At 61.5% G+C, this 55,384-nt stretch carries 60 protein-coding genes, 4 tRNA genes and 1 riboswitch (1 of these 65 cut by a window edge); of the genes, 28 read left to right on the forward strand and 36 right to left on the reverse strand.

The features are described from left to right. Positions 1–150: 150 nt before the first annotated feature. The 3 genes from H9Q75_RS10930 to spoIID form a co-directional block, all read right to left on the reverse strand. Positions 151–1,545, reverse strand: a complete 1,395-nt coding sequence (locus H9Q75_RS10930; RefSeq protein WP_186567030.1) for an NAD(P)/FAD-dependent oxidoreductase — start codon at positions 1,543–1,545, stop codon at positions 151–153. A gap of 146 nt (positions 1,546–1,691) precedes the next feature. Next, positions 1,692–2,384, reverse strand: a complete 693-nt coding sequence (locus tag H9Q75_RS10935; protein WP_186567032.1) for a phosphatase PAP2 family protein — start codon at positions 2,382–2,384, stop codon at positions 1,692–1,694. 151 nt (positions 2,385–2,535) lie between these two features. Beyond that, on the reverse strand, positions 2,536–3,591 hold the full coding sequence (spoIID, locus tag H9Q75_RS10940) for a stage II sporulation protein D (RefSeq protein ID WP_341480941.1): 1,056 nt from the start codon (positions 3,589–3,591) through the stop codon (positions 2,536–2,538). Between the two features lie 139 nt (positions 3,592–3,730). Between spoIID and H9Q75_RS10945 the strand changes: the two genes are divergently transcribed. Beyond that, on the forward strand, positions 3,731–5,101 hold the full coding sequence (locus H9Q75_RS10945; protein ID WP_186567218.1) for a citrate/2-methylcitrate synthase: 1,371 nt from the start codon (positions 3,731–3,733) through the stop codon (positions 5,099–5,101). An 84-nt stretch (positions 5,102–5,185) separates the two neighbouring features. On the opposite strand, the gene H9Q75_RS10950 is transcribed toward H9Q75_RS10945, so the two are convergent. From H9Q75_RS10950 to H9Q75_RS10960, 3 genes are read right to left on the reverse strand one after another with little or no spacing between them, the layout of a single operon-like run. Then, positions 5,186–6,316, reverse strand: a complete 1,131-nt coding sequence (locus H9Q75_RS10950; protein WP_186567034.1) for a sensor histidine kinase — start codon at positions 6,314–6,316, stop codon at positions 5,186–5,188. Continuing rightward, on the reverse strand, positions 6,313–7,365 hold the full coding sequence (locus tag H9Q75_RS10955; protein WP_341480942.1) for a lysylphosphatidylglycerol synthase transmembrane domain-containing protein: 1,053 nt from the start codon (positions 7,363–7,365) through the stop codon (positions 6,313–6,315). The genes H9Q75_RS10950 and H9Q75_RS10955 overlap by 4 nt, the downstream gene beginning before the upstream one ends. Next, the gene (locus H9Q75_RS10960; RefSeq protein WP_186567038.1) at positions 7,328–7,867 is read right to left on the reverse strand and encodes a SprT-like domain-containing protein; all 540 of its coding nucleotides are present in this window, start codon (positions 7,865–7,867) and stop codon (positions 7,328–7,330) included. The genes H9Q75_RS10955 and H9Q75_RS10960 overlap by 38 nt, the downstream gene beginning before the upstream one ends. 193 nt (positions 7,868–8,060) lie before the next feature. Here H9Q75_RS10960 and vanR point away from each other — a divergent pair, with 193 nt between their 5' ends. The 9 genes from vanR to H9Q75_RS11005 all read left to right on the forward strand — a co-directional run bounded on the left by vanR (position 8,061) and on the right by H9Q75_RS11005 (position 13,069). Beyond that, complete coding sequence (gene vanR, locus H9Q75_RS10965) at positions 8,061–8,756, forward strand: VanR-ABDEGLN family response regulator transcription factor (RefSeq protein WP_186567040.1); 696 nt, start codon at positions 8,061–8,063, stop codon at positions 8,754–8,756. Positions 8,757–8,845: 89 nt separating this feature from the next. Next, a tRNA-Met gene (locus H9Q75_RS10970) sits at positions 8,846–8,922 on the forward strand. Positions 8,923–8,989: 67 nt separating this feature from the next. Beyond that, positions 8,990–9,064, forward strand: a tRNA-Glu gene (locus tag H9Q75_RS10975). A gap of 25 nt (positions 9,065–9,089) precedes the next feature. Beyond that, positions 9,090–9,165, forward strand: a tRNA-Val gene (locus H9Q75_RS10980). 101 nt (positions 9,166–9,266) lie between these two features. Further along, entirely contained in the window at positions 9,267–9,440 is a 174-nt protein-coding gene (locus H9Q75_RS10985; protein ID WP_186567042.1) for a hypothetical protein, read from the forward strand. 254 nt (positions 9,441–9,694) lie between these two features. Further along, positions 9,695–9,907 carry a cold-shock protein gene (locus H9Q75_RS10990; protein WP_186567044.1) on the forward strand — a complete coding sequence of 71 codons (213 nt, stop codon included), beginning with the start codon at positions 9,695–9,697 and terminating at the stop codon, positions 9,905–9,907. Positions 9,908–10,226: 319 nt separating this feature from the next. Then, positions 10,227–10,589, forward strand: coding sequence for a hypothetical protein (locus H9Q75_RS10995; RefSeq protein ID WP_186567046.1), 363 nt, complete (start codon positions 10,227–10,229; stop codon positions 10,587–10,589). 124 nt (positions 10,590–10,713) lie between these two features. After that, a complete protein-coding gene (gene safA / locus H9Q75_RS11000; protein WP_186567048.1) occupies positions 10,714–11,316 on the forward strand; it encodes a SafA/ExsA family spore coat assembly protein in 603 nt (200 codons plus the stop codon). Between the two features lie 151 nt (positions 11,317–11,467). Further along, on the forward strand, positions 11,468–13,069 hold the full coding sequence (locus tag H9Q75_RS11005; RefSeq protein WP_186567050.1) for a peptide chain release factor 3: 1,602 nt from the start codon (positions 11,468–11,470) through the stop codon (positions 13,067–13,069). A gap of 229 nt (positions 13,070–13,298) precedes the next feature. On the opposite strand, the gene H9Q75_RS12895 is transcribed toward H9Q75_RS11005, so the two are convergent. Continuing rightward, entirely contained in the window at positions 13,299–13,673 is a 375-nt protein-coding gene (locus H9Q75_RS12895) for a helix-turn-helix domain-containing protein (protein WP_186567052.1), read from the reverse strand. Between the two features lie 211 nt (positions 13,674–13,884). After that, complete coding sequence (locus H9Q75_RS11015; RefSeq protein ID WP_186567054.1) at positions 13,885–14,160, reverse strand: cupin domain-containing protein; 276 nt, start codon at positions 14,158–14,160, stop codon at positions 13,885–13,887. A 375-nt stretch (positions 14,161–14,535) separates the two neighbouring features. Between H9Q75_RS11015 and H9Q75_RS11020 the strand changes: the two genes are divergently transcribed. Genes H9Q75_RS11020 through H9Q75_RS11030 form a run of 3 tightly spaced genes read left to right on the forward strand, consistent with a single transcriptional unit; the run spans position 14,536 to position 15,865 of the window. Continuing rightward, entirely contained in the window at positions 14,536–14,703 is a 168-nt protein-coding gene (locus H9Q75_RS11020; RefSeq protein WP_186567056.1) for a hypothetical protein, read from the forward strand. Positions 14,704–14,722: 19 nt separating this feature from the next. After that, complete coding sequence (locus tag H9Q75_RS11025; RefSeq protein ID WP_341480943.1) at positions 14,723–15,424, forward strand: MATE family efflux transporter; 702 nt, start codon at positions 14,723–14,725, stop codon at positions 15,422–15,424. A gap of 21 nt (positions 15,425–15,445) precedes the next feature. Further along, complete coding sequence (locus H9Q75_RS11030) at positions 15,446–15,865, forward strand: hypothetical protein (protein WP_186567060.1); 420 nt, start codon at positions 15,446–15,448, stop codon at positions 15,863–15,865. Positions 15,866–15,908: 43 nt separating this feature from the next. On the opposite strand, the gene H9Q75_RS11035 is transcribed toward H9Q75_RS11030, so the two are convergent. The 3 genes from H9Q75_RS11035 to H9Q75_RS11045 are packed head-to-tail and all read right to left on the reverse strand — an operon-like array spanning position 15,909 to position 17,962. Further along, on the reverse strand, positions 15,909–16,316 hold the full coding sequence (locus H9Q75_RS11035; protein ID WP_186567062.1) for a PaaI family thioesterase: 408 nt from the start codon (positions 16,314–16,316) through the stop codon (positions 15,909–15,911). Next, a complete protein-coding gene (locus H9Q75_RS11040; protein WP_186567064.1) occupies positions 16,300–17,223 on the reverse strand; it encodes a SufB/SufD family protein in 924 nt (307 codons plus the stop codon). Before H9Q75_RS11040 ends, H9Q75_RS11035 begins: the two co-directional genes overlap by 17 nt. A gap of 1 nt (position 17,224) precedes the next feature. Next, the gene (locus H9Q75_RS11045; RefSeq protein WP_186567066.1) at positions 17,225–17,962 is read right to left on the reverse strand and encodes an ABC transporter ATP-binding protein; all 738 of its coding nucleotides are present in this window, start codon (positions 17,960–17,962) and stop codon (positions 17,225–17,227) included. 209 nt (positions 17,963–18,171) lie between these two features. On the opposite strand from H9Q75_RS11045, the gene H9Q75_RS11050 reads away from it, so the two are divergent. The 3 genes from H9Q75_RS11050 (at position 18,172) to H9Q75_RS11060 (ending at position 20,052) form a co-directional block, all read left to right on the forward strand. Continuing rightward, entirely contained in the window at positions 18,172–18,531 is a 360-nt protein-coding gene (locus H9Q75_RS11050) for a hypothetical protein (protein ID WP_186567068.1), read from the forward strand. Between the two features lie 191 nt (positions 18,532–18,722). Further along, positions 18,723–19,406 carry a ferritin-like domain-containing protein gene (locus H9Q75_RS11055; protein ID WP_243200803.1) on the forward strand — a complete coding sequence of 228 codons (684 nt, stop codon included), beginning with the start codon at positions 18,723–18,725 and terminating at the stop codon, positions 19,404–19,406. A gap of 127 nt (positions 19,407–19,533) precedes the next feature. Beyond that, positions 19,534–20,052 carry a hypothetical protein gene (locus tag H9Q75_RS11060; protein ID WP_186567070.1) on the forward strand — a complete coding sequence of 173 codons (519 nt, stop codon included), beginning with the start codon at positions 19,534–19,536 and terminating at the stop codon, positions 20,050–20,052. 75 nt (positions 20,053–20,127) lie between these two features. On the opposite strand, the gene H9Q75_RS11065 is transcribed toward H9Q75_RS11060, so the two are convergent. The 15 genes from H9Q75_RS11065 to H9Q75_RS11135 all read right to left on the reverse strand — a co-directional run bounded on the left by H9Q75_RS11065 (position 20,128) and on the right by H9Q75_RS11135 (position 32,886). Then, the gene (locus tag H9Q75_RS11065; protein ID WP_186567072.1) at positions 20,128–20,844 is read right to left on the reverse strand and encodes a V-type ATP synthase subunit D; all 717 of its coding nucleotides are present in this window, start codon (positions 20,842–20,844) and stop codon (positions 20,128–20,130) included. 3 nt (positions 20,845–20,847) lie between these two features. Then, on the reverse strand, positions 20,848–22,230 hold the full coding sequence (locus H9Q75_RS11070; RefSeq protein ID WP_186567074.1) for a V-type ATP synthase subunit B: 1,383 nt from the start codon (positions 22,228–22,230) through the stop codon (positions 20,848–20,850). After that, complete coding sequence (locus H9Q75_RS11075) at positions 22,227–24,002, reverse strand: V-type ATP synthase subunit A (protein ID WP_186567076.1); 1,776 nt, start codon at positions 24,000–24,002, stop codon at positions 22,227–22,229. The genes H9Q75_RS11070 and H9Q75_RS11075 overlap by 4 nt, the downstream gene beginning before the upstream one ends. 252 nt (positions 24,003–24,254) lie before the next feature. Further along, positions 24,255–24,569 (reverse strand): V-type ATP synthase subunit F, encoded by a 315-nt coding sequence (locus H9Q75_RS11080; protein WP_186567078.1) that lies wholly within the window; start codon positions 24,567–24,569, stop codon positions 24,255–24,257. Beyond that, entirely contained in the window at positions 24,562–25,560 is a 999-nt protein-coding gene (locus H9Q75_RS11085) for a V-type ATPase subunit (RefSeq protein ID WP_186567080.1), read from the reverse strand. Before H9Q75_RS11085 ends, H9Q75_RS11080 begins: the two co-directional genes overlap by 8 nt. A 25-nt stretch (positions 25,561–25,585) precedes the next feature. After that, on the reverse strand, positions 25,586–26,176 hold the full coding sequence (locus tag H9Q75_RS11090) for a V-type ATP synthase subunit E (RefSeq protein ID WP_186567082.1): 591 nt from the start codon (positions 26,174–26,176) through the stop codon (positions 25,586–25,588). Between the two features lie 12 nt (positions 26,177–26,188). After that, a complete protein-coding gene (locus H9Q75_RS11095; protein ID WP_186567084.1) occupies positions 26,189–26,683 on the reverse strand; it encodes a V-type ATP synthase subunit K in 495 nt (164 codons plus the stop codon). 1 nt (position 26,684) lies between these two features. Further along, positions 26,685–28,709: a V-type ATP synthase subunit I gene (locus H9Q75_RS11100; protein WP_186567086.1), complete on the reverse strand. Its 2,025-nt coding sequence runs from the start codon at positions 28,707–28,709 to the stop codon at positions 26,685–26,687. Beyond that, entirely contained in the window at positions 28,709–29,023 is a 315-nt protein-coding gene (locus H9Q75_RS11105) for a hypothetical protein (RefSeq protein ID WP_186567088.1), read from the reverse strand. Before H9Q75_RS11105 ends, H9Q75_RS11100 begins: the two co-directional genes overlap by 1 nt. 359 nt (positions 29,024–29,382) lie before the next feature. Beyond that, the gene (locus H9Q75_RS12715; RefSeq protein ID WP_186567090.1) at positions 29,383–30,441 is read right to left on the reverse strand and encodes a putative glycoside hydrolase; all 1,059 of its coding nucleotides are present in this window, start codon (positions 30,439–30,441) and stop codon (positions 29,383–29,385) included. 22 nt (positions 30,442–30,463) lie between these two features. Then, the gene (locus H9Q75_RS11115) at positions 30,464–30,901 is read right to left on the reverse strand and encodes a MarR family winged helix-turn-helix transcriptional regulator (RefSeq protein ID WP_186567092.1); all 438 of its coding nucleotides are present in this window, start codon (positions 30,899–30,901) and stop codon (positions 30,464–30,466) included. 116 nt (positions 30,902–31,017) lie between these two features. Next, positions 31,018–31,635 (reverse strand): S-layer homology domain-containing protein, encoded by a 618-nt coding sequence (locus H9Q75_RS11120; RefSeq protein WP_186567094.1) that lies wholly within the window; start codon positions 31,633–31,635, stop codon positions 31,018–31,020. A 148-nt stretch (positions 31,636–31,783) separates the two neighbouring features. Then, positions 31,784–32,062 carry a pro-sigmaK processing inhibitor BofA family protein gene (locus tag H9Q75_RS11125; protein WP_186567096.1) on the reverse strand — a complete coding sequence of 93 codons (279 nt, stop codon included), beginning with the start codon at positions 32,060–32,062 and terminating at the stop codon, positions 31,784–31,786. A 43-nt stretch (positions 32,063–32,105) separates the two neighbouring features. Next, positions 32,106–32,378, reverse strand: coding sequence for a DUF2508 family protein (locus H9Q75_RS11130; RefSeq protein WP_186567098.1), 273 nt, complete (start codon positions 32,376–32,378; stop codon positions 32,106–32,108). A gap of 184 nt (positions 32,379–32,562) precedes the next feature. Beyond that, positions 32,563–32,886 (reverse strand): cupin domain-containing protein, encoded by a 324-nt coding sequence (locus H9Q75_RS11135; RefSeq protein ID WP_186567100.1) that lies wholly within the window; start codon positions 32,884–32,886, stop codon positions 32,563–32,565. A gap of 180 nt (positions 32,887–33,066) precedes the next feature. On the opposite strand from H9Q75_RS11135, the gene H9Q75_RS11140 reads away from it, so the two are divergent. From H9Q75_RS11140 to H9Q75_RS11180, 9 genes are all read left to right on the forward strand, one after another. Continuing rightward, entirely contained in the window at positions 33,067–35,058 is a 1,992-nt protein-coding gene (locus tag H9Q75_RS11140; protein ID WP_186567102.1) for a DNA gyrase/topoisomerase IV subunit B, read from the forward strand. 76 nt (positions 35,059–35,134) lie between these two features. Beyond that, a riboswitch (cobalamin riboswitch) is annotated at positions 35,135–35,319 on the forward strand. Between the two features lie 94 nt (positions 35,320–35,413). Continuing rightward, positions 35,414–35,809, forward strand: a complete 396-nt coding sequence (locus H9Q75_RS11145; protein WP_186567104.1) for a DUF4430 domain-containing protein — start codon at positions 35,414–35,416, stop codon at positions 35,807–35,809. Continuing rightward, positions 35,781–36,302, forward strand: coding sequence for a hypothetical protein (locus H9Q75_RS11150; RefSeq protein ID WP_186567106.1), 522 nt, complete (start codon positions 35,781–35,783; stop codon positions 36,300–36,302). Before H9Q75_RS11145 ends, H9Q75_RS11150 begins: the two co-directional genes overlap by 29 nt. Before the next feature lie 125 nt (positions 36,303–36,427). Further along, positions 36,428–38,677, forward strand: a complete 2,250-nt coding sequence (locus H9Q75_RS11155) for a DNA gyrase/topoisomerase IV subunit A (RefSeq protein ID WP_186567108.1) — start codon at positions 36,428–36,430, stop codon at positions 38,675–38,677. A gap of 16 nt (positions 38,678–38,693) precedes the next feature. Next, on the forward strand, positions 38,694–39,566 hold the full coding sequence (locus H9Q75_RS11160; RefSeq protein ID WP_186567110.1) for a YitT family protein: 873 nt from the start codon (positions 38,694–38,696) through the stop codon (positions 39,564–39,566). A gap of 70 nt (positions 39,567–39,636) precedes the next feature. Continuing rightward, a complete protein-coding gene (locus H9Q75_RS11165; protein WP_186567112.1) occupies positions 39,637–40,761 on the forward strand; it encodes a hypothetical protein in 1,125 nt (374 codons plus the stop codon). Between the two features lie 38 nt (positions 40,762–40,799). Then, positions 40,800–40,875, forward strand: a tRNA-Gly gene (locus H9Q75_RS11170). A 308-nt stretch (positions 40,876–41,183) separates the two neighbouring features. After that, positions 41,184–42,449, forward strand: a complete 1,266-nt coding sequence (locus H9Q75_RS11175) for a 2-hydroxyacyl-CoA dehydratase subunit D (protein WP_207720833.1) — start codon at positions 41,184–41,186, stop codon at positions 42,447–42,449. A gap of 2 nt (positions 42,450–42,451) precedes the next feature. Beyond that, positions 42,452–44,101, forward strand: coding sequence for an acyl-CoA dehydratase activase (locus H9Q75_RS11180; RefSeq protein WP_186567114.1), 1,650 nt, complete (start codon positions 42,452–42,454; stop codon positions 44,099–44,101). Positions 44,102–44,173: 72 nt separating this feature from the next. On the opposite strand, the gene H9Q75_RS11185 is transcribed toward H9Q75_RS11180, so the two are convergent. Further along, positions 44,174–44,365 carry a hypothetical protein gene (locus H9Q75_RS11185; protein WP_186567116.1) on the reverse strand — a complete coding sequence of 64 codons (192 nt, stop codon included), beginning with the start codon at positions 44,363–44,365 and terminating at the stop codon, positions 44,174–44,176. Positions 44,366–44,573: 208 nt separating this feature from the next. Here H9Q75_RS11185 and H9Q75_RS11190 point away from each other — a divergent pair, with 208 nt between their 5' ends. From H9Q75_RS11190 to H9Q75_RS11200, 3 genes are all read left to right on the forward strand, one after another. After that, positions 44,574–44,924: an Asp23/Gls24 family envelope stress response protein gene (locus H9Q75_RS11190; RefSeq protein WP_186567118.1), complete on the forward strand. Its 351-nt coding sequence runs from the start codon at positions 44,574–44,576 to the stop codon at positions 44,922–44,924. Between the two features lie 44 nt (positions 44,925–44,968). After that, the gene (locus H9Q75_RS11195) at positions 44,969–46,645 is read left to right on the forward strand and encodes a DAK2 domain-containing protein (protein ID WP_186567120.1); all 1,677 of its coding nucleotides are present in this window, start codon (positions 44,969–44,971) and stop codon (positions 46,643–46,645) included. 62 nt (positions 46,646–46,707) lie between these two features. After that, positions 46,708–47,883 (forward strand): MalY/PatB family protein, encoded by a 1,176-nt coding sequence (locus tag H9Q75_RS11200; protein ID WP_186567122.1) that lies wholly within the window; start codon positions 46,708–46,710, stop codon positions 47,881–47,883. Positions 47,884–47,937: 54 nt separating this feature from the next. Here H9Q75_RS11200 and H9Q75_RS11205 read toward each other — a convergent pair whose 3' ends face one another. The 9 genes from H9Q75_RS11205 to H9Q75_RS11245 form a co-directional block, all read right to left on the reverse strand. Continuing rightward, positions 47,938–48,660 (reverse strand): ATP-binding cassette domain-containing protein, encoded by a 723-nt coding sequence (locus tag H9Q75_RS11205; protein WP_186567124.1) that lies wholly within the window; start codon positions 48,658–48,660, stop codon positions 47,938–47,940. Continuing rightward, the gene (locus H9Q75_RS11210; protein ID WP_186567126.1) at positions 48,647–49,366 is read right to left on the reverse strand and encodes an amino acid ABC transporter permease; all 720 of its coding nucleotides are present in this window, start codon (positions 49,364–49,366) and stop codon (positions 48,647–48,649) included. The genes H9Q75_RS11205 and H9Q75_RS11210 overlap by 14 nt, the downstream gene beginning before the upstream one ends. A 74-nt stretch (positions 49,367–49,440) precedes the next feature. Then, positions 49,441–50,307, reverse strand: a complete 867-nt coding sequence (locus H9Q75_RS11215) for a transporter substrate-binding domain-containing protein (protein WP_341480945.1) — start codon at positions 50,305–50,307, stop codon at positions 49,441–49,443. 175 nt (positions 50,308–50,482) lie between these two features. After that, entirely contained in the window at positions 50,483–51,358 is an 876-nt protein-coding gene (locus H9Q75_RS11220; RefSeq protein WP_186567128.1) for a GNAT family N-acetyltransferase, read from the reverse strand. A gap of 41 nt (positions 51,359–51,399) precedes the next feature. Next, positions 51,400–52,314 carry a DUF2156 domain-containing protein gene (locus H9Q75_RS11225; RefSeq protein WP_186567130.1) on the reverse strand — a complete coding sequence of 305 codons (915 nt, stop codon included), beginning with the start codon at positions 52,312–52,314 and terminating at the stop codon, positions 51,400–51,402. A gap of 151 nt (positions 52,315–52,465) precedes the next feature. Continuing rightward, a complete protein-coding gene (locus tag H9Q75_RS11230; protein ID WP_186567132.1) occupies positions 52,466–52,678 on the reverse strand; it encodes a PspC domain-containing protein in 213 nt (70 codons plus the stop codon). 103 nt (positions 52,679–52,781) lie between these two features. Then, positions 52,782–53,969: a DEAD/DEAH box helicase gene (locus tag H9Q75_RS11235; protein WP_186567134.1), complete on the reverse strand. Its 1,188-nt coding sequence runs from the start codon at positions 53,967–53,969 to the stop codon at positions 52,782–52,784. A 171-nt stretch (positions 53,970–54,140) separates the two neighbouring features. Continuing rightward, positions 54,141–54,983: a putative RNA methyltransferase gene (locus H9Q75_RS11240; RefSeq protein WP_186567136.1), complete on the reverse strand. Its 843-nt coding sequence runs from the start codon at positions 54,981–54,983 to the stop codon at positions 54,141–54,143. A 157-nt stretch (positions 54,984–55,140) separates the two neighbouring features. Next, positions 55,141–55,384, reverse strand: the end of a protein-coding gene (locus tag H9Q75_RS11245) for an aspartate ammonia-lyase (protein WP_186567138.1). Its footprint extends 1,184 nt past the window's final position; only the last 244 of its 1,428 coding nucleotides appear in the window; the start codon falls outside the window, past its right edge; it ends in the stop codon at positions 55,141–55,143.

Here is a 55,384-nt window from a genome sequence, read left to right on the forward strand (position 1 = left end):
CCCTCGTCATACGGCACTTTACCATTTCTTTACCTATCTTTTGCTCTGCATATTATTTTGCATACTGCCTGTCAAAGAAAAAATTATGCGCCCGGACATGGTCCGGGCGCACTGGAATCTGTACTCTTCCGGCGGGGCACCCTCCGGCCATCAGGACAGGCGGCCGCTGATCACCCTTGCCACCTTGACGCCTGACGCCCCTGCCTGAGCCAGACCTCTTGTAACGCCCGCGCCGTCTCCAATGGCGAAGAAGTTGGGCAGGGCGGTCTCCAGCTCGCCGGACAAGGCCAGACGGGAGGAGTAGAACTTGACCTCCGCGCCGTAGAGCAGGGTGTCGTAGTTGGCGGTGCCGGGGGCCAGCTTGTCCAGGGCGTAGATCATCTCAATAATATCGTCCAGCTGCCGCTTGGGCAGGGCCAGGCTCAGATCCCCCGGCACGGCGGCTGTGAGGGTGGGCCGGGTAAAGGACTTGCCCAGCCGGTGGTCGTTGGTGCGGATGCCGTTGACCAAGTCGCCGAAGCGCTGTACCAGCACGCCTCCGGCCAGCATGTTGCTCAGAGAGGCGATGTGCTTGCCGTAGCGGTAGGGCTCGTTAAAGGGCGAGGTAAAGCGGTTGGACACCAGCAGGGCGAAGTTGGTATTCTCACTCTGGAGGGCCGGGTCGGCGTAGGAGTGGCCGTTGACCGTGTTGATCCCCTCCACATTCTCCGCCACCACATGGCCGTAGGGGTTCATGCAGAAGGTGCGCACCGGGTCGCCGTACTGCTTGGTGCGGTAGACCAGCTTGGACTCGTACACCACATCGGTGATGTGCTCAAACACCTTGGCGGGCAGCTCCACCCGCACGCCGATGTCCACCTGATTGTTAATCAGCTCAATGCCCAGACCCTTGCACTGGTTGGCAAACCACTCCGCGCCGGAGCGGCCTGGGCCGGCGATGAGGTATGTGCACTCCACCGTGTCCCCCTTGTCCGTGGTCAGGCGGTACCCCTCCCCGCCCAGGTTCTCAATGGCGGCCACGGCCGTATGGAAGCGGAACTCCACAAACTCCTTCAGGGTCTCATAGATACTCTTGAGGATATTTAGGTTGTTTTCCGTGCCCAAATGCTTGCACCGGGCCTGCAGCAGATGCAGATCGTGCTCCAGCGCCTTTTTCTCCAGGGCCCGGGCCGCAGGGGTGTCGGTGGAAAACACCTGATCCGTGGCGCCGTGCTTCATGTTGATGGAGTCCACATAGTCGATCAGGTCCATGACCTCTTTGGCGTCCATAAAATCCGTCAGCCAGCCGCCGAAGGCGGTGGTGAAGTTATATTTTCCATCAGAGAAGGCCCCGGCGCCGCCGAAGCCGCACATGGTGTCACACACCTTGCAGTGGATGCACTCCTTTACCTTGCCCGCCACGATGGGGCAGCTGCGGCCGTAAATATCGGCGCCCTGGTCCAGCGTCACGACCCTGAGCCCCGGCTGCAGGCGCATCAGCTCATATCCGGCAAAAATCCCGGCCTCACCGCAGCCGATGATGGCGACGTCATAGCGCGTGTTCATGTGCAATCTCTCACTTCTCATCATAATATTTAGGTCCAGATAGACCCAATAAATTATACCATATCTGTCAAGGGGTCCCGCCCTGCTCAAAAGGGCCCCGCGCGCCAAACGGCGCGCGGGGCCCTCCAGAACAGCTGCGAGACGCCTTAAAACTCCTGCGGCTGCTTTTCCCGCTTTTTCCCCACCTGACAGATCCAGCCCAGCAGGCGCATCCCCAGGGGACTTTTCCGTACCGCCATGTCCAGGACCAGGCACAGGGCTGCGCCGCATACCACGTCCACCAGGGAGTGCTGCTTCAGGAATACTGTGGCCATACAGATCAGAACACATAGGACAATCAGTCCCACGCGGGCGAGGGGCTGCCGCGCCATGGCGCGGGAACGCCCCACCGCCAGCGCCGCGGTCATACTCACAAACACGTGAATGGAGGGGCACACATTAGTAGGCGTGTCCCCGGCCCGCAGCTGGATCACCATCCGACTGAGCAGATTGTCCCGGGTAATGGGCCGGCGCAGCGGCTGCCCGTTGGGAAAAATTGTATAAAGGAGCAGACAGATGGTCAGCCCCAGCAGAATGCTTCGGCACAAATAGACGTACTGCTCCGGGTCCCGCCGGTGGAAGTAGAGGAACAGCGCCGGCACCAGCACAAACCACGCCAAATAGGGGAGAATAAAGACCTCACAGAAGGGTATGTATGCGTCTAGCCCGCAGGAGATCCAAAATCGGGGCCGGATATGCTCCTCCAGCAGATTGAAATAGACCATATAAAAGAGGAAATAAACCGCAGGTACCGCCAGCATCCGGCGGCGGGTGCCCACATCGTCCCAGCACAGTTCCATATAATTCTCCATTCACTGTCCGTTTCGCTTTTGTATACCAGATTCTACGCCAGCTTTCTTTGGAAATCCAGAGTAAAATTCTGAAGATTTTTTTAATTTTCTCCTCGAAAAATGGTCCAAGGATACAAAAGCACCTGCCGGAACGTGGCCGCTATGGCATGGGTCCGATTTCCACCCCGGTGTAGTACCATTTCAGAATCTCCTGATAGCCCTTTCCCTCCTTGGCCAGTGTGTTGGCCCCGTACTGACTCATCCCCACTCCATGGCCATAGCCGGTGACCGAGAAGGTAATCCCCTCGCTGCCGGCCGCCACGGTGAAATTCGCAGAGCGCAGAGAGAAGAGGGTACGCAGCTCGCTCCCCTTCACGACAACACCGCCCACAATCACGGACGCCACACCGCCCGCAGAATTGGTCTCCGGCACGCCAAACCAGCTCTCCGGCGCGCCGGACAGGTCGGCCTGGGGGTAAGCGGCCAGAAACGCGCTTTTGAATTCCTCCAGGGATACCGTCACCTGTGAGTGGTAGTTGGGCACGTCGTCCTCCCCCTCCGGGCTGTCCACACCGGCGAGATAGGGCACGTCATTGCCCCACACCTCCACCGCGTCCACCGTCCGGCCCGCGGCGGAGGAAAAGAATACCGCCTGAATGGGCTCCCCCTGATACAGGATGACCATGTGATCGGTGGCCGCCACAGCGGCGGCAATTTTGGCAGTATATTCCTCCGCCTTGTCTCCCCAGTTGGCCGCGGCCTCCTCCGGGGTAATGTACGCCTGACAACAATTGATGTCCGTACATACGTCGGCGTCCGGGTGGTTTTCCACCGTGCGGCCCATCTTAGACGCCGTGTAGGTGCGGGCGGCTACCGTCTGCGCCTCCAGCGCCGCTGGCTCAAAGGAGGCCGGCATCTCCGCCGCCACCACCCGCCACAGATACTTGTCCAGGGGGAGGCTGAGGACCTCCCCATCCCCCATCTGCACCCGCACTGTGCGGCCACTGTCCGCCGTCGGGTCAGGGCTGACCACGGTGTGGTCCAGCGGCAGCGTGCCGGTAGGTTGGGCCGCCTCGTCCGGTCCGCCGCTCCCCCGGAAGATCAGCAGGGGCAGCAGAAACAGAGACAGCAGCAGAATGAGGGCCGTGGCCGCCACCTGCTTCATGGACGTGCCGGAGGTTGTCTTTTCTGCAATTTTCCAATCATTCCGTTTCACTTTTTGCTTTTCCCCCACTTTGGGCCTCCCAATGCACACACGCGGAAAACGCCTGACCTTGTGTGGTATTTTCTGTTGACGCGCCGCCGGTTTGGGTATAGAATATTTTCCAAATCTATGGGCAAAGGAGTGCTCCATGATGCAAAATGCAGATAAGGACGCCTCCATGGACTTCATCACCAGTCTATGCGGCGAATACCAGAAGCATAACCGGATCGACCCGGTCTACTATGAAAAATACGACGTCAAGCGCGGCCTGCGCAACGCCGACGGCACCGGCGTAATGGCCGGGGTAACGCAGATCTGCAATGTGCTGGGCTACTATGTGCAGGATGGCGAGCGTGTCCCCATGCCCGGCAAGCTGGTCTACCGGGGCATTGATGTGGAGGAGCTCATCGGCGGCTTCATGCGGGAGGGCCGCTTCGGCTTTGAGGAGACGGCCTACCTGCTCCTCTTCGGCGCCCTGCCCACCCGGGAACAGCTGTCCATGTTCCAGCAGCTGCTCTCCGGTTATCACACCCTGCCCCACATGTTTACAGAGGATATGATCCTCAAGGCCCCCAGCCCGGACGTGATGAATAAGCTCGGCCGGGCCGTGCTGGCCCTGTACTCCTATGACGAGCGCCCCGACGACCTGTCTCTGGACAACCAGCTCCAGCAGGCCATCCAGCTCATCGCGCGGGTGCCGGTCATTGCGGCCCACGCCTTTGCGGTCAAGCGCCACTACTATGACAACGAGTCCCTTTACCTTCATCGCCCTCAGCCGGGACTGAGCGTGGCAGAGAACTTCCTCTATTCCGTGCGCCACGACAACCACTTCACCGACCAGGAGGCCAAGCTGCTGGACCTGTGTCTGGTGCTCCACGCCGATCACGGCGGCGGCAACAACTCCGCCTTCTCCTGCCGCGTGCTCTCCTCCTCCGGCACCGACCTGTACGCCGCCATCTCCGCGGCCATCGGCTCCCTGAAGGGCCCCCGCCACGGCGGCGCCAATAAAAAGGTCATGGAGATGTTTGGCCATATCGAGGCCGGCGTCAAGGACTGGAAGGACGACGACGAGATCCGCGCGTTCCTGGGCAGGCTGCTGCGAAAAGAGGCGGGAGACAAGTCCGGCCTGATCTACGGTATGGGCCACGCCATCTACACCCTCTCCGATCCCCGGGCGGTCATCCTGAAAAAGTTTGCCAAGGAGCTGGCCTCCTCCAAGGGCATGCTGGATGAGTTTGAGCTCTTCGAGTCCGTGGAGCGCCTCACGCCGGAGGTCCTGCTCTCCGTCAAGGGGGAGGACAAGGTGGTCTGCGCCAACGTGGACATGTTCTCCGGCCTGGTCTATAAGATGATGGGCATCCCGGTGGAGCTGTACACGCCTCTGTTCGCCGTGGCCCGCATGGTGGGCTGGTGCGCCCACCGCATCGAGGAGGTCTACCAGCCCGGCAACCGCATTATCCGCCCCGCCTACAAGGCCGTGGCCCCCATGCGCACGTTTGTGCCCCTGGCCGACCGGGTGTGAGGCAGGCTTCGCCCCATACCGCATCGGTTCTGCCCCTCCCCCTCTGAAACCAAAGCCGCACGGGAAATCCCGTGCGGCTTTCCGCTATCCCTGATAGAGGGGCAGGGAGATGATAAAGCTGGTAAAGCGCCCGTTGCTCTCCGCCCGGATCGTCCCCCCATGGAGCTCTACAATCTCCTTGGCAATAGCCAGGCCAAGGCCGGCCCCGCCGGTGCGGGAGGACCGGGCCGCGTCTAGGCGGTAGAATTTCCGAAAGATATTGGCCAGCTCCCTCTCCGGAATCTCCAGCCCCTCATTTCGAATTACAATCTCGGCCCGCTCCTCCGACCGGGCGGCATGGATCTCCACCCGCCCCCCGCGGACACTATAGTTTACCGCGTTTCGCAGCACGTTATCGAAGACCCGGGCAAGTTTGTCCGGGTCTCCCAGCACCACAAGGTGGTGCTCGATTTCCACACTGCACGCCAGTTCCTTCTCCGAAAAGAGGGGATAGAACTCGTCGGCCAGCTGTTCCAGCAGCATGGACAGTTGGATGGGCTCCATCTGCCCGGTCTCGCTCCCCAGGTCCATACGGGTAATGTCAAAAAACTCCCCCAGCAGCTCCTCCAGCCGCTCGGCCTTGTCCAGGGCAATGCCGGTATATTTTGCCCTGCGCTCATGGTCCAGCTCCGGGGTGTCCCGCAGCAGGGTCAGATACCCCACCACAGAGGTGAGCGGCGTCTTGAGGTCGTGGGCCAGGAAGGCGATCAGATCCTGCTTGCGCTGCTCACTCTCCCGGGCCGCGCCCTCCCGCTCCCGCAGCTGCTGGCGGATGGCGTTCAGATCCTCCTCCAGGGGGGAGAGCTCCTTGGGCAAGCACACCGGCTCCTCACTCTCCTCCACCACCCGGCGGGTGGCGGTGCGGATTTGGTCCAGCCATTTGGTAAAGCGTCCCATGGCAATATAAAAGGCCACTAGCATCAGCACCATCAGGCACACAGCCATAATCTCCTGCTTATTGTTTCGGATATACAGCTGGTATGCCTCCAGCGCCCCCTCCCGGCTCTGGCCAAAGAGGGTGCACGCGGCCCAGACGAAGCCCTGGGCAAAGGGGTCCTGGAGCGCGCCGTCCACCAGCACCTGCATCAAAAACAGGCCGACCCCGCCGGCAATGGCCGAGCCCGCGATCACCAGCAGCAGCATTTTCAGCTTCAGGCGGGTGTACTTTCTATTCATGCCGGATGCTCCTTTCTGCCTGCTGCGGAGCGTTTGGCAAACCGGATGACCGACCACACGCCGCCCAGGAGCATGACCTCCAGAAACGCGGTCAGCCGCCAGAGCACCAGGCCCACGGCCAAATGCTCCCCAAACACGGGGCCCATAAACAGATAGAAGCTGCCCTCCGCTCCCCCCACATTCCCTGGGAGCATCACCAGGCGGGAAATCATCATCACCATGGCCTGCAGCAGGAACATACCCAGGAAGGACTCCCCCTGAAGCCCCAGCCCATGATAGAGAAAATAGGGCACGGAAAAGAGGGCCGCCAGCTCCAGCGCCATGCCCACATACAGCCAAGCAAACAAGCGCGTATTGCCCTTGAGGCTGCTCAGCTGCCCGGCGAACTCCTCCACCTTGCGCATGGCGGCGTCCAGCTTCCCCTCCCGGCCCAAATACTTGACTTTGCGGGACAGAGCAGTCAAAATCCGCCGGATCAGCCGCAGCAGAGGGGCCGGCCGCACCGCCATCAGCAGTGCCATGGCGCAACCAAACAGGCACAGGGCGATAATAAAGATCATTCCCACCAGCACCCCGCCACTCAGGCTGGCGTGCCGGAAGACCAGATGATAAATCAGCGCAACCACGCCAAATATCGTATAGAGCATGATGTTGGCGACCATCTTCCAAATATAGATGGAAGCCGTATTGGTTGCGGGCATTCCCGCGTCATACATCAGCTTGAGCTGTACCGGCGCGCCGGCGGGCCCCAGCTTATAATAAAATTCGCCGATAAAGGTTGCGTCAAAACAGCCGGCCAGCCGTACCGGGCAGCCGGCGCTTCTTCCCATGCCGTAAAAGATCAGCGCGTCAATGCTCTCGCTCACCGGAATGCACAGAGCGGCGCCCACCAGCCACAGCGGCCGCACCTGCCGCAGCAGGGCCCGCAGGTCCATGGTCCGCACCACATAGACCGTTAAATAGACCAGAATGACCGCACCCACGGACAGGCCCGCAGCGGAAAAAATACGGTTAAAGCGTCCCTTTTTTGTTTTTTTCGTTGAAAGCACCCTCCTTTTGCGGAGTCGTTCCATCTCTGCGCTCCAGCCTCCCGCCGCACCTGCAGCGGTACCGCTCCGGATGGAGCACCAGCGCGGAGGCTCTAGCGCGCGGAAACCCCGCGCCGCAGCTGCGGCATACCACCAGGTAGCGCGCAGGCCTCTGATCGGGCACACCCAGCTCCCCGCAGGCGGCGGTGCGCGCGATGGCATAGCCGTAGGCGGCGTTCATGGCAGCGGCGTATGTTTTCCACACCTCACCGTGGTTCCGGCAGTCGGGGCAGGTGTGGAGCGCCTCATGGGCCAGGGTTTGGAGGCACGCACGCTCGTCCGCCTCCAGCAAGCGGGCGCTCAATTCGATCTGGAAGCCCGCCTCCCGGCGGATACAGCATCCAAAACGGGTGACCGCCCGGCGGTTGACCCGTACATGGGGGTCAATCCGCCCGGACACCGGAATTCCCAACGCCCCGGCCTGTCCCAAAACCTGGACCAGCAGGGCATCAAAATCGTTCATCACAGCTTCTCCTTTGTCCCCGGCCGCGTGTTCTTATGCAGTCGTATCGTGTATTTTACCATTCTTTTTCCCAAAAGTCACGCCCCAGCTTTGGATTCGGCCGGAGATTCTGATGTTTTTCTGACGTTTCCGCCCCCCGCCTTGACTTATTTCTCCGGGAATCGCTATAATAACAAAAAAGGAGGTGTGCGGCATGGACGCCAAGATCCTCGTCGTGGACGACGAGCCGGAGATCGCCGATCTGGTGGAGGTCTACCTGAAAAGCGAGGGGTGTACCGTATTCAAATGCAGCACCGGGACGCAGGCCCTGGAATACGTGCGCACACAGGAGCTGGACCTGGCCATTCTGGACGTGATGCTGCCGGACATCAGCGGCTTCACCCTGTGCGGGGAAATCCGTAAAAGCCATCGCTTTCCCGTGCTCATGCTCACCGCCAAGGTGGATGATCTGGACAAGATTACCGGCCTGACTATCGGGGCGGACGACTATATCACCAAGCCCTTCAATCCGCTGGAGCTGATGGCCCGGGTCAAGGCCCAGCTGCGCCGGTACACCCGGTATAACGAGGCCGACCGTATGGCGGCCGACCGGGACATCATCGACTTTAATGGTCTGATTATCAACCGCGGCACCCACGAGTGCTGGCTCTATGACCAGCCCCTGGGCCTCACGCCCATTGAATTTGACATCCTGTGGATGCTCTGTGAAAACCGGGGCCAGGTAATCTCTGCCGAGCGCCTGTTTGAAACCGTGTGGGGAGAAAAATATTTGGACCGCAACAACACCGTTATGGTCCATATCCGTCGTCTGCGGGAAAAAATGGGCGAGCCCTCCCGCAATCCCCGTTTTATCAAGACGGTCTGGGGCGTGGGCTATAAGATTGATTAAGTCCGACAAAATTTCCCGAAAAAAAGGATTGACATTGGGAGTGAATTCGGGTATACTAACTCTTGCCCTGTTTGGATTAAGATCCATTTGGCGGCATAGCTCAGTTGGCTAGAGCACTCGGTTCATACCCGAGTTGTCCCCGGTTCGAATCCAGGTGCCGCTACCATATCCCCAAAGGCGGCGGCCCCGCCGCCCTTGGGGAACCAACTCGGCGTTCGACTCCGCAGCGAAATGGCGCGTTGGTCAAACGGTTAAGACACCGCCCTTTCACGGCGGTAATACGGGTTCGATTCCCGTACGCGTCACCATCCCTTTTGGGAATACCAGCCATATGGAGGCATAGCTCAGCTGGTAGAGCGCTCGCCTCACACGCGAGAGGTCACAGATTCGAGTTCTGTTGTCTCCACCATGCAAGAAGCGACTTGTTTTCACAAGTCGCTTCTTGTTTTTTGGCCTTGCTTCGGCTGATTTCCCCGCTCTCTGGACAAACTAGCTCCGGAGGTGACCCAAATGGAACCAACCTACAGCGATATGTATGCGCTCTTTGAGCAGGATCCTGCGGCAGAGGCCTACTTTTCGGAGCTGCCCGGCTATCTTCAGGCCCAAATTCGCGCCCGCAAGCACCAGCCCTCTTCCCTGGACGAGCTGGTCCGCATGGTGGAAGAGGCGGACAAGGTCTACTGAGTCCACTTCCAGCCGCCCGTTGGGCGGCTACATAATCCTCCAATCCTGAAATACGCACCCTGTCCGGTCGAACTTTTATGTTGCTGAAAATAAAGCTTGCTATTTGTTCTCTCATGCTGTATAGTGAGTAAGTATTCTAAATGTAATGACTGATTGCTGCAGGTTGTGAGTCAATTTCCATTTTGACTTACCGGCCTGCAGTTTTTATTTGCTCGTTTTTTGGAATAACACTTTATTTGAGGAGGTACTTGTTTATGAATAACGGTACTGTAAAATGGTTTAACGAGGAAAAGGGATTCGGCTTTATCTCCAACGACAACGGGAGCGGCGACGTGTTTGTCCACTTTTCCGCCATCCAGGGCACTGGCTTTAAGAGCCTGCAGGAGGGCCAGCGCGTGTCCTATGACACTGAACCCGACCCCAAGGACAGCCGGAAGCTACGTGCGGTCAACGTATGTCTTGACTGATGGAACCGACGCCTGGAGAGCCGCCCCTTTGCCGGGGCGGCTCTCTTCTTGCTTTTATACCCTCAGAAGGCCTCCGCCCTCCGCCGGTCAGTCCGGGCAGGTCGAAGTCCCGCTCGTCTCCCCCACGCCGGCAGGGTTCTCCTTCGGCGGGGCGCCCTACCACCACATATTCTGCGATTTTCCCGCGCAGATCTGACCCATTTTCCGCCTTTCCCCAGTCAGACCGATCTCTCCTTCTCCCTCATCCGACCTATTGGCGCCTGTTCCGCAGCCGCCGCGTCAGGCATACCATAGGGTATGGCGATAGGAGGTGCCAAGTATGCTCATGCAAGCCATCGTGATTGAGGTGCAGTGGGGGCGTCTGCTCGTCCTGGACCTGAATACCCGCCAGAATGTTCTCGTAAATACTTCGGACGCCCGCTGGTTTAGTCCCGGCGATATGGTCCGGATTTGGTACAACGGAGCCATGACCAACAGCATTCCGCCGCAGATCAGCGCGTTAAGTATTACTGCAGTTCCGCAGAACCCGCTTCCGCCGGTAGTGCGGCCGCCCTGCCCGCCCAATGTCTGCCGGCCGCCCGTAGTGTTTCCGCCCATCTTTTTCCCGCCTGTGGTACACCCGCCCTTTGGCCGTCCGCCCTCCGGGCGCCCGCCCCATAACCGCCCCGGCAGGCCTAGGTAATGGCCGAGTCCAAAGCCGCCCCTAGACAGGGGCGGCTTTGCCTCTGTACCGACCTGCCTGGCAATATTTTTGTATTGCACCCGGCCGCAGGGGCTGTTACCATTTTTTCAGGAGGTATCAAACCATGAAAAAACAAATGATGAGTCTGACTGCCGCCCTGTGCGCTGTCTGTGCCGTCACGGTCAGTGCGTCGGCCCTGTCCCACACTGTGGTCCGCGGAGACACCATGTGGAAGCTGGCCGTTCAATACCAGGTGGGCACCCGCGAAATCATCCAGGCAAATCCCCAGGTATCCAACCCCGACCTGATCTATCCCGGACAGGTCCTGACCATTCCGGAGCTGGACAAATCGGTCACCGCCTTTGAAAACGAGGTTATCCGGCTGGTAAACGAGGCCCGTGCCGCTAACGGACTCCAGCCGCTTACCGCCAACTGGGAGCTCTCCCGCGTCGCCCGGTACAAATCCCAGGACATGGCGGACCGGGGCTACTTTTCCCACACCAGTCCTACTTACGGCTCCCCCTTCCAGATGATCCGCGCCTTTGGCCTGTCCTTCCGCACCGCAGGCGAGAACATTGCCTACGGTCAGCGCACCCCTCAGCAGGTATTTCAGGGCTGGATGAACTCCAGCGGGCACCGGGCCAACATTCTCAGCGCTTCCTATACACAGATCGGCGTGGGATATGTGGCGGACGGCCACTACTGGACGCAGATGTTTATCGGGTAACATCCCCCCAAAGACGCGGCCCCCGCTCCGAACGGAGCGGGGGCCGCGTCTTTTTCCGGCAAAGGGGGTGGTAAGGTGTAAAAAAATGTGGTAAAATATAGGGCATTATTTTGATTGGTTTGATTACCTTTTCCTTTTTGGGGGGATTTTTTTGTCCAACTATCAATCTGAGATCGAACGCCGCCGCACCTTTGCCATCATCAGCCACCCGGACGCGGGCAAGACCACGCTGACGGAAAAATTTCTGCTCTACGGCGGAGCCATTGCCCAAGCCGGCGCGGTGAAGGGCAAAAAGAATACCCGTGCCGCCACCTCCGACTGGATGGAAATTGAAAAGCAGCGCGGCATTTCGGTGACCTCCTCGGTGATGCAGTTCCAGTATGAGGGCTTCTGCATCAACATCCTGGACACCCCCGGCCACCAGGACTTCTCCGAGGACACCTACCGTACCCTCATGGCCGCAGACTCCGCCGTGATGGTCATTGACGCGGCCAAGGGCGTGGAGGCCCAGACCCGCAAGCTCTTCAAAGTGTGCGCCATGCGGGACATCCCCATCTTCACCTTCATCAACAAGATGGACCGGGAGGCCCGGGACTCCTTCGAGCTGCTGGAGGAGCTGGAGAAGGAGTTGGGGATTGAGACCTATCCCGTCAACTGGCCCATCGGCTGCGGCAAGGACTTCCAGGGCGTGTACGACCGGGGCAGCCGGAAGATCATCCACTTCACCTCCAACGGCGGGGCCAGGGCGGCCACCGCCACCGAGGTGGAGCTGGGCGACCCCAACCTGGACGGTCTGATCGGCGAGCGCCTCCACCGGCAGCTCGCGGACGAGATTGAGCTGCTGGACGGCGCGGCCGCTGAATTTGACCTGGACCGGGTGCGCCACGGCAGTCTCTCCCCGGTATTCTTCGGCTCCGCCCTCACCAACTTCGGTGTGGAGCCCTTTCTGGAGCACTTCCTCCAGATGACCACCGCCCCTCTGCCCCGCCACTCCACCGATGGAATGATTGACTCCATGGACGATGCCTTCTCCGCCTTTGTGTTCAAGATCCAGGCCAACATGAACAAGGCCCACCGGGACCGGATCGCCTTTCTGCGGGTCTGCTCCGGCCGGTTTGAGGCGGACAAAGAGGTCTACCACGTCCAGGGCGGCAAGAAGATTAAGCTCTCCCGGCCCCAGCAGCTCATGGCCGCGGAGCGGGAGATCATTGAGGAGGCCTACGCCGGGGACATCATCGGCGTGTTTGACCCGGGCATTTTCTCCATTGGCGACACTCTGTGCGCGCCGGGGAAAAAATTTCAATTTGACCCGATTCCCACCTTTGCTCCGGAGCACTTCCGCCGGGTGCGCAGCCTGGACACCATGAAGCGCAAGCAGTTTCTGAAGGGCATGGAGCAGATCGCCCAGGAGGGCGCCATCCAGATCTTCAAGGCCCCCTACACCGGCATGGAGGAGGTGATTGTGGGCGTAGTGGGCACCCTGCAGTTTGACGTGCTGGAATACCGGCTGAAGAGCGAATACGGCGTGGACCTGTATATGGAGGGTCTGCCCTATGAGTATCTGCGCTGGATTACAGCGGACGACGGGGAGCCTGTCAAGGAGGAGGACCTGATCCTGGGCACGGACGTGAAGCTGGTGGAGGACTACAAAGGGAATCAGCTGCTCCTCTTCGGCTCCCAGTGGGCGGTCAACTGGACCCAAGAGCGCAATCCCAGTCTCACCTTCTCGGAATTCGGGGGAGCTGTGTCATAATCGCCATGAAAAGAGAAAAGGGCTGTGCGGGGACAATGCCCCCGCACAGCCCTTTTGCATGTCCCCTAGGGCTTGTTTGAAAATTGGCGATGTGCCCAGTGGCGAGGAATTTTGGGCCGCTGGCAAGCAATTTTTCCGCAGGAATCCTGGCGGATTTCAAGGAAAGATTGTGCTGTCCAGCGGACAAAAGGACCGCCGATTGGGCATGTTGACATTTTTCAAACAAGCCCTAGCCCCCGTTCCTTCGGAACGCCCCCGGCGTGCAGCCGTATCTCTTCTTGAATACCCGGCAGAAGTATCCGGCGTTCTCAAATCCCGCCGCTGCCGCCACTGCGGTGATTGAATCAGCCGTGGTGAGCAGCCGGTCCGCCGCCCGGTTCAGGCGGTAGTCATTGAGGTACTGGACCGGCGTGGTCTGTATCCCGGTATGAAAGCACCGCAGCGCCTCGCTGACGCTGATGCTGGCGCAGGCCGCGATCTTCTCCAGGGTGAGGCGCTGTGCATAGCGGGCATGGATGTCTGCAGCCGGATCTGTACCAGTCTGCCGCCGTGGGAGGGTACGGGGGAAAGCCGCTCTATGGCGTGCTCCGCCAGCTCCTGCCACAGCAGAGAGGTCAGATTGTGGATCCGCAGCTCCCGTAGGAAGTCCTCCCAGCGGGCAGCCTGATCGATCTCCTCCATCCGTTCCAGCAGGCTCCGGTCCGGCTCCCGCACCCGTCGCAGAGACAGATAGCCGCAGTCGGAGGCGAGAAAGGGGGCCACATATTTTAGAAAAAGCACAGACCCCTGGGGCGCAGGGAACCCGGGTGAAAAAATCAGGTCGACCAGCCGCCGCCAAAGCGGTGAATGGCCCCGGTGTTGATAAACAGGCCGTCCCCGGTCTGCATTGCTATCCGGTCGGAGCCGATGCAGGCCGTCACGGACCCAACCAAAACGCAGGAAAACTGCAATTCGCTGTGCCAATGCCATTCCACGCACCGGCTTTTATAGTGCTCCAGCTGGTCCAGATAGCATTCAAAGGGAAACTCAGCCGTGCCATAGGGGACCGTGGAGCGCAGGGTGTCGTCCCTGGTAATCTCAGAAATCTGCATTTTATCAGCTCCCGCATATTTGACGATATGATACCATAAAGGCCGGTATTTTGCAAAAGCTCCTGATTTTAATGTGATCATAATAAGTCAGAAGCAGACATGGCGTATTTTTCTTTCGCCGGTTTTGGCGATATTATACTATTCTTCGGAAAAATATTGCTAGAAGAAGGCCGCCCATTCTGCGATAATCTGGTTTTAGAGTACAAGAGAGGAGCCAGCCTGAATGGACACAACGCAACCCCGCTATACGCTGCCGCCCCCGGATCGGGATCCCAAATTTCTCGGTCTGTTTACCCGCGACCGCTCCTTTTACCGCGCCTTTTTCCGCTGCTGTGCGTCATTACCCTGCAGCAGCTGGCCGCTCTGGCGGTCAATATGGCGGGCAATATGATGCCGGGGGCCTACACAGGACTGGCCCTGTCCGGAGCGACCCTGGTCAATCAGATCCAGTTCACTCTGCAGCAGATCGCGGCCGGCATCGGCACGGGCATTGTGGTACTGGCCTCACAGTATTGGGGGGCAGGGACGGACGGAGCCCATTAAGCAGATCATTCCCATTGGAGTGAAGTTCGCTCTGGTGGTTGGCCTGCTGTTTTTCTCCTCTCCAGCCTCTTTCCCGTTGAGATTCTCTCTGTTTACCAGCGACCAGGCCGTCATCGCCGAGGGGGTGCGCTATCTCCGGATCATCTGCTGGACCTACCTGGTGTTCTCCGTGTCCAACTCTCTGATGTATTCCCTGCAAAGTGTGGAGACCGCCATGATCGATACCGTGATGTCACTCAGCACCATCTGTATCAATGCTGCTCTGAATGATTGCCTGATCTGCGGCAATTTCGGCGCTCCGGAACTGGGCGTCACAGGCGCCGCCTTGGCCACCCTGGTCAGCCGGATTGTGGAGGTCTACGCAGTCTCTGCAGATACAAAGGCGCTGGCCGTCCGCTTTTTGACGGTTCTGAGCGTCACAACTGTGGGTTCTTGCTACGAGTATCCTGTGGAGAGCGGCATCATTACAGACGGCGGCGTCACCAAATACGCCGCCTGGGCGGATAACCTCTTTATGTGGCTCTTTACCATTCCCGCCGCCCTTTTAAGCGCTTTTGTATTCTCCTTTCCTCCCGTGGTCACCTTCTGCTTTTTAAAAGCAGACCAAATTCTCAAATGCATTCCAAACGCCTTCACCTGTAATCGCTACCGCTGGGTGCGGGTGCTCACCCGTGGCGCATCCCAGTCACCGGACAGCCCCGCTCTGGATACACTGGAATAAGTATTGTGGGGGGTGCCAGAGATGGAGCAGCAGGCGACACAGCGGGAACAACTGAACACCGTCAACCAGTCCCTGGTCTTTCTGGCTTTTATCATCTTCTCCATCCTGCTGTCCTTCTGGGCTGTGCTCATCCAGCGCAGGCAGCTGGTCGGTACCATGGAAGGGACCGCCCGGGCTGTGGAGTGCCTGCCTGAAATCTTTCCCATCCGGTGCGCCGCCGGGTCTATCGTGCTGGGGGCGCTGGGGTTTTTCCTCTGTCTGGCCCTCAGGGCCTGGGAGGCCGCAGCTCAGGGAGACGACCCGGCAGCGAGGCACTCCGCCGGCGTCAACCTGGCGGCCAGCCTTTTCGTATTTCTGGCCGCCCTGCTGCGGCTGGACGATCTGCAGTCCACACAGTTGCGTGAGAACACCCCCTCCGCGGACAGCACGCTGCCCGCATAAAAAAGGCGGCCCGGAGCCTCAAGCTCCGGGCCGCCTCCTGTATTCAGGACAGCGTCTCACCCAGCAGATAGAAGGTAAGCGTGCCCACCAGCACCTTGACGCCTTTCTCATCCAGCAGGGTCACATCGCACACAACGATCGTACCCCCCTTGCGCACCACACGTGCCTCGCCCCGGATCCGGCCGCCGGTGCCGGCGGCCAGATAGTGAAGGCTGCAGTCCAGCGTGACGCACTTCCGGCCATAGCTGCGCACGGCGGCGCCGCACGTCACGTCCGCCAGGGTAGCCAGGCAGCCCCCGTGGACATTCCCCATGGGGTTGAGGCTCTCCTGCACCACGGTCAGCTCTGCGGTGCAGGTTCCCTCCCCCACCTCTAAAACCCGGATGTGATTGGCAGTTGCAAAATTAACGTTGTTATTGATAAAATCCTTTGCTTTACTGTAAAAATCCATCGAGAATCTTTTCCTCCGCTTCCTGTTCCGTTAGTCCCAGCGTCATGAGCTTGAGGATCTGGTCCCCGGCGATACGTCCGATGGCCGCCTCATGGATCAACTGGGCGTCCACATGATTGGCCACAATGGCCGGGATGGACGAAATTCTGGCCTCCCCCATAATGATGGAATCACACTGTACGTGGCCGAAACACTTGTTGTTCCCAGTCATTTTCGGGTAAAAGATCTGCCGGGATCCGTCCTGGGCCACAGAGCGGGAAATGACCCGGCCCGAGGCGCCCTCTCCGTCCAGAATGACCTCCATATCGCTCTGGGCAGTCTGCTCCCCATGGGTCAGCAGCTTCTCGGTGATGACCACCTCCGCGTCCTTGCCCACGACCACCTTGGTCTCCCGCTTGGTGGAATCCACGCCGCGGATCTGGGTGGTCTCCAGCTGGATGGAGGCCCCCTCCTCCAGATAGACTACGGTCTGGGGATTCATAATCCGCTTGCCCGTACCCGGTCCCTCGCCGTAGTGGCGCTCCACATAGCGCACCTTGGCGCCCTTCCCCACGTAAAAGGTATGCAGACCGTCGTGCTGGCTGGTCTCGCAGCCGGTGTTGTGAATGCCGCAGCCGGCCACGATGTCCACATCACAGTCAGCGCCGATGAAGAAGTCATTATACACCATCTCGCTCAGGCCGGTCTGGGTGATAATGACCGGAATATGCACTGACTCGTGCTTCGTCCCTGGCTTGATGTGGATGTCAATCCCGGATTTGCCCGGCTCGGTCTTGGTAATGATCTCAATATTGGCGGTGCTGGCGCGGGAGTCCAGCTGCCCGTTGCGGCGGATGTTATAGGCCCCCTGGGGGGTCCGCTCCAGCTGCGCAATCTCTTTGAGCAGCTTCCAGTCCATCTGTTCCATCTCAGTTCCTCCCCTCGCTCATATAGCTGCACCCGGCGACGGTGTTGGCCAGGATCTGGGGAAAGATCTCGTCCTTCGGCCCCTGTTTGGCCACCTTGCCGTCGGAAATCATAACGATCTCATCGGCCAGGTCGATGATGCGCTCCTGGTGGGAAATGATCAGCAGAGTCGCCTCCCGCCGCTGGTGGATGGCCTTAAAGGTCTCCGTCAGCCGGGCAAAGGACCACAGGTCGATCCCGGCCTCGGGCTCGTCAAAAATCATCAGGCCGGACCGGCGGGCCAGGATGGTGGCGATTTCAATGCGCTTGACCTCGCCGCCGGACAGAGAGGCATCCACCTCCCGATCAATATAGTCCGCCGCGCACAGTCCTACCCGGGTCAGGTACTGACAGCCCTCCTCCCGGGTCAGCTTCTCGCTCCCCGCGGCCAGGGCCAGCAGGTCCTTGACCCGCAGGCCCTTGAAGCGGGGCGGCTGCTGAAAGCCATAGCTGACGCCCAGCTGGGCCCGCTGGGTAATGCTCATATGGGTGATATCCGTGCCATTCCAGCAGATGCTGCCCGCCGTGGGGGGCACCAGTCCCATAATGGCCTTGGCCAGGGTCGTCTTGCCGCCGCCATTTGGCCCGGTGATGACCACCAACTTGTTGTCCGCGATCGACAGGGAGACGTCGTTCAGAATTCCAAGCTCCTGGCCGGACTCCCCCTCCACCTGATAGCAGAGGTTTTTGATTTCCAGCATAAGCGGTACTCCTTTGTAGATTTTTCCGTGATTTATTATTGTACCACGAGGCAGGTAAAAAAACAAGCATCTCCCCATTTACTTCCTTTTTACATTTGGACTGATTGGTTCTAACTCCGTCGATTTCACTATGCGTTGATAGAAGCCGAAAAACATGATAAAATAAATAAAAAGATAAGCCGGAATTTGACATACAGAAGGTGAAGTACGTGGCTTTTAAGGGGTTTCCATACTATTGGGGGGCAATCGCAACAACTAAATGTATAAGAGCTATTTTATTTGTGCTTCTACCTGGAAAAAATGTAGATAAGGCTCGTCTGGATGCTTGTACCGGATGGGTCCGACATATGGGAAGATTCTATGAAAGCAGAACATATGCGTTTGTATTCGACGCCCATCTGACAAAAGGGGATGTGGAAGTGCTGTTGCTGGATAAGAAAAAACAGACATTATTGAAACTCAGCAGACAATTTCCCTCCCAGACAATAGATTTAGATGGGAGAAAAAGCAGATACTATTTACGCTGGGAATTTAAGAGTGCCTCTGGTCAATGTGAACTGCGCTGGTGAAAAGTAAATCCCGGTTTGTCGAGCAGTTGCCATCTGTGAATATACCTCCTTTCGTTCCTTCGACGAAAGGAGGTTATTTATATTCTAAATCAGTCCAAAAATAAAAAGGGAGCCCACTTGTCTCTTTTGCGGTCCATCTTTTCAGCAATTGCATAGAATGGATTACATTTCCAAGAGTAGGAGGCAGTTTTATGGAACAAGAAGCTCTCCCCGGCATCTCCCCCGGGGATATGCCCTGTGCATTTGATCGTGAGGTGTTCGAACGGGTGTGGAGGAGGGTCATGCCGGAAGACCGGCCGGACTGCCCCTTTGTACTGGACGACTCCGCCGCCCAGGCTCAGGCCGCCGCGCCGGCCCAGGAACAGGCGCAGACCCCCTGTGTCCCGGAACGCACCGCTCTTGCCCCGGTGGTACAGCCGGCTCCGGTCTCCGCCGCCCTGCCGCAGGAGGACTGCGTACCCTGTCTGGGCGCCGCTTCCGCCGTCTATGGCGCGCTGCTCCAGCAATTTATCGACCATGAGTTGGCCGACTTCAGGACCTACCAAATGCTTGCCCGCCGGGCGATCGGCACGGGCGGAAAGGTGCTGGCTTCCATCGCCTCCGATGAACGCCGGCACGCAAAACGCCTGTCCACCGCGTATTTTTTGATCTCTGGCGTACGCTACTGGCCCATCGACCGCATGAACGCACCCATGAACCACACCTATCCCGCAGCCCTGCGGGAGCGTTTTGGGGAGGAGCAGCGCGGAGAGTGCGCGTACTTAGCCGCCGCAGAGGAGACCACCGACCCGGCCCTGCAGGAGCTCTTCCAGGAGCTGGCCGGGGACGAAAATGCCCACGCCTGGCTGCTGCGGGGCATTCTGGAGCAGCTCTGACCCCGGGCAAAAAGACCTGACCGAAAAATGGTCAGGTCTTTTTGCATCTTTTTCATGTGTTATTTATTTCTTGACTTTTTCTCTCTACCCCTTTATACTAGGGACAAGAAACAGAGGAGGGATTTGGATGCTGCTTGCCTGCGAGCTTTCGGACGAGCTCATACCCCGCTTTGAAATGGCCCTTTCCATCTCCGGTGAGACGAAGCAGCAGGTGCTGGAGCGCCTGCTGCGCACCTACTGCTCCGGCGTATTTTCCAGCGAGGCAGTGCGCCTCAGTCCCCCGCGGCCCCGGACAATCCCGTCCCCGCTGCCGGGCAGCGGGGATGAGGCGGTACACAGCCGCGCCTACCAGCGCATTCCTCTTTGGGCCACCCGGCCCAGCCAGCTGTGCCACCTGATTCTTCAGGCCTTCTTTGCCCTGGAGCACAATGGTGTGGCCAGCCGCTCGGCCATGGCCCGCTATTATCGGGAGGCCTCGGGCCGGCCAGAACAAAATTTTGCCCAGAACCTAGGAAATATGTGCACCGAGGCTGGCAACGCCTATGGAAAGGTCTTTTCCTGCGCAGGGGATGAGGTGCGCCTCTATCCCCCTGTGGAGGCCCAGGCCCGCCGCTACCGCAGTGCTTTTGCTCCGGAAGCCCAGTGAACTCGGCCCGGCCCCAGGTCAGCCGCAATAAAAACCGGGTGCGCACCCCAATAAGGGTGCGCACCCGGTTTTTCTTTAGATCTGTCCGGAGCTCTCGCCCAGGCCTCCGCCGAAGGCCTCAATGGCCCGGGCGTCTGCCTGGCGCTTCTCCTCAATGGCCTGCGCCAGCAGCATATCCTTCACCTTCATCAGGCGGATGGTGGCCGAGCGCTCGTTCTCGTCCAGCTTCATGGTGATATACTGGATGGCCTCCTCCATCTGGGGGATCTTCACATACTCCAGGGCGTTGACCCGGCGGCGGGTCTTTTCGATCTCCTCGGCCAGCAGCTGGGAGGTCTTTTCGATCTCCGCCAGCCGGAGCATATCCTGGAACACGGAGGACAGGGCATCCACCGCATCATCCAGCTCGCCGGAGGTGGTGGCAAAGCCGTAGGGGTAGACCTCCCCGGCGGCATCGCTGCGGGTCTTGAAGCGGTAGACCGGTACGTTGACGCTCATCACATTTTGGAAGGTCATATCCAGCTCCACGGACTGCTTGGGGTACAGCAAGGCCTGCTCCAGCATCTCGGAGGACATGACCGCCGAGGCCACGGTAAAGGCTCCGTGGGCGCGCATGAGCCCCTCCTCCACTTTTTTCCGGAGGGCCCGGTTCTCCCGCACCACATCCATGAACTGCTTCATCAGCTCATCCCGCTTGTCCTTGAGCAGCTTGTGCCCCCGGACCGAGGTCTTGAGCCGGGCCTTCAGCCGGGTCAGCTCCTGCCGTGTCGGGTTTACATTAATGGCGGGCACAGGTCACCCCTCCTTTTTCGGGAGGTACTTGTCAATGAACTCCGGCTTAATACGCTTCAGCTCGGCCTTGGGCAGAAGGGCCAGCAGCTCCCAGCCCAAGTCCAGGGTCTCCTCAATGGAGCGGTTCTCATCCGGCCCCTGGGAGACGTAGCGGCGCTCAAACTCATCGGCGAATTTGGCGTACTGGAGGTCCGTGGGAGACAGGGCGGCCTCGCCCAGAATGCTCATGAGCTCCTTGTTCTCCTTGCCCGTGGAATAGGCGGCAAAGAGCTGGTTCATGGTGCCCGCGTGGTCCTCGCGGGTCTTGCCCACGCCCACGCCCTTGTCCTTCAGACGGGACAGGGAGGGCAGCACGTCCACAGGGGGATTGACGCCCTTGCGGTAGAGCTCCCGGGAGAGAATGATCTGGCCCTCAGTGATATAGCCGGTCAGGTCGGGGATGGGGTGGGTCTTGTCGTCCTCAGGCATGGTCAGAATGGGGATCAGCGTGATAGAGCCGCTCTTGCCCAGCTGCCGGCCGGCCCGTTCGTATAGGGTGGCCAGGTTGGTGTACAGATAGCCGGGGTAGCCCCGCCGGCCGGGGACCTCCTTCTTGGCGGCGGAGACCTCGCGCAGAGCCTCGGCGTAGTTGGTGATATCGGTCATGATGACCAGCACGTGCATGCCCTTGTCAAAGGCCAGGTGCTCGGCGGCGGTGAGGGCCATGCGGGGCGTGGCGATGCGCTCCACCGCCGGGTCGTTGGCCAGGTTGGTGAAGAGCACGGTGCGGTCGATGGCGCCGGTGCGCTTGAACTCCTCCACGAAGAAGTTGGACTCCTCAAAGGTGATACCGATGGCGGCAAAGACCACGGCGAAGTTGGCCCCCTCGTCCCCCAGCACCTTGGCCTGGCGGGCGATCTGGGCGGCCAGCTGGGCGTGGGGCAGGCCGGAACCGGAGAAGATGGGCAGCTTCTGGCCGCGGACCAGGGTGTTCAGGCCGTCGATGGTGGAGATGCCCGTCTGGATGAACTCGTTGGGATAGTCCCGGGCCGCCGGGTTCATGGGCAGGCCGTTGATGTCCCGGTAGGCCTCGGGCAGGATCTCCGGGCCGCCGTCAATGGGCTTGCCCATGCCGTTGAACACCCGGCCCAGCATGTCGCCGGACACCCCCAACTGCAGCGGGTGCCCCAGAAATCGCACCTTGGACTCGGCCAGGTTGATGCCCGCGCTGGCCTCAAAAAGCTGTACCACCGCGTTGTCGCCGTTGACCTCCAGCACCTGGCAGCGGCGCAGGGTGCCGTCGGGCAGCTCGATCTCGCCCAGCTCGTCATAGGTGACGCCGGAGACCTTGCGCACCACCATCAGCGGGCCGTTGATCTCCTGTATGGTACGGTATTCACGGATCATGCCTCAGCACCTCCCTTGGCAATGGCCTCGTCGATCTGCTCTTCCATCTCCCGGCCCATCTGGGCAAAGACCTCGGGGAACTGGTCGTCCGGTACGCTCTTGGCCCGGCCCATCCGCTCCCGGAAGGGGATGGCGAACAGGTCGGCAGTCTGGGCGCCCCTCTCGATGGCCGCGCGGCAGAGCTTATCATAGTCCAGGATCATCTGGAGCATCTTGTCCTGGCGCTCATAGCTGGAGTACCAGTCCACCTCCATAAAGCCGTTTTGCTGGAGGAAGTCCTCCCGCAGCATCTTGGCGGTCTCCAAGGTGAGCTGGTCCGCCGGGGACAGGGAGTCCTTGCCCACCAGCTGGACGATCTCGTTCAGGCTGGCCTCCTCCTGGAGGATGGACATGGATTTGTCCCGGTTGACCATGAACTGCTTGCCCAGATGCTCGTCGTACCAGGGCTTTAGGGTGTCCAGGTACAGGGAGTAGGAGTTGAGCCAGTTGATGGCGGGGAAGTGGCGCTTGTAGGCCAGGGAGGCGTCCAGGGCCCAGAACACCTTGACGATGCGCATGGTAGCCTGGCTGACGGGCTCGGACAGATCGCCGCCGGGGGGCGACACCGCGCCCACAGCGGTCAGGGAGCCCCGGCGATGCTCATCGGAGCCGATGCACTCCACCATGCCCGCCCGCTCGTAGAACTGGGCCAGGCGGGAGGACAGGTAGGCGGGGTAGCCCTCCTCGCCGGGCATCTCCTCCAGCCGGCCGGACATCTCGCGCAGGGCCTCGGCCCAGCGGGAGGTGGAGTCGGCGATGACGGCCACGTCGTACCCCATGTCCCGGAAGTACTCGGCGATGGTGATGCCGGTGTAGATGGACGCCTCACGGGCGGCCACCGGCATGTCGGAGGTGTTGGCGATCAGAACCGTCCGCTTCATCAGGGACTCGCCGGTGCGGGGGTCCACCAGCTCGGGGAACTCCCGCAGCACGTCGGTCATCTCGTTGCCCCGCTCCCCACAGCCGATGTAGATCACGATGTCCACGTCGGACCACTTGGCCAGCTGGTGCTGCATGACGGTCTTGCCCGAGCCGAAGGGGCCGGGAATGGCCGCAGTGCCGCCCTTGGCCACGGGGAACATGGCGTCCACAATGCGCTGGCCGGAGAGCAACGGGGTTTTCGGGGGATATTTGTGCTTGTAGGGCCGGCCCACACGCACCGGCCACTTCTGCACCATGGTCAGATTGTGCTTCTCCCCCTTCTCATCCACCAGTACGGCCACCGTGTCCAGCACAGTGAAGGAGCCGGACTGGATGGACTCAATGGTGCCGCTCATACGCGGGGGGATCATGATCTTATGGAGCACCACGCTGGTCTCCTGAACCGTGCCGATCACGTCGCCGCCAGAGACAGCGTCGCCGGGCTTGGCGACGGCTTTGAACTCCCACTTCTTTTCCCGGTCCAGGGCGGGGACCTCCACGCCCCGGGGCAGGTTATTGCCCCCGGTCCTGCGCATGATTCCCTCCAGGGGTCGCTGAATGCCGTCGTAGATATTTTCAATGATGCCGGGGCCCAGCTCCACGGACATGGGCGCGCCGGTGGACTCCACCTCCGCGCCGGGGCCCAGGCCGGAGGTCTCCTCGTAGACCTGAATGGAGGCGGCGTCGCCGTTCATGGTGAGGATCTCACCGATGAGCCGCTGCTCGCCCACCCGGACCACGTCGGCCATATTGGCGTCCTTCAATCCCGTGGCCACCACCAGGGGGCCGGAGACCTTTACAATCTTTCCCATAGGCTCATAACCTTCTTCCTTTGGGTATATTTCCGTTGAATAAAAAAGCCTCGCAGAGTTTCCAGCATATCACGCTGGAAAGAAATCGGAAGAACGTCCGCAGCAGGACATGTGCCTGCGGAGGACACCGCTACCCCTGGCCTCGGCGGCCAGGGCCTCCCCCGCACAGTGGGGAGAGGGGGTATCAAAACCGTTGTGCCGCCACAGGCGGCGCGACGGTTTTGTATCTAGGGGGAGAAAGTTCCTCCTAGACTACAGAATATCCGCGCCCACGGCCCGCTCCACCGCCCGTTTCACGTTGGCCATGCCGATGCCCAGGGAGCCGTCCTTGCCGGGTATGAGGATGATGGCGGGGGTCAGGTCGTCTTTATAGCGGGCGATCTCACCCTCCATCTCCGCAGCGTACCCCTCGGTGAGGTAGATCACCGCGTAGTTCTCCTTTGCCAAGGCATGGAGGGTGCGCCTGGCCTCCTCCGCCGTCTCGGCGGGGAACACGTCCAGGCCCAGGGCCTTGAAGCCCAGCACGCTGTCCCGGTCGCCCAGCGCCGCGATCCGATAGCTAGACATATGCCTCACGCAGCCTTTCCCGAATAATATCCGCCCCCAGACCTGCCATGCGGCCGGAGAGAATGGTGCGGATGGCGGTGAACTCCGCCTCCTTGGCGTAGAGGTAGCCCACCACCGCCTGTTCCCCAAAGGGAACGCGCCGCGCCTGGGCCAGGTAGCGGGTCACCGCGTCGTCACAGGCGCGCTCAAAAGCAGTCAGTTCGCCGCTGCCCGGGGCAGTACGGGCAGCGCCCAGGGCAGCAGCCTCCGCCAGAGGCCCGGCCCGGAAGACTGCGGCCAGGTCACCGCCCTTGCCCGAGGCCAGGGTGTGCGCCTCCACATTGCCCCCCTCAATGAGCACCTGCATCCGGAAATCGCTGCCCTTTCCCATGCGCGACGCCCGGACCATGGAGCGCAGGTTGGTGGCGTCGATCAGCAGGCGGACGTAGCCCTCCAGGAACGTGCTGCCGCTCTCCCGGGCCGCCGTGCGCATTTCTTCAAAATAGGCCCGGTCCAGGATGAAGTCGGCCAGCTGGGGGTCTCCCCCGCCGCTGAGGGTCTCCCGGGCCTGGGCCACCGCCCGCCGGAAGGGATCGGTAAAGTCCTTCAGATCGTCCCGGTGGAAGGCCTCCCGCACCGCCTCGGCGCTCCAGCGCCCGCCATCCATGAGCAGGCGGTCGGCCTCGGCGCCCACGGCCTGGGCCTTGAGCAGCACCTTGGCGTTGTGGTAGTCGTATTTCATCTGAAAGACCTCCACCAGCCGCTGGTCTGGCACAGCCGCCTTCAGGTCCCGGTATACCTCTCCCCGGGCCTGGGCCACCAGTGCATCCAGGGTCCGGCCGCTCAGCTCCGGCACCTCGCCGTAGCCACACTCGGCCAGGACCTTCACCGCCTCGTCGTCGGTGCGGGCCTCCAGCATGCGGTCCATGCGCGCCCGGGTGAGCAGGCGGTTCTCCATGGCCCGGATGCGGGCGGATACGCTCAGATAGTCCGTATCTTTGATCTTACTCAAGACATAGCCTCCTTTTTGGGGCGTGTCAGTCAAAGAGCACCTTGGCCACATCCCGCTCCAGCTGGCTGCGCTGGAGGCGGACCAGCGTTTCAAAGGTGCAGTTGACCTCCACGTCCCCGTCGCTGAGGATCACGCCGCCCTTCATGGGGCGTGACTCCTCGGCCAGGGTGAGGGCCCCGCGCCCGGCCAGCAGCTCGTTGGCCCGGGTGACCACCTGCTTGCCATAGCGGGTGCGGTCCTTCTGGGAGAGGATGACCTGCTCACGGCCGGTGGAGGAGGCCTTGACGGCCAAATCGGCCAGCAGCGCTACGTATTCGTTTTCCGGCAGGTTCTGCAGCTGCTCCAGCGCCCGGTCAAAGGCCTTCTCGAGCATCTCCTGCTTGGCGGCCAGTTCCAGCTTGCGCGCCTCCAGCTGGGCCACGCTGGCCAACCGCTCCACCCGCTCGTCGGCGTTCCGGCGGCCCCGGGCCAGGATCTCCTCGCTCTCCCTGCCGGCCTGCGCCTCATAGCCCGCGGCGATCTCCTCCGCCTGGGCGCGGGCCTGGGCCTGGATGGCCTCAATCTCGCGCTCCGCGTCGGCCTCAATGCGCCCGGTGATCTTTTCAATTCCGTCCATACGCGCCTCCGCTCAGAAGCCGAACATAATCATCAGGAAGGAAATCAGCAGAGACAGGATGGCGTAGAACTCCACGATGATGCACAGCACCATGCCCTTGGACCAGTCGTTGGGGTTCTTGGCCACGATGTTGATGGAGGCGGCGGCCACGCGGCCCTGGGCAATGCCGGAGAGCAGTCCGCCGAGGGCCATAGGCAGGCAGGCGGCCAGAATCATCAGGCCGTTGGCAATGGACAGGTCGGCGGCAGTACCGTTGAACAGGCCCATCTTCATCAGGGCCAAAAAGCCGATGACCAGGCCATACAAGCCCTGGGTGCCGGGGATAACCTGCAGGATCATGCACTTGGAAAACTGGGAGGGGTCCTCGGCCAGCAGACCGGCGCCCGCCTCGCCGGCGAGGCCGGTGCCCTTGGCGGAGCCCACGCAGGCCAGGCCGGCCGCCAGGGCCGCGCCCAGGAAGCCAAAGAACGCGCCGGCGTTGTTGATCAAAAATTCAGCAAATGTCATGTTACTGTTCCTCCTTAATATCGACAAACTTTGTCGCAATGTTCAATGGGCGCCAGGGGCGGCCGCCCTCCCGGTAAAACTGCTTGAAAAATTCCAGGTACTGCAGGCGGGACGTGTGCACGTAGGTGCCGATCACATTCAGACCGATGTTGAACGCGTGCCCCACCAGGAAGATCACGAAGAAGATGGGCACCCCCACCGCCGGGGGCAGTCCGCCGCCGGGCATGGCCCCCAGGATGTTGAACACCTGGCCGATGACCGAGCCGGCCAGCATCATTACCATCAGGCGGGAGTAGGAGAGGATGTCTCCGAAATAACCGGTGACGCCGTTGTACACCGCGCCGATGATTGCCGTGACCTTGCCGAAGCCCTTGGCGCTGCGGCCTTGGGCCAGCAGCATCAGGCAACCGATGATCAGCACCACAGGAATCCCATTCACGCTTCCGACCGCGGAGATGCCGGTCATATTCAGGGCAAACAGACCGATGCCCGCGAAGATGACCCACCAGGTGCCCACGTCCCAGATGGCGTCCCACACCTGGCCGTCCCGGCAGAGCAGCCAGAACTTGACCGCCATACCCACAATGATCTGCACCAGACCCACGGCCAGGGAAAAAACCAGGGCCGTCATGGGGTCGTTCATCACGTCCAGCACCGGTCCGGGCACGCCGCTCCCCTCCGGGGCGGAGAGGAAGGGGATGACCGGCTGGGGCAGCCCCAGCATGCCGGTAAACTGGGCCAGGAAATCGGAAAAGAAGCCGCCGGTAAAAAATCCGATCACCGCCGAGGAAATGCCGCACATGATCATCAGGCGGATCAGCTGGCCGAAGCCCCCCTTGGGCTTCACCTTCACCTGGATCAGCGTACAGGCCAGGGCCAGGAGCAGTCCGTAGCCCAGGTCGGCAAACATGAAGCCGAAGAAAAACACATAGAAGGGCATCATCAGCCCATTGGGGTCCACGCCGTCGTAGGATGGCAGGGAGTACATCTCGGTAATGGTGGTCAGCGGCTCCGTAAGCACATTGCTCTTGAGCTTGATGGGCACCTGGGGGTAATCCTCCACCGCCGGGTCCTCTGTCTCCCAGCAGCAGTCGAACCGGGCCAGCTGCCCGGCCAGAGCCGCTTCGTCTGGCACGGGGACCCAGCCCTCCAGGAAATAGGCCGTGCCGGTATCCAACAGGCGGCAGCGGGCCTCCTCCCGGGCGATCTCCTGTTCGGAGCGGTCCAGGCACTGCTCCAGCGCCCCCTTTTCTCCCGCAAAGGCAGCCACCTGGGCCACCGCCTCCTCCAGCCTCCGGGCGTTTTCCGCAATCTGCGCGTCCAGCTGCCGATCGTTCTCGGCGGCGGTACCCGTCCAGCCCCGGAGGGTTGACCGGGAAAATCCGTACCCCTTGAGCACTTCCTGGCAGGCCTCCTGCACGCTCTTGTGGCACACTAGTACAAAATACTTCAGCTCCGTGTCAGACCCGGCCCGGAGCACCTGCACCAGCTCACTCTCCGCCAGCAGGGCGCCCTCCAGGGCGTCCAGGTCCACGCCGGCGGCCACGGTGCCGAAGAGTACGACCACGTCTTTGGTGGAGGCGGTCTCCAGCGGCAGATTCAGCTCCAGCCAGGGCACCAGAGCGAGCTTCTGGGATTTAAGCTTGCTCTGCTCCGCGTACCGTGTGGAAATCTCCCGCTCCAGCTCCGTCAGCCGCCGGGCGGTCTCCCGGGCCCGCTGATAGGCCTGCTCGTCGAAGAGTTCAGCCTGGGAAATCACCGGGCGTTTGACAAACAGCCCGCCCTTCTGCTTGGGGCCGTATTTCTTTAGCGTTTTCAGCGCGGCCTCCACCTGGCTGCGGGTATCCCGCGCATCGCCCAGGGCCTGGGTATCCGGGCGGGTCAGCGCCGCCCACTCCGGATCGGACAGCTGGTCGGTCGGCTCGTCGATCTCCACACAGCCCATGCGCTGAAGCAGCCGCAGCAGCTCATCCCGCTGGTCCTGCATGCCGACCAATCGCAGCCGCTTCATTTTGACGATGGACATCAGCTATTCACTACCCTTCTGACGATCAGTGAGGCGGCCTCGTCCAGCCGGCCCTCCGCCTTTTTCCGCAGCACTCCGCAGTCTGTGCGCTTGGCCTCCAGCACCTCGTCGGTGTGCCGGGCGGCCTTTTCCTCCGCCTGGACCAGGAGCTCCCGCACCTGGCGCTCCGCCTGGGCGCGCACTTCCTGCAGCCGGGCCTTTCCGTCCCGCTGGGCGTCGGCTATGGCGCGCTTGGCCGCGGCCGCGGCCTCCGCCTTGCGGTCCTGGGAATCCTGCTCCTTCTGTGTTACCTGCTTGATGGCGTCCAATGACATACTCTCACCGCCTTTCCCTCTTTCACCTGCTGCCCTGTGTAATGGCTGCCGATATGGATGGATATTCTGCCGATAATACTATAGATGATACTCGTTTTTTCTTAAAATTTCAAGTTTAAAATAGTCAGTTTATTTTTTAAACGTCTCAGGTCTCCGGTCAATTTTACCTTCTTGATTCACATTTTTTGCCTGCGGTTTTTTCTCTTTTCCGCAGTTTGCGCTTCATTTCTATACTAATCAGTTTACTTTTATTTTTTAGGAAGAAAAACGTTCCTTTAATTTTTGTGCAATTTGCTTATGCCCCGCTATTATGCGCAAAAAGCGGACACAGCTTGTACTGCATCCGCTTTTTCCGTCAATTATTCCGTCCAGACCGCCCAATTGTCCGTGTTTTCCAGCACGGCGTCCGTGATCCACACCACCGGCAGGCGGCCGGCCGCGCTCTGGTAGATCCCGTCCTCGGGCAGGGCCGTCCACACCCGCTGGGCATACTGCTCCAGCAGCTCCAAGGTCTGCCCGCTCTGGTCGTCCTCACCGCTGAGCACGCTCCGGCTGGTCACAATAGACAGCCGCACCTGCGGATAGGGCTCCAGCGCCTGGGCCACCAGGGCGTAAAATTCCTCCACCGGGCCGCTCAGGTCCTGCGGGTCATAGGTCTCGTTCCGGACGATCCGGTCCAACTCTCCATCCGTGGGGTAGCCGGCATAGTCCAGCACAATCTCGTCAAATCCCAATTCCGCCAGTTCCGCACATACCCCGGCCACATATTCCCGCGCGGAAGCCCGCCCCGGACTGAGCCACCGTATGCCCGCGCTGTCCCGCCAGTTCCCGGCGCTGCTGCGCACAGAGGTGGTGTTGTCGGAGTAGGGCACCGCATTGTCCCGGAAGCAGGAGACCCGGGCCACGGTGTACAGCTCTCCCGCGTTCAGGCCACGGATGGCGGCGTTGATGGCCGGATTCTCCTCGGACACGCCGGCCTGCTCCGCCAGCGCCAGCCGGGAGATATAGCCCAGGCTCCCGTCGTCCGCCTTCATATCGAAAATGGCCGCATTTGCGCCGGCCGCCTCCACCTGTTCGGCCGCCGTGCCGTCATAGAGGGCCGTGTGGGGCAGCAGGACGCCCCTCATATGCTCCAGCTCAGGGGTAGGGGTCGGCTGGGGTGCGGTTGGGCTTTCCACCACCAGCGGCAGTCCCCCGCCGGAATCAGAGGGCAGGGGCGTGGAGGAGGGCTCCGTCTCCCGCTGGAAGAAGGGCAGGTTCAGCCGGTAGCCATCTGCCGAGACCACCAGGCTGCGGTCCAACAGGAAAAATGCCGCTACCGCCAGGATCAGCACAATCAGCAGGATCACGATCAGCACCTTTAAAAAAGTGCGCAGCCGGCCCCGCCCGCGGTAGGAGTCATATCTCCTTGTTCTCACTTGCACTCTCCCCCTTGGCCGCCTATTGGCCCGCGTTCTTCTGCTTGAGGAGCACCTCGTCCAGCTTCTTCAGCGCGGCAGCCACCTGCTCCCGCTCCTCCGGGCTCATCTGCCCGAGGATGCTGCTGAAATACCCGTTCACATCGGTCTCCGCCTTCCGGCGCAGCTGCTGGTACTTCTCTGTGGCCGAGACGTAAATCACCCGCCGGTCCGTCTGGCTGCGCTCCCGCTTGGCCAATCCCAGCTTTTCCAACCGGTCCACCACGCCCGATACGGTGCTGTTGGCGCTGCCCGTGCGCTCCGCCAAGGTGCTGATGGGCACCGGCCCCTCATCTCCCAGGACCGTAAGCACCAGCGCCTGGGGAAAGGTCAGCTCCAGCCGGCCGAAGTGGGTCCTGAACTGCTGGGACATGTGCTGGGTCATCCGCAAATAGGACATAAAAATATTCGTGGATTCCATGTTTGGGCCTCCCTGTTTCTTTCACCCGCGGATCTTTCGTATGTAAAAAGCATAGCGCGCCCGCCGTCTTGTGTCAATTCTGCTGGAAAAGTTTTTTCTCTCCAGCGCCGTGCCCGCTATCCCATGACCGGGGTCGTCAGCCGCCGGAGGATAACGGCCAATTGGGCGCGGGTGGCACTGCCGCCGGGCGTAAGCTTTCCGCCGCTGCCCTGGATCAGGCCCATCCCCACGGCATAGCTCATGCCCTCCTTGGCCCAGCTGCTGACCGCTCCGGCGTCGGAGTACAGCTCCAGCGCCCCCTGGGCCTCGTCCCACTGCTTGTGCTCGGCATAGCGGTACAGGAACACCGCCAGTTCCTGGCGTGTCACCGGGCTGTCCGGGTGAAACGCGCCCTTTCCGTCACCGGAGGCAATCCCACTCTCCCGGGCCCACGCCACGGCGGCGGCATACCAGGCATTCTCCTCCACATCGGCAAAGGAGGCCGCGCCCGCCGTCGGAGACCCCTCCAGCCGCCACAAGGCGGTCACTACCCCGGCCCGGCTTACCGCCGTGTCGGGCTGGAACAGGTCATAGCCCACGCCATTCATATAGCCCTTTTCGCTCACATCGGCCACCGCCTGGGCGTACCATGCGTCATCGGGCACATCCTTATAGCCTCCCGCGGCGGAGGCGGGCAGCGCCATGGCCGCGCACAAAACCAGCGCGCAGGCCGCTGTATACAGTCTCTTTTTCAAAAAAACACCCGTTTCCAATCAAATTTTCTCTATTTTACCCCATGGATTTTAAAAAAGTGTGAACAACTTCCAAGACCGAAAAATTTAAGATTCATTCCCGGATGCAAATACCCCCTCCGGTTATCGGAGGGGGTATTGCAAAGCGCCTTCAGACGATGCGAAGCGCCCAGTTCATCATGACCAGCAGGCCAAACCCCGGCAGGCCCAGCACCCCCAGGACCAGGGCGTTTACCAGATTGACGCCCAGGCTCAGGCCTAAAAAACCGCCCACATGGCTGAGGGCGAAGAGCACCGCCAGTCCCACACCCGTGCGGGCCGCCAGCCTGAGCAGTCCCTTCAGCGGCCGCCGCAGGGCGGCCAGGGCCACGGCCAGAATCAGTCCTCCCACCACCCAGGGCAGCGTCTGTGTCAGCAGCTCCACCGGCATCCACCTCCTAAAAAATCGGTTTTTGCCAGTTCCTTGGCCTGTCTTAGCCGATCGTAGAGGCGGCCCCCAGCCGCTGCGCGGCACCGTCCAGCTCCTTCACCCGCCGCAGCAGGTAGGAGTAGCGGGATTGCAGGGCGTTGATTTCAAATACGTAGGACTCAATCAGGTCCGGGTCTCGGGCGGTATTGAAGCCGGAATAGGCCTGCGCAATGAGGGTGCGGGTCTGAACCAGTCCCTCCAGCAGCACCCGTCGCTCCTCCGCCCGCTCCTGTCCCTCTTTGATGCGGGCCCTCCGCCCGCCTTCCGTTCGTGTCATGCGCGGCACTCCTTTCTTTGGTGTCTCTGTTTTTAGGGTATGTTCAGTTTGGACAAATATGACAGGGCTTATACCAGTATCTTCCCCCGTCTTTGCGGGGCGGTTTTTTCCGGGCGCAACAAAAAGGCAGGGCCATCTCCAAAACGGAGACAGCCCTGCTTCATGCGCGTGGCCCGCAGGCCGGTCAAAAGGATACGATCAGCTGCATTTTAAATTGTGTTTCCCCAAATACGGCATGGGGAATCCCGGCCGGCATAATCAACGTCTCTCCCGCCGCCAGGGAAAAAACCTGATCCCCCACGGTAAAGCGGCCGGTCCCGTCCAGAACGGTCACCATGGCGTCCCCGCCGGAGGCATGGGTGGAAATCTCCTCCCCCCGATCAAACGCAAAGAGCGTCATACTGACCGCTTCGTTTTGCACCAGCGTCTTACTGACCACCTGCCCGTCCTGGTACTCCACCAGATCCCGCAGATGGAGCTTGGCGCGTTTTTCTATGTTTTTATACATGTCCGCCCTCCTCACTGTGTGTTCACTGCTAGTATGTGCTATCCTACCACACATGCTCTGGCAATATCAAGTAATTTCGGAGCAACGCCGGCCAGGCTCCGCGCGGCTTCGCTTGACACCTGCGCCCTGATTGGGCTAAAATGGACTGGAATTATGTGCAGATAAGGTGAGGAAACGCCCATGGCCAAAACCAATTCCCCCAAAAGCTACGGCAACGAGTCCATTTCCGCCCTGAAGGGCGCCGACCGGGTGCGCAAACGCCCGGGGGTCATCTTCGGCTCCGACGGGCTGGAGGGCTGTGAGCACGCCGTATTTGAGATCCTGTCCAACGCCATCGACGAGGCCCGGGAGGGCCACGGCAGCCTGATCACCGTCACCCGGTACGCCGACCGCTCCATCGAGGTGGAGGACTTCGGCCGGGGCTGCCCAGTGGACTGGAACGAGAAAGAGCAGAAGTACAACTGGGAGCTGGTATTCTGCGAGCTGTACGCCGGCGGTAAATATGACAACAACGCCGGGGACAACTATGAGTACTCCCTGGGCCTCAACGGTCTGGGCTCCTGCGCTACCCAGTACGCCAGCGAATTCTTTGACGCGGTGATCCACCGGGACGGCTTTGAGTATACACTCCACTTTGAAAAGGGAGAGAACATCGGCGGGCTGAAGAAGGTCCCCTATGACGGGAAAAAGACCGGCTCCCGCTTTCACTGGAAGCCCGATCTGGAGGTGTTTACCGACACCAATATCCCGGCGGAGTACTATCTGGATGTGCTCAAACGCCAGGCCGTGGTCAACGCGGGAGTGACCTTCCGCTTCCGCAACCAGGTGGGGGGAAAGTTTGAGACCACCGACTTCCGGTATGAAAACGGCATTGTGGACTACGTCCACGAGCTGGCGGGGGAAAAGGCCCTAACCACCCCCGTGTTCTGGCAGGCTGAGCGCAAGGGCCGGGACCGGGCGGACAAGCCGGACTACAAGGTGAAGCTGTCCGCGGCCTTCTGCTTCTCCAATACCGTGCAGCGCATCGAGCACTACCACAACTCCTCCTGGCTGGAGCACGGCGGCTCCCCGGAAAAGGCGGTGCGCTCCGCCTTTGTATCGGGCATTGACGCCTGGCTCAAGGGTCAGGGCAAGTACCAGAAAAACGAGAGCAAGATCACCTGGGCCGACGTGGAGGACTGCCTGGTGCTGGTGAGCAACAACTTCTCCACCCAGACCAGCTATGAAAACCAAACCAAGAAGGCCATCAACAACAAATTCATTCAGGACGCCATGACAGACTTCCTCAAGAGCCAGATGGAGGTCTATTTCATTGAGAATCCCTTTGACGCAGAGAAGATCGGCGAACAGGTACTGATCAACAAACGCTCCCGAGAGAGCGCGGAGAAACAGCGCCTGAACATCAAAAAAAAGCTTACCGGCAGCGTGGACATCACCAGCCGCATCCAGAAGTTTGTGGACTGCCGCACCAGGGATACCGAGCGGCGGGAGCTGTATATTGTAGAGGGCGACTCCGCCCTGGGCAGCGTCAAGCTCAGCCGGGACGCGGAGTTTCAGGGCATCATGCCCGTGCGGGGCAAGATACTCAACTGCCTCAAGGCCGACTACGCCAAGATTTTCAAAAGCGAGATCATCACCGACCTTTTGAAGGTGCTGGGCTGCGGGGTGGAGGTCAGCGACCGGCACGCCAAGGACATGGCCTCCTTTGACCTGGCCAATCTGCGCTGGAACAAGGTAGTGATCTGCACCGACGCCGACGTGGACGGCTTCCAGATCCGCACCCTGATTCTCACCATGCTCTACCGCCTCACCCCCACCCTGATCCAGAGGGGGTATGTGTATATCGCCGAGTCCCCCCTCTATGAGATCACCTGCAAGGAAAAAACCTGGTTTGCTTACTCCGACAAGGAGAAGAGCGATATTGTCAACGGGGAGCTGGCGGGCAAGAAGTGCGCCATCAACCGCTCCAAGGGCCTGGGCGAGAACGACCCGGACATGATGTGGCTGACTACCATGAATCCGGCCACCCGGCGGCTCATCAAGGTCATGCCGGAGGATGTGGAGCGCACTGCCGCCATGTTTGACCTGCTGCTGGGGGACAACCTCCAGGGCCGAAAGGACCATATCGCAGAGAACGGCTATAAATTCCTGGAGCTAGCGGACATCTCGTAGGCCGCCGCAAAGTTTGTCCACTCCGACAGGAAACGCCTTGACGCTGGAAAACGGGCGTGATAAAGTAGCCCTGCCAATTGAATTAGGGACTTCAGGTGCCGCCGGAAAGCGGCCTAACTGGGAAGCGGGGTGAAAAGCCCCCACGGAACCGCCGCTGTGAAAGGGCGGCCTGTCCCCATTGCGCCACTGGCCATTGGCCGGGAAGGCGGGGGCGGGCGATGGCCCTCAAGTCAGAAGACCTGCCTGTTGCGCCGTACAAAGCGCCGCGGATTTTCGGCGGAAGTACAGGGTTTTCAAACAGACCTCTCTGTGTTCCTTTGTCGGCATGCCCGGAATCGGAAATGGAGAGATTTTGATGCACAAGAAAAGAACCGGTATCCTCGCCCTGGTGGTCCTGTTGGTTCTCGCAGTTGCGGCCGCCGCCCTCTATACCATTCTGAAGCCCGCCCCCTCAGCCGGGAGCAAGACGATCACAGTCCATGTGGACCATCTGGAGGGGGAGGATACGGATTTTACCATCTCCACGGACGCGGAGTACCTCCGGCAGGCCCTAGAGCAGGAGGATCTGATTGCGGGCTCCGAGAGCCAGTACGGCCTGTGGGTGGAGACCGTGGATGGGGAGACCGCCGACGAAAGCGCCCAGGAGTGGTGGGGCTACACCGTCAACGGCCAGCTCTCGGAGTATGGCGTGGACACCCAGCCGGTGCAGGACGGAGATGCCTATGCGTTCACCCTCAATGTGGGCTGGTAAGAGGCGTCTGCGCCTGCGGGAGCTGTTGGAACTGGCGCTTTTGTGCGCACTGATGTTCGCCTTTAAGGAGGCCATGGCCGTCCTGCCCAATATCCATCCGGTGCTTCTGCTCATCCTGCTGGGGGTGCGCGTGTACGGCTGGCGGATCCTCTATTCCGTCTTCGGCTTTGTGCTGCTGGAGATCGGGGTCTACGGCGCGGGGCTGTGGACGCTGGTTTATCTGTATATCTGGCCCCTGGCGGCTGTTCTGGCCTTGCCCTTCCGGCAAAACGGCTCCCGTCTCTTCTGGGCCGCCTTCGCCGGGGTGTTCGGCCTGTGCTTCGGCGCGCTGTGTGCCATCCCCTATTTTTTCATGGGCGGCTGGCCCATGGCCCTGTCCTACTGGGTGGCTGGGATCCCCTTTGACCTGATCCACTGCGTGTCCAACACGGTGCTGGTCTTTGTTCTGCTGCCGCCGCTGGTTCGTCTGGTCACAGGGCTGAAAAACCGATAGCGCCAAAGGGAGCGGACGGCCGGTCCGCTCCCTTTCCTTGTGTGCCAAGAGTTGCGGGCGGTGGAAATTTATGCTACAATGGGAAAAAGATTTAGATTTTATACTGATGACAAGGACGGATACCAATGGCGAAGAAAAAAGCCCCCCAGGAGAGCGTGAAGCGGGTTGACAACCCCAACGTCATGGGCCTGCGGCCCGAGGTGCTGGAGCAGCCCATCACCGAGACCTTGGAGATCAACTATATGCCCTATGCCATGAGCGTAATCGTCTCCCGGGCCATTCCGGAGATCGACGGCTTCAAGCCCTCCCACCGCAAACTGCTGTACACCATGTACACCATGAAGCTGCTGGGGGGTGCCCGCACCAAATCCGCCAACATTGTGGGCCAGACCATGAAGCTCAATCCCCACGGGGATGCCGCCATTTACGACACCATGGTTCGCTTGAGCCGGGGCTACGGTGCCCTGCTCCACCCCCTGGTGGACTCCAAGGGCAACTTCGGCAAGGTATACTCCCGGGACATGGCCTGGGCCGCCCCCCGGTACACCGAGGCCAAGCTGGACGCTATCACTGGTGAGTTCTTCCGGGATATTGACCAGGACGCGGTGGACTTTGTGGACAACTACGACGGTTCCATGCAGGAGCCGTCCCTCCTGCCCACCACCTTTCCCAACATACTGGTCAGCGCCAACCAGGGTATTGCCGTGGGCATGGCCTCGAATTTGTGCGGCTTTAACCTGGGGGAGGTGTGCGACGCAGCGGCGGCCTATCTGAAGGACCCGGGGGTGGACCTGCTCTCCGTGCTCAAGGCCCCCGACTTTCCCACTGGCGGGGAGCTGCTCTATGATGAGGCCGTGCTGCGGGACATCTACCGCACCGGCCGGGGCTCCTTCCAGGTGCGGGCCAAGTGGCGCTACCTCAAGGCCGAAAATCTCATTGAGATCTATGAGATCCCCTATACCACCACAGCGGAGGCCATTATGGACAAGGTGGCCGAGCTGATCAAGGCGGGCAAGATCCGGGAAATCTCCGACATGCGGGACGAGACCGATCTGAACGGTCTGAAGCTGGCGGTGGACCTGAAGCGGGGAACGGACCCAGACAAGCTGATGGCAAAGCTCTTCAGGGCCACCCCGCTCCAGGACTCCTTTGCCTGCAACTTCAACATTCTCATTGCCGGCATGCCCCGGGTGATGGGTGTGGGTGAAATTCTGGAGGAGTGGACCGCCTGGCGGGCGGACTGCGTGCGCCGGCGCACCTACTTCACCATGAAGAAAAAGCAGGACAAGCTGCACCTGCTCAAGGGCCTGAAAAAGATCCTGCTGGACATCGACCGGGCCATCCGGATCATCCGGGAGACGGAGGAGGACGCGGAGGTCATCCCCAACCTGATGATCGGCTTCGGTATCGACCAGATTCAGGCTGAATACGTGGCGGAGATCAAGCTGCGCAACATCAACAAGGAGTATATTTTAAAGCGCATCGAGGAAACCTCCACCTTGGAAGAGGAAATTGCCGACCTGCAGGACTTGGTCAACAGTCCCAGGCGCATTCAGAAGGTCATCACCTCCGAGCTGGAGCAGGTGAAGAAAAAGTACGCCCAGCCCCGGCGCACGGAGATCGTGTATGAGTACCAGACGGCCGCGGCGTCTGAGCCAGAGGACGAGACGCCCGACTATCCGGTGCACGCCTTCCTTTCCCGGGAGGGGTATTTCAAGAAAATCACCCCCAAGTCCTTGAATATGAGCAGCGAGCAGAAGTACAAGGAGGGGGACGGCCCCTTCCTCCAGTGGGCGGCCAACAACCGGGATGAGCTGCTGGTGTTCACCGACGCCCAGCAGTGCTACAAGACTCGCCTGTCCGACTTTGACGACGCCAAGGCCAGCGTGCTGGGGGATTATCTGCCCACCAAGCTGGGGATGGACCCGGGGGAGAGCGTGGTGTGGGCCTGCGTAACCAGCGACTACAGCGGCCACCTCTTTTTCTTCTTCCAGAACGGCAAGGCCGCCCGGGTGGAGCTGAGCGCCTATCAGACCCAGACCAAACGCCGCCGCCTCACCGGCGCCTACTCGGACAAATCTCCCCTGGCCTGCGCCCTGCTGCTCCAGGAGGATACGGAGCTGGCGGTATATTCCACCGAGGGCCGGGTGGTGGTATTCCACACCGCCGCGCTTACCCCCAAATCCACCCGCTCCACCCAGGGCGTGAATGTCATGAATCTCAAGCCCAAATACCGCCTGGAGACCGTCAAGCCCCTGGATCAGACCCCCATTGTCAACGCCGCCCGCTATCGCGCCCGCAGCCTTCCCGTGGCGGGCATGCTGCTTCGGGAGGAGGACCGGGGGGAACAGCAGATGACTCTGCTGGATTCTTAAAAACCGAGGATTCCATATGAAACAGACGGCCAAAAAGTATATCCTGCCCTATCTCTGGATCACCCTGGCCTCGCTGGTGTACGCCGTGGGCTTCAACTGGTGCTTTGTGCCCAACCAGATCGGCTTCGGCGGTATTACCGGCGTGGGCCAGATTGTGAACCATCTGCTGCCCTGGGCCCCCATCGGCACGGTGGTGATTGTGTGCAACATTCCCCTGTTCCTTTTGGGATGGAGGCTGCTGGGCGGCCATCTGCTGGTCTCCTCCCTCTACGCCATGTTCATCTCCTCCCTGTTCATTGACCTGCTCACCGCCCTGTATGCCTTTCCCCCCATGGAGGAGCCGCTGCTGGCCTGCATTTTCGGCGGCGTGCTCATGGGCGCCTCCCTGGGCGTGGTCTTTCTCCAGGGCGCCACCACCGGCGGCACCGATCTGATGGCCCGGCTGCTCAAGCTGAAAATGGCCTGGCTGCCCATGGGCAAGCTGCTCATGGCCATCGATCTGGTGGTCATTGTGGCCGTGGCCGTTACCTTCCGCAGCCTCTACAGCGGCCTGTACGGGCTGGTGGCCCTATATATCTCCTCTCTGGTCCTGGATGGGGTGCTCTACGGTCTGGACAACGCCAAGGTGGCCTATATCATCAGCGACCGGCCCCGGGAGATCACCCAGGCCATCATCCACGACATTGACCGCGGCGTCACCATTCTCCACGGCCAGGGCGGCTGGTCCGGTGCGGAGAAGCAGGTGCTGCTGGTGGCCTTCAAGCAGCGGCAGATCGTCCCCCTGAAACGGACGGTCAAGGAGATCGATCCCTCCGCCTTTCTCATCGTATGCGAAGCCCATGAGGTCATGGGCGAGGGGTTCCGGGAGTATAAACAAAACGACATCTAGCCCCTGTACAAGGGCTCTGTCCGCCCCGGGCCTTGAACACATCCCGGGGAAAGAGGGGAGTGAGGCGCGCGTGAAACGGGTTCTTCCGACACTGCTGCTGGCGGGCATACTGCTGCTCTCTGGCTGTTCCGCCATGCTGAACCGGCCCTATGTGGTGGTCAGCTCCCACCCGGAGCATCCGGGCACCGGAGAAGACCCCTCCACCATCAGCGTAAGCACCTATTCCGAACTGGTCAGCGCGGTGCTCTATTTCGTCTCCCAAACCGCGCAGGAGGGCCATGTCCAGCTCACCGACTACGCCGGAGATGTAGAGGCCGACCTGAACGCCGCCTGCCTGGAGGTGGCCAAGGACGATCCCCTGGGCGCATATGCGGTGGATTTTATCAAAAATGACTATACCCGGGTGCTCACCACTTATGAGGCCAATCTTTACATCACCTACCGCCGCACCCCGGAACAGGTGCGCAGCCTGGTCAATGTCACCGGCGCTTCCGCCATCCGTCAGGTGCTGGGGGAGGCCCTGTCCGAGTTCCGCACCGAGGTGGCCCTGCGGATCGGCTATTTTGCCGAGGACGAGGCCTATATCCGCACGCTGGTCCGCCAAGCCTACTATGACACCCCTGCCGCCGCCCTGGGCATGCCGGATGTGTCCGTCTCCCTCTATCCCGACCAGGGCAGCCAGCGGATTGTGGAGCTTCAGCTGACCTATGCCGACACGCCCGAGGTCCTGCAGGAGAAGGGGCGGGCGCTCCTGACCGCGGCGGAGCAAAGCGCCTCGGTCATCCAGGCCCAATCCCATGGCCCGGAAGAGCTGTTGGACGCTCTTCTGCTCCAGGTTCCGGACTGGGTTCGGTACGCGCCCTTCGGCCCTGGCACGGCCTGGGACGCCCTGGTGGGCGAGGGGGGCGACGACGAAGGCGTGGCTCTGGCCCTCCAGCTGCTGTGCGACCTGCTGGAGATGGATGGATCCGTGGTGGAAGGGACCTTGGACGGCGCCCCGCACTTCTGGAATCAGCTGACCGATTCCTCCGGTGAACCCCGCTATGTGGATCTGAGCCGGGGCGGCACGCCTCAGCTGCTGTCCGGCGAGGCCCTGGCCGAGCTGGGCTATGCCTGGGGTGAAAATTCCCCCGTCCCGGCGGCGGCCGCTCCCTCCGTCGAGGAAAATGGGCCAGATGTGAAAAAAAGCTCTTGACATCGGCAGGAAATCCCGCTATAATACCATTTGTCGCTGCAGGTGTAGCTCATCTGGTAGAGCGCCACCTTGCCAAGGTGGAGGTAGCGAGTTCGAGCCTCGTCACCTGCTCCAAACAAAAAACGACTTGCTTCGGCAAGTCGTTTTTTGTTTGGGCTACGGCGGCAGAGCCGCCTACGCTCCGACTTCATTTTTAACGGCGGAACTGAAGCCTAAACAATTCTTCGCTTTGCTCCTAATTGACACGGCAAAGGCCGCGCCCTGCCCTGCGGGATCCCCTTGTCAGAGCGCCCCTTTCCCGTATGAAAGGGCTTTTTTGTCCCTTGCCGCACCCCCCGGTTTGGACAGGGATTTCATTTTGTCTATTCCGCTTTTTCGCCCCGGCACGGTATAATGGGGAAAATGAGCAGAGGAGGCGCATTATGGGCGCTGTTGTGGAACGATTCGGCGGGCTGGTGGCCGCCCAGGCGTCTGCCCACCCCGGGCGGGCCCGCTGGCTGCTGTCCTCCGCCTACCGGCTGGTGGGGGCCCAGATGCGCTATATCCCCCCCAAGGGAATGAGCCCCGCCCGCAGCTACATGCAGTCGGTCACCTCCCCTATGATGGGCAAGGCCCTGTCCAGGCCGGGAACCTGCGCCTGTGTCAACGTATTTCTCCCCTGTGAGCTGCTCCACGCCATGGACATTACCCCCATGATCCCAGAGGGGCTGTCCTGCTACCTGGTATCCACCGCCGCGGAGCGGCCCTTTCTCCAGGCCGCCGAGGAGCACGGGGTGCCGGAGAGCTACTGCTCCTATCATAAGCTGTTGCTGGGGCTGGCGGAATCCGGGGTGCTGCCCGCGCCCCTGTGCGTGCTCAACACCTCCCTGGCCTGCGACGCCAATCAGCTCACCTTCCGCCGACTGGCGGAGCGGTACGGGGTCCCCCGCTTCACCGTGGACGTGCCCATGGGGACTTCCTCCGCCGACCTGGACTATGTGGCCGACCAACTGCGGGCCATGGGGGCCTTTCTGGAGAAATGCTCCGGCAGGCGGCTCGACCCGGAGCGCCTGCGCCTGGCCATGGAGCGCAGCCGCCGGACCGTGGAGGACTACCGGCGCTATCTGGACGGGCGGGCCAGCTGCTCCCGCACGGAGGAGCTCAGCGCCGAGATGTTCGCCGTGATGGCCCTGCACCCCCTGCTGGGCACGGAGGAATCCGCCCGCTTCGCCGCCCTGCTGGCCCGGGAGACCATCGCCCGCCCCGGCCCAAGCGCTGGCAAGCGCATCCTGTGGATGCACACCGTTCCCCACTGGCAGGCGTCCATGATGGAAGTGCTCAGCAAAAGCGGGCGGTGTGAGATCGTCGCCTGCGACATGAATTACGAGGGCCTAGCGGAGATCGACCCGGACCGCCCCTATGAATCCATGGCCCGCCGCCTGCTGGAGAGCGGCTACAACGGCGGGGCGGAGCGCCGGGTCCGGCGCTCCCTGGACATGGCCCGCCGCCTGAATGCGGACGGGGTGGTGTACTTCTGCCACTGGGGGTGCAAGCAGACCTCCGGCGCGGCCCAGTACGCCAAGCGCACACTGGAGGACGCAGGCTTCCCCACCCTGGTGCTGGACGGGGATGGCTGCGACTCGGGCAATGTAAACGACGGGCAGATGCTCACCCGGCTCCAGGCCTTCCTGGAGCAGCTGGAGGGATGACCATGGGAACATTCGGCTACACCTGCAAATACACCCCCCTGGAGCTGCTCTCCGCCTTTGGCGGGCAGCCCGCCCTGCTTAACCGGGAGTCCCCCGACTTCGAGTACGCCGAGGGGCTCACCCACAACCACTTCTGCTGCCATGCCAAGGCCGTGCTGGAGGAGTGCCGCCGGGACGGGCTTCAGGAGCTGGTGCTGGTCAACTGCTGCGACTCCATCCGCCGCGCCTATGACGTGCTCCGCGTCCAGGGGACGCCGGAGTTTCTGTTCCTGCTGGACCTGCCCCACCACGACGACGGCTGCGCCCGGGCCCGGCTGAAGGGGGAACTGCTTCGCCTAGCGGCGGAGTACGGGGCCTATACCGGACGGGAATTTGACCCGGCGGCTTTTCGCGCCGCCTTCACCCCCCGCCGGGAGCCTCCGGACGGCCCCTATCTGGCCGTGGTGGGGGCAAGGGCGGGGGAGAGGCTGCTGGCCGCCCTGCGCTCCTCCGCCCCCCTGCCGGTGGAGGACTTCACCTGCGGCGGCAACCGCTTTGTCCCCCCGCCGGAGGAGCTGTCCGGCTTTGACACGCTGATGGACTGGTACGCCGGGGCGCTGCTGTTCCAGCTGCCCTGCCTGCGCATGGACGAAATCGGCCGCCGGGAGGAGCTGTTTCAGCAGCCAGGCCTGGCGGGGCTGATCTACCACACGGTAAAATTTTGTGACTACTACTCCTTTGAGTACGAGGCACTGCGCAAGCACACCCGTCTGCCCCTGCTCAAGCTGGAGACCGATTTCACTCCCCCCGCCTCCGGCCAGCTGTCCACCCGGCTGGAGGCCTTTGCCGAAGGGCTGAGCCTCCCCGTTGCCCGGCCCGCCGCCCGCCGCCGGGGGCGGTATGTGGCGGGCATCGACAGCGGCTCCACTACCACCAACGCGGTGGTGCTTGACCTGGAGGGCAATCTGGCGGCCAGCGCCATCGTGCGCACCGGCCCCAAGGCCCAGGAGGGGGCGCGCAAGGCCTTTGCCGCCCTGGGGGGCTTTGCCCCGGAGGACATGGCCGCCATTGTGGCAACCGGATACGGCCGGGCCAATATCCCCTTTGCCACCGGGGCGGTGACCGAGATCACCTGTCACGCCCGGGGCGCCCACCGGCTCCGCCCGGAGGCCCGCACGGTCATCGACATCGGCGGCCAGGACAGCAAGGTCATCTGCCTGGACGGCGCGGGCGGGGTGAAGAACTTTGTCATGAACGACAAATGCGCCGCAGGCACGGGCCGCTTCCTGGAGATGATGGCCCGCACCCTGGAGGTGGACCTGGAGGAGATGGGCCGGCTGGGCCTGCGCTGGGAAAAGGAGCTGACCATTTCCAGCATCTGCACCGTGTTCGCCGAGTCGGAGGTGGTGTCCCTCATCGCGGACAACCACAGCGCGGCCGACATTGTCCACGGGCTGAATCAGTCGGTGGCAGTCAAAACCGCCGCCCTGGTCAGCCGGGCCGGGGGCGGCCCTGGCTACATGATGACCGGAGGCGTGGCCCGCAACCAAGGCGTGGTGGAGGCCATTGAGGCCCGGCTGGGGGAGCGGCTGTGGATCGGGGAAAACCCCGACCTGTGCGGCGCCCTGGGGGCAGCCCTGTTCGCCCTGGACTCGGTGCGCAGCCAGACCTGAACAAAAAAATTGGAGCCGGGGCCCCCATGGCCCCGGCTCCGCCTTTTCATACGTATTTCGCCAAAACGCCTCTTACTCGTCCCAGTCGGCGTAGTCATCCTCTTCCCGGGCGCGGCGGCAGCAGGGCTTCTCTCCCCGCAGGGACTTGACCCGCTCCACAAAATCCATAATGCAGTCCCAATAGCGGATCACGGCACAGGCCAGGCCGGCCACGACCCCAAGAACCACCAGGAACTTGACCACACCTGCAAAAAACTTCTTCATAGCCATAAGCCTCCTTGTTCATTCTCACAAAATCCACGGTTTTGTTCAGTGTACCTGTTTTCCGTACAAATTACAAGTAGCCCGCGTAACTTTTTTCCCTTGTATTTTGTACAAAAATAGACTACAATAGAACAACGAATGAAAAGAAATCACCTCCGCCCACCGGCGGAGCTCCTGCCAGGTATTTTCCACGAAAGGAAGGGATTCCATGAAGCTGCAAACCGAAAAGGGCGAGATCTCCATCAGCAACGAGGTGTTCTCCAATATCACCGGCGCGGCCGCAGTCAACTGCTACGGCGTGAAGGGGATGGCCGTCCGCTCCAAGACCGACGGGCTGGTACACCTGCTGCGTAAGGAGTCCATGTCCAAAGGGGTTAAGGTGACCTATCACGAGGACAACAGCGTCTCCATTGAACTGCACATCATCGTGGACAACGGCGTCAACCTCATGGCGGTCAGCCGCTCTATTATGAGCGAGGTGCGCTACATCGTCAGCCAGTACACCGGTGCCCAGGTCCGCAGTGTGGATGTGTGCATTGACTCCATGGTCATCGGCTGAGCGATCCACGCCCTGCGCGGCGTCCATCGAAAGGAAGGAACATCATGAGAGAGTGCATTGACGGCGCGTCGTTTGCCCAGGCCATTGTCCACGCTTCGGCCGCCCTCAATCTTCAGAAACAGCAGATTAACGAGCTCAACGTATTCCCCGTACCCGACGGGGACACCGGCACCAATATGAGCCTGACCATCTCCACCGCCGCTGCCGAGCTGCGCAAGAAGCAGCCCCGCACCGTGGGGGAGGCCGCCGGCACCACCGCCTCCGCCCTGCTGCGGGGCGCCCGGGGCAATTCCGGCGTCATTCTTTCCCTGCTCTTCCGGGGCTTTGCCAAGGCGGTCAAGGACAAGGAGACCATTAACGGACGGGACCTGGCCATCGCCCTGGATTTTGGCGTGGCCGCAGCCTACAAGGCGGTGATGAAGCCCGCTGAGGGTACCATTCTGACCGTCTCCCGTCTGGCGGCCGCTCAGGCCGCAGCCGCCGCCCGGGACACTCCGGACGACCCCCAGGCTGTTTTGGAGGCCGCCATCGCCGAGGGACATACCGCCCTGGCCAATACCATCCACCAGAACCCGGTGCTCAAGAAGGCAGGTGTGGTGGACGCGGGGGGCAAGGGCTTCCTGGTTATTCTGCAGGGCATGCTGGATTCCCTCCGGGGCGAGCCTATGCCCGAGGGGGACGGCACCCAGGCCAGGTCGGAGTCCAAAACCGACTACGCCGCCATTGCCGCCGAGGAGATCACCTTTACCTTTGACACGGTGTTTATTGTCCGCAAGACGGTGAACAAGGGGCTGGAGGGTCTCCAGGCCTATCTGAACAGCATTGGGGACAGCTTGGTCATCGGCGAGGATGACGACGCGTTTAAGGTCCATGTCCACACGGACATTCCCGGCGCCGCCCTCACGGAGGCCCAGAAGTACGGCACCCTGGAGCTGGCCAAGATTGAGAACATGCGCACCCAGGCGGAGGATTTGGCCGCCGGCCGGCACATCCAGAGCACCGACGACCTGGAGGACGACCACCAGGCCGCGCCGTCCGGACACACGGTGGCGGCCCCGGAGAAGAAGTACGGCGTGGTGGCCGTGGCTGCGGGCGAAGGCTTGGCCGCGGTGTTCCGCGACCTGGGGGCCGATGGGGTCATCAGCGGCGGCCAGACCATGAACCCCTCCACGGACGATATTATGCGGGAGATCGACCGCACCCCGGCAGAGATCGTGTTTGTGCTGCCCAACAACAAGAACATCATTATGGCCGCCGAGCAGTGCATCCCCCTGGCCGAGGGGAAGCAGGTGGTGGTGCTCCCCACCAAAACGGTGCCCCAGGGCATCTCCGCGCTGATGCTGATGGACCCGGAGGCGGACCAGCAGACCAATGTGGCCGCCATGAGCGAGGCCATCGCAAGCGTACACACCAGCGAAATCACCTATGCCGCCCGGGACTCCGATTTTGACGGCTTTGCCATCAAGCGCGGCGATTACCTGGCCCTGGCGGAGCACCAGCTGTTCGGCACCGACCGCAAGCTGGATAAGCTGCTGCGACGCCTGGCGGAGGCCGAGCCCCAGCAGAACGCGGAGTTTATCAACATCTTCTACGGGGAGGACGTGTCGGACAAGGAGGCCCAGAAGGCCCTGAAAATCTTTACCGACGCCTGCCCCAATGCCGAGATCACCCTGTTCTCCGGCGGACAGCCGGTCTACTACTATATGATCTCTGCGGAATAAAGCGTTAAGCGCGGGGCGGCCAAGGCCGCCCCGTGTTTTTTACACAGAGAGGAGAATGCGGCATGTACGATTTTACCACCCTGCGCCCCCGCCGCGGCATGGGCGCAGAGAAATGGGCGGAGCTGGAGCGGCAGGGGGTGTCCGACCCGGAGGTGATCCCCTTCTCCGTGGCCGATATGGACCTGCTCTGTGCCCCGGAGATCACCGCCGCCCTGCGGGAGGCGGTGGACTTCGGGGTCTACGGCTACACCGTGGCGGAGGACGGCTTCCGCTCCGCCCTGGCCGGCTGGATGGCCCGCCGGCACGGCTGGGAGATCCGGCCCGAGTGGCTGGTCAGCACCTTCGGCGTGGTCCACGCCATTCTTCAGGCGGTCTATGCCTTTACCAAGCCCGGCGAGGCGGTGATCTACCAGTCCCCCGCCTATCCCCCGTTCCGCAGCGTTCCCGGCGCGGCTGGCAGGAAGCTGTATGCCAATCCCCTGCGGCGCAGCGACGGATGCTGGGAGATGGATTTTGACGGCCTGGAGGCCCTTTGCGCCCGGCCTGAGTCCAAGCTGCTGCTGCTCTGCTCTCCCCACAACCCCACCGGACGGGTTTGGACCGGGGAGGAGCTGAGCCGGGTGGCCGACATCTGCCGCCGGCACGGCGTGCTGGTCTTTTCCGACGAGATCCACGCTGATTTTGTCTTTGCCCCCCACCGTCACAGCGTATTTGCCCGGTTTGAGGAGCGCTGCATCGTGGCGGTTTCTGCCAGCAAGACCTTTAACCTGGCCGGGCTGTCCACCGCCAGCATCCTTATCCCCGACCGGGAGCTGCGCCGCCGCTTCCGGGACGCGGGCACAGCCCACACGGGCTTTTTCAACAACTACTTCGGCCTGGCCGCAGCCCGGGCGGCCTATGAGCACGGCGAAGCCTGGCTGGACGCCCTTGTGGTCCATTTGAGGGGAAATTATGAATACGCAGTGGATTTTCTCTCAAAAAAATTTCCCTCTGTTAAGGTTGCTCCCCAGGAGGGCACCTACCTGCTGTGGGCGGACTTCTCCTGCCTGGGCCTGACGCCGGAGGAGCAGGAGCGCTTTCTGAGGGAGGATGCCCTGGTCTTCACCGACGAGGGCTATCTCTTCGGCCCCGAGGGCAGCGGCTTTGAGCGGCTGGTACTCGCCTGCCCCCGCTATCATCTGCAAAAGGCGCTGGAGCGGCTGGACGCCGCCGCCGGCCGCCGGAACCTGCCCCGCTGAGGCAGAAATGAAAAGAGGCGGAGCCGCGCTGCGGCTCCGCCTCTTTTATCCGGTTTAAAGCACCTTAGAGAGGAACTCTTTGGTGCGGGGTTCCTTGGGATCTGCAAAAAAGGCATGGGGCTCGTTCTGCTCTAGGATATGGCCCCCGTCCATAAAGAGCACCCGGGTGCCCACCTCACGGGCAAAGCCCATCTCGTGGGTCACCACCACCATGGTCATACCCTCGTCGGCAAGCTCCTTCATGACCTCCAGCACCTCGCCCACCATCTCAGGGTCCAGGGCGGAGGTGGGCTCGTCAAAGAGCATCAGCTTGGGCCGCATGGCCAGGGCGCGGACAATGGCGATGCGCTGCTTCTGCCCGCCGGAGAGCTGTGCGGGATAGGCGTCCGCCTTCTCCAGCAGGTCCACCCGGCGGAGGAGCTTCTCCGCCTCGGCCTCGGCCTCCTCCTGTTTCATCAGGCCGGTACGCACCGGGGCCAGGGTGATGTTTTTCCGGATGGTCATATTGGGGAACAGGTTGAAGTGCTGGAACACCATGCCCATCTGGCGGCGGATGGCGTCAATGTCCGCCTTGGGGGCGGTGATCTCCATCCCGTCAAAGGTGATGGTGCCGGCGCTGGGCGTCTCCAACAGGTTGAGGCAGCGCAGGAAGGTCGACTTGCCGGAGCCGGAGGGCCCGATGACCACCACCTTTTCCCCGGGGCTGATATGCTCGGAGAGGTCGTCCAGCACCAGGTGGTCGCCAAAGGACTTGGAGAGGTGTTTAACGTCGATCACTTTGGCGCAGCCTCCTTTCCAGCTTGCCCTGGAGCCAGGTCAGGACCATAACCACAGCCAGGTACATACAGGCGATACCGATGTAGGGGTACATCACGTCAAAGGTCTTGGTGCCCACCGCCTTGGCGTAATAGATCAACTCGGCCCCGCCGATGGCGGAGACCAGGGAGGTGTCTTTGAACAGCGTGATGAACTCATTTCCCAGGGCCGGCAGGATATTCTTGAAGGCCTGGGGTATGACGATAAAACGCATGGTGTCCAGATAGCCCAGGCCCAGGGAGCGGCCCGCCTCAGACTGCCCCACGTCCACACTCATCAGACCGCCCCGGACGATTTCGGCCACATAGGCGCCCGAGTTGACGCCCACACCCAAGGCGCCCACCATGGTGAAGTTGCGGCTGGTGGCAAAGATAACCCCCGACCAGATGAGAAGCTGGACCATCATAGGCGTGCCGCGGATGACCGTGGTGTATATCTTGCAGATAAAATTAAGAATCCCCAACACCGGGCTGCAGCGGCCGGGGCGCTGCTGGTCATGGGCGGTGCGGATCACCGCCACCAGCACGCCCAGCACCACGCCGATCACGAGGGCAATGACGGTGATCTCCAAGGTGGTCCCCAGGCCCTTCAGATAGAGCTTCCAGCGGTCTCCGGTGATAAAGGCCTTGGTAAAGCCGTTGACAAAGTCAGCCAGCCACGCTTCCATGCGGCCCCTCCTCTCTTTTAAACAGCGGGAAAAGGACGGCCCGTGGCCGTCCTTCCGCCGGATATGTCATTGGCTCAGTCAGCGTTGATGTACTTGTCCACGATCGACTGGAAGGTACCGTCGGCCTTCAGCTCGGCCATGGCGTTGTTGACCGCCTCCAGCAGGGCGGTGTTGCCCTTCTGCACGCCAATGGCATAGTCCTCCACGGCCCACTCGCCTTCCAGAATGGTCAGGCCCTCGTTGGCCTCCACATAGGACTGGGCGGGCTTGTCGTCAATGATGACGGCGTCGATCTGGCCGTTGACCAGGGCCTGTACGGCAATGGCGCCAGTGTCATAGCCGATCACGTGGTCCTCGCCGTAGCCGCCGTTCTCCACAGTGTCGGAGGCATAGATGTAGCCGGTGGTACCCATCTGGGTGCCGATCATATAGTCGCCCAAGTTGTCCAGGGTCACGTCGGAGCCCTCCTTGACGATGACCACCTGCACGCCGGTGGCATAGGAGTCGGTAAAGTCCATGACCTCCCGGCGCTCCTCATTGGCCGTGATGCCGGCCATGGCGATGTCGCTCTGGCCGTTCTGAACGGCCAGCAGGGCCGCGTCAAAGCCCATGTCCATGATCTCCAACTCCAGGCCCAGCTTTTCCGCGATGGCGGCGCCTACCTCCATGTCAATACCGATGGGCTCGCCATTGTCGTCCAGCATCTCATAGGGAGGGAACTCCGCATTGGTGGAGAGGATCAGCTTGCCGGCCTCCACCGTGGTCAGCTCGACAGGCGCATCAGTCCCGGGCGCTGGCGTGTCGGTCCCCACGGGCGCGGAGCCAGAGGGGGCGGGGGTGTCGGCAGCGCCGCCTTGGGTGCCGCCGGAGCAGGCGGCCAGCAGGCTTACACTCATAACCAGGGACAGGCCCAGGGCAAGCAGCTTCTTCATATTTTTCATTGTCATAATCTCCTCATTCCTGATTTCCTTGAACAGGTACCCCCCATTATACACTTTATTCACAAAAATGCAATATTTATTCATTCGTCAAAGGCACCAAAAAACCAAGGGCGGAGCCGTCCGGCTCCGCCCTTTTGTTCAGTTTTGCTTCCGGCCCCTCTGACGGCCGCGGGTCTCAGTCAAAGCCCAGACCCATGTATCCGTGGGTCCCCTGGCCCCAGGCGGCGCGCTTGGCCTGGCTGTACCATTTGAGCATGCCGAAGGACTGGATATAGCTGCCGGGCAGGCCGTCCCACGCGGCGGGGGTGCGCACGTGATAGCGGGCGGCAGGCAGCAGGGCGGCCAGCTGCGCCACCGCGCCGGCCATCTGGGGCCTCGGAATCACCAGCTCCTTGAGCAGCAGGCTCTGTGCGTCCACATACTCCGCAGCGGCGCAACCCACCACGCCGTCCACCTCTACCCTGTAGAGTCCGGCCCCCGCCATTTGGGACATGCCCTGCTGATAGCGGATCAGCTCCTTCCCGTAGCGGATAAAGGGCAGCCCCTCCAGCAGGCCGTCCCGGATCCGGCCGTACTCCGCCGGCTCCACCGGCTGCGCGGCTCCGGCGCCCGGCTGGGCAACCATATTCCGCAGCAGCTCCAGCTTACGCAGGGAAAAGCCGGGCTGAAAATCCACGGTGGCAAAGAATTTATGCAGGCTTGGCTCGGCGGGCACCACGGTCACACAGTCCACGCCCCGGGCCCGCAGGTGGAAGTCCACATAGTGGAGCAGCTGCCGCCCATAGCCCTTCTTCCGCGCGGCGGGGTCGGTGGCCAGGGCATAGACGTAGTAGGCCGAGGCCGTCTTTCCGCCGGGCAGGGCGATCTCCATGGGGAGCAGGGCCAGCATGGAGGCCAGCGCCCCGTCCTCCAGCAGCAGAAGCATATCCTCCGGTTTCCAGCAGCACTCGTAAAACCAATCAATATAGCGGTCCTCGTCGCCGAAAGCCTTTCTCCAGAGTTCCTTTTGTGCCTGGGCCTCCTCCGGCCTGGACGGGCGGATCCGGATCATAGGGCGCACCTCCTCATAGCAGTGATTACAGCCAGGCCTAATCAGGCCCGCAGAATTGCGGTATGCTTTTCCACCATCAGGTCCGGATAATAGCTCTCCTTGGCCTTCCGCAGCCCTTCCACACCCATGTCGTCCTCCCGGTTGAGGTACTTCACTTCGGGGTGGCGCTCCCGCACCCAGCGGGCAAACTCCCGGTTGATGATGGCATAGGCCCCCTGGAGCTCTCCATAGGCCTTTTCAAAGTGGACGTCATAGGTGTCGGAGCACAGGCGGTCACCCATGGTAAAGGCCACCACCTCCCCGTAAACCCGGATGAGGCCACCCTCCAGGCCCAGGGTGTGGTAGTGCTCCATGGCGGTGCGCAGGGCAATGCCCTCGTCTCCCAGGTCGCGCTCCTCCGCCGCCCCCTCCCGCGGAAGGGAGCGCCGGTACCACTCCTTATCCATCTCCAGACACTCCGGCAGGCTCTCCGGGGTAATCTCCTCGTACACCCAGCTGGGATTGCTCTCGATAAAACGGTTAATGTGATTGCGCTTGGCGTGAAGCTTCTTGCCCCCCAGATCCGCCAGGCGGTCAATCTCGTATAGATAATCATAACCATCCCGGTCGGCGCTGTAGTCAAACTGGCCGGGAAAAAATTCCTCCAGCTCAGCCATCTGCCGGGGCGTCAGGCATACCAGCCGCAGGGGCTCTCCCCGCTGGGCGGCGTCCTGCTCCAGCGTCCGGATCACACCGGCCACGTCGCCCACACCCGCCGGGTACATATAGCTGCACCCCATGCGTCCGCACAGATGGGTTACCAGGAAATCCCCCACCCGGGCAATCTGCTGATGGTAGGCCCGGCTCCAGACCAGCAGGTTGGTAAAATTATAGTCGCAGCCCCGGTAGTCGGCCCGGGCCAGCAGGGTATCCACCCAGGCTTTGTCAGACAGCTGCGGCGTTTGAAATGCGATCATACGGTGTCTCGTCTCCTCAGATTCCCAAGTATAGCGCTATGTTATCATGAACGCCTCCGTTTGGCAAGCAAAACCGTCTCTCCCACATAGCGAGGACATAGCGAGGACGGGTCCCGGCCAAAGGCCGGGACCCGTCCTCGCTCCCGCGTCTTCAGTATCCTGGATACACATCGCTCTTCTTCGGCAGAAGAACGCTGGCCACAATATAGAGGATCAGGCCAGCTCCCACGGAGCATAGGGTTACGATCACCCAGATCAGGCGGACGATGTTGGCGTCAATATTGAAATATTCGGCGACGCCGCCGCACACGCCGGTTAGCTTGGCTCCCTGTTCAATACGATACAGCTTTTTGGGTTCATTCATGGGGACGCCTCCTTTTCTGTATCTACAGGATACCACAGATGTGTTAAAAAATCCTGAATCAAACCTTAAAATCTAATAAGAGTTACCTTCTACGCCCGACCGCTCAGTTTTTGGACTCCTCCACCAGCATCAGGCAGCCGTCCTTGTCGTATTTCAGCCGCTGCACCTCCGCCCGGGTATTGCGCACAATCTCGTCCATGCGGATGCCCTCGGTAATGGTGGCGATGAAGGTGTAGGCTACCCCGTGGCGCTTGGCCCGTCCGGTGCGGCCGATGCGGTGGGTGTAGTTCTCCATCTCGTCGGGCACGTCGTAGTTGAACACTGCGTCCACGTCGTCAATGTCCAGGCCCCGGGCAGCCACATCGGTGGCCACCAGCACCTTGACCTCGCCCTTCTTGAACTTCTCCAGGGTCTTTTCCCGGATGCGCTGCTGGATGTCCCCGTGGATGGCCTCGCAGGAGATGCCCCGCATCTTCAGAAGCCCGGCCAGCCGGTCGGTCATGTTCTTGGTGTTGCAGAAGGCGATGGCCCGCTCATACCCGCCGTGGGTGATGAGGGCGGCGATGGTGTCCAGCTTCTGCTCCCGGCCGTCCAGGTCAATGCGGTACTGAGTAATGTCAGGCTTGGAGTCCTCCACCGGGCGCACGGTGATCTCCACCGGGTCCCTCTGGTACACCCAGGAGATGTCCATGACCTCCCGGGAGATGGTGGCGGAGAACATCCCCAGGTTCCTCCGCCCCTTGAGCTGGTCCAGGATGCGGGTGACGTCCCGCACAAAGCCCATGTCCAGCATCCGGTCGGCCTCGTCCAGAACCACGGTCTGCACCTTGTCCAGGCGGACGGTGCGCCGCTTCATGTGGTCCATCAGCCGCCCTGGGGTAGCCACCACGATCTGGGGCTTCTTCTTCAGGGTGTTGATCTGCTTGTCAATGGGAGCGCCGCCGTACAGGCAGACGGTGCGCACCCCCTCCTTGAACTCGCACAGGTCCCGCAGCTCCTCCTGGATCTGCACCGCCAGCTCCCGGGTGGGGGCCAGGACCAGGGCCTGCACATCCTCGCCGGAGGGATCCACATGCTCCACCATGGGGATGCCAAAGGCAAAGGTCTTGCCCGTGCCCGTGGGGGCCTTGGCGATAACGTCCCTCCACTCCATAAAATAGGGGATGGCCCCGGCCTGCACCGGGGTGGCCTGGACGTAGCCCTTCTTCTCAATGGCCCGCATCACCTCGGGGGAGAGCCCCAGCTGGTCGTAGCGGACCACCTCGTTTGTCTGTTCACCGTTGATTTCCATGGGCACAAAATTCCTTTCTGTTCACAGCTTGCCTGATTCAAGGTCCCACACAGGCAGCCGAAACCCCGTTTCGCACCCAACGCCCGCCTCACCCAGAGGGGCGCGACCTCAAATCTGTCTCAAAAAGTGTATCATAGTCGGGATAAAAATGCAATCCATATCCCTCCGGCGCTAAAAAGGGCCCCCGCCCCGCCGCCGGAACACATGGATGCGGAAGGCTGCCGTCACATCCAGCCGGTCCAGCTCCGCCAGCCGCCGCGCCCCCTCCCTGGGGGTCTTCCAGTAATAGGGGGTCATCTGGAACAGGTCGGCGATGGTCTGCCGGTCCGGCAGGGGGAGCCGCGCCTCCACCGGAACGATGTCCAGATAGTCAAAGCCCTCATAGGCCACCGCCTCCTCCCGATTGGGATAGGGCGCGTCATAGAGCACCTGCTTGAGCTCCCACAGATGGCGGGCGGCGGGCGTCACATAGAAAAAGGCCCCCTCCGGGCGGAGCACCCGGCGGAACTCCTCCAGGGCCAGGGGCGAAAAACAGTCCACCAGCAGGTCGACCGCCCCATCCCCCACCGGCAGGCGATAGACCGAGGCCACGGCGAACTCCGCCTCCGCCAGCCCTTTGGCCGCGTGCCGCACCGAGGGCTTGGACAGGTCCACCCCGGCCAGCCTCGGCCGCCGCCCGGCAGCGGTCAGGGCCTCATAGAGCCCGGCGGTGTAGTATCCCTCCCCACAGCCCGCATCCAGCACCGCTGGCCGCTCCAGCCCGGCGGTGTGCGCCAGGGCCAGGGCGCACAGGGCATCCCGCAGGGGGGCATAATACCCGCTGCGCAGAAATCGGCTGCGGGCTGCGGCCATGCCCTTGTCGTCCCCGGGCATCTTGGAGTGCATCCGGTTGGCGGGCAGCAGGTGGACATAGCCCTCCCGGGCCCGGTCAAAGCAGTGGCCGCTGGGGCAGGTGTAGGCCCGTTCCCCCCGCTCCAGCGGCGCGGCACAGTGCGGACAGCAGAATAGACTCACAGGGCATCTCTCCTTCCGGAGCTATGATAGCACAGTTTTCGGAAAAATAACAGCCGGCGCGGACCAGGCCGGCCGCTGGGCAGCCTCTCCGACTCTCCCATGATCCGATGAAAAGGGGGCTCCGGCCAGTTGGCCGGAACCCCCTTCTATGTAACCCTTACCGCTCCAGCAGCTCCTTGGCGGAGATGCCGGGCTCGGTCATGGAGTAGGGATCCAGGATCTTGTCCAGGGAGGCCTCGTCCAGCAGGCCCTCCTGGAGGATGAGCTCCCGCACCGGCGCACCGGTCTCAATGGCCTTTTTGGCCACCTCGGCCGCCTTTTCATAGCCCACGTGGGGGCACAGGGCGGTGATTATGCCCACGCTGTGCTCCACCATATCCCGGCATCGCTCCCGATTGGCG

This window comes from Lawsonibacter celer, from assembly GCF_014281125.1.
GTDB lineage: Bacteria > Bacillota > Clostridia > Oscillospirales > Oscillospiraceae > Lawsonibacter_B > Lawsonibacter_B celer.

Bases quoted from the DNA above. Each gene is read 5' to 3' on its own strand.
- H9Q75_RS10930 (WP_186567030.1), bottom strand. From the start codon at position 1,545: ATGAACACGCGCTATGACGTCGCCATCATCGGCTGCGGTGAGGCCGGG.
- H9Q75_RS10935 (WP_186567032.1), bottom strand. From the start codon at position 2,384: ATGGAACTGTGCTGGGACGATGTGGGCACCCGCCGCCGGATGCTGGCG.
- H9Q75_RS10945 (WP_186567218.1), top strand. From the start codon at position 3,731: ATGCAAAATGCAGATAAGGACGCCTCCATGGACTTCATCACCAGTCTA.
- H9Q75_RS10950 (WP_186567034.1), bottom strand. From the start codon at position 6,316: ATGAATAGAAAGTACACCCGCCTGAAGCTGAAAATGCTGCTGCTGGTG.
- H9Q75_RS10960 (WP_186567038.1), bottom strand. From the start codon at position 7,867: ATGAACGATTTTGATGCCCTGCTGGTCCAGGTTTTGGGACAGGCCGGG.
- vanR (WP_186567040.1), top strand. From the start codon at position 8,061: ATGGACGCCAAGATCCTCGTCGTGGACGACGAGCCGGAGATCGCCGAT.
- H9Q75_RS10985 (WP_186567042.1), top strand. From the start codon at position 9,267: ATGGAACCAACCTACAGCGATATGTATGCGCTCTTTGAGCAGGATCCT.
- H9Q75_RS10990 (WP_186567044.1), top strand. From the start codon at position 9,695: ATGAATAACGGTACTGTAAAATGGTTTAACGAGGAAAAGGGATTCGGC.
- H9Q75_RS10995 (WP_186567046.1), top strand. From the start codon at position 10,227: ATGCTCATGCAAGCCATCGTGATTGAGGTGCAGTGGGGGCGTCTGCTC.
- safA (WP_186567048.1), top strand. From the start codon at position 10,714: ATGAAAAAACAAATGATGAGTCTGACTGCCGCCCTGTGCGCTGTCTGT.
- H9Q75_RS11015 (WP_186567054.1), bottom strand. From the start codon at position 14,160: ATGCAGATTTCTGAGATTACCAGGGACGACACCCTGCGCTCCACGGTC.
- H9Q75_RS11020 (WP_186567056.1), top strand. From the start codon at position 14,536: ATGGCGGGCAATATGATGCCGGGGGCCTACACAGGACTGGCCCTGTCC.
- H9Q75_RS11030 (WP_186567060.1), top strand. From the start codon at position 15,446: ATGGAGCAGCAGGCGACACAGCGGGAACAACTGAACACCGTCAACCAG.
- H9Q75_RS11035 (WP_186567062.1), bottom strand. From the start codon at position 16,316: ATGGATTTTTACAGTAAAGCAAAGGATTTTATCAATAACAACGTTAAT.
- H9Q75_RS11040 (WP_186567064.1), bottom strand. From the start codon at position 17,223: ATGGAACAGATGGACTGGAAGCTGCTCAAAGAGATTGCGCAGCTGGAG.
- H9Q75_RS11045 (WP_186567066.1), bottom strand. From the start codon at position 17,962: ATGCTGGAAATCAAAAACCTCTGCTATCAGGTGGAGGGGGAGTCCGGC.
- H9Q75_RS11055 (WP_243200803.1), top strand. From the start codon at position 18,723: ATGGAACAAGAAGCTCTCCCCGGCATCTCCCCCGGGGATATGCCCTGT.
- H9Q75_RS11060 (WP_186567070.1), top strand. From the start codon at position 19,534: ATGCTGCTTGCCTGCGAGCTTTCGGACGAGCTCATACCCCGCTTTGAA.
- H9Q75_RS11070 (WP_186567074.1), bottom strand. From the start codon at position 22,230: ATGATCCGTGAATACCGTACCATACAGGAGATCAACGGCCCGCTGATG.
- H9Q75_RS11075 (WP_186567076.1), bottom strand. From the start codon at position 24,002: ATGGGAAAGATTGTAAAGGTCTCCGGCCCCCTGGTGGTGGCCACGGGA.
- H9Q75_RS11080 (WP_186567078.1), bottom strand. From the start codon at position 24,569: ATGTCTAGCTATCGGATCGCGGCGCTGGGCGACCGGGACAGCGTGCTG.
- H9Q75_RS11090 (WP_186567082.1), bottom strand. From the start codon at position 26,176: ATGGACGGAATTGAAAAGATCACCGGGCGCATTGAGGCCGACGCGGAG.
- H9Q75_RS11095 (WP_186567084.1), bottom strand. From the start codon at position 26,683: ATGACATTTGCTGAATTTTTGATCAACAACGCCGGCGCGTTCTTTGGC.
- H9Q75_RS11100 (WP_186567086.1), bottom strand. From the start codon at position 28,709: ATGTCCATCGTCAAAATGAAGCGGCTGCGATTGGTCGGCATGCAGGAC.
- H9Q75_RS11105 (WP_186567088.1), bottom strand. From the start codon at position 29,023: ATGTCATTGGACGCCATCAAGCAGGTAACACAGAAGGAGCAGGATTCC.
- H9Q75_RS11115 (WP_186567092.1), bottom strand. From the start codon at position 30,901: ATGGAATCCACGAATATTTTTATGTCCTATTTGCGGATGACCCAGCAC.
- H9Q75_RS11125 (WP_186567096.1), bottom strand. From the start codon at position 32,062: ATGCCGGTGGAGCTGCTGACACAGACGCTGCCCTGGGTGGTGGGAGGA.
- H9Q75_RS11130 (WP_186567098.1), bottom strand. From the start codon at position 32,378: ATGACACGAACGGAAGGCGGGCGGAGGGCCCGCATCAAAGAGGGACAG.
- H9Q75_RS11135 (WP_186567100.1), bottom strand. From the start codon at position 32,886: ATGTATAAAAACATAGAAAAACGCGCCAAGCTCCATCTGCGGGATCTG.
- H9Q75_RS11140 (WP_186567102.1), top strand. From the start codon at position 33,067: ATGGCCAAAACCAATTCCCCCAAAAGCTACGGCAACGAGTCCATTTCC.
- H9Q75_RS11145 (WP_186567104.1), top strand. From the start codon at position 35,414: ATGCACAAGAAAAGAACCGGTATCCTCGCCCTGGTGGTCCTGTTGGTT.
- H9Q75_RS11150 (WP_186567106.1), top strand. From the start codon at position 35,781: ATGCGTTCACCCTCAATGTGGGCTGGTAAGAGGCGTCTGCGCCTGCGG.
- H9Q75_RS11155 (WP_186567108.1), top strand. From the start codon at position 36,428: ATGGCGAAGAAAAAAGCCCCCCAGGAGAGCGTGAAGCGGGTTGACAAC.
- H9Q75_RS11160 (WP_186567110.1), top strand. From the start codon at position 38,694: ATGAAACAGACGGCCAAAAAGTATATCCTGCCCTATCTCTGGATCACC.
- H9Q75_RS11175 (WP_207720833.1), top strand. From the start codon at position 41,184: ATGGGCGCTGTTGTGGAACGATTCGGCGGGCTGGTGGCCGCCCAGGCG.
- H9Q75_RS11180 (WP_186567114.1), top strand. From the start codon at position 42,452: ATGGGAACATTCGGCTACACCTGCAAATACACCCCCCTGGAGCTGCTC.
- H9Q75_RS11185 (WP_186567116.1), bottom strand. From the start codon at position 44,365: ATGAAGAAGTTTTTTGCAGGTGTGGTCAAGTTCCTGGTGGTTCTTGGG.
- H9Q75_RS11190 (WP_186567118.1), top strand. From the start codon at position 44,574: ATGAAGCTGCAAACCGAAAAGGGCGAGATCTCCATCAGCAACGAGGTG.
- H9Q75_RS11195 (WP_186567120.1), top strand. From the start codon at position 44,969: ATGAGAGAGTGCATTGACGGCGCGTCGTTTGCCCAGGCCATTGTCCAC.
- H9Q75_RS11200 (WP_186567122.1), top strand. From the start codon at position 46,708: ATGTACGATTTTACCACCCTGCGCCCCCGCCGCGGCATGGGCGCAGAG.
- H9Q75_RS11210 (WP_186567126.1), bottom strand. From the start codon at position 49,366: ATGGAAGCGTGGCTGGCTGACTTTGTCAACGGCTTTACCAAGGCCTTT.
- H9Q75_RS11215 (WP_341480945.1), bottom strand. From the start codon at position 50,307: ATGAAAAATATGAAGAAGCTGCTTGCCCTGGGCCTGTCCCTGGTTATG.
- H9Q75_RS11220 (WP_186567128.1), bottom strand. From the start codon at position 51,358: ATGATCCGGATCCGCCCGTCCAGGCCGGAGGAGGCCCAGGCACAAAAG.
- H9Q75_RS11225 (WP_186567130.1), bottom strand. From the start codon at position 52,314: ATGATCGCATTTCAAACGCCGCAGCTGTCTGACAAAGCCTGGGTGGAT.
- H9Q75_RS11230 (WP_186567132.1), bottom strand. From the start codon at position 52,678: ATGAATGAACCCAAAAAGCTGTATCGTATTGAACAGGGAGCCAAGCTA.
- H9Q75_RS11235 (WP_186567134.1), bottom strand. From the start codon at position 53,969: ATGGAAATCAACGGTGAACAGACAAACGAGGTGGTCCGCTACGACCAG.